The 57671-nt window shown below is 48.5% G+C and carries 56 protein-coding genes, 1 pseudogene and 2 riboswitches (2 of these 59 cut by a window edge); of the genes and pseudogenes, 22 read left to right on the plus strand and 35 right to left on the minus strand.

What is annotated here, in order from left to right; genetic code table 11:
- Positions 1-36, minus strand: the start of a protein-coding gene (nirB, locus tag GUA98_RS13100) for a nitrite reductase large subunit NirB (protein WP_193723286.1). 2148 nt of this gene lie to the left of the window's left edge; 36 of the gene's 2184 nt are visible here — the first part of the coding sequence; the start codon lies at positions 34-36; the stop codon falls past the left edge of the window.
- 430 nt (positions 37-466) lie between these two features.
- Between nirB and GUA98_RS13105 the strand changes: the two genes are divergently transcribed.
- Positions 467-1699, plus strand: coding sequence for a nitrate/nitrite transporter (locus GUA98_RS13105; RefSeq protein WP_193723436.1), 1233 nt, complete (start codon positions 467-469; stop codon positions 1697-1699).
- A gap of 73 nt (positions 1700-1772) precedes the next feature.
- On the opposite strand, the gene fabF is transcribed toward GUA98_RS13105, so the two are convergent.
- Positions 1773-3017, minus strand: a complete 1245-nt coding sequence (fabF, locus tag GUA98_RS13110) for a beta-ketoacyl-ACP synthase II (RefSeq protein ID WP_193723287.1) — start codon at positions 3015-3017, stop codon at positions 1773-1775.
- Between the two features lie 140 nt (positions 3018-3157).
- Here fabF and GUA98_RS13115 point away from each other — a divergent pair, with 140 nt between their 5' ends.
- A complete protein-coding gene (locus GUA98_RS13115; RefSeq protein ID WP_193723288.1) occupies positions 3158-4024 on the plus strand; it encodes a helix-turn-helix transcriptional regulator in 867 nt (288 codons plus the stop codon).
- Between the two features lie 120 nt (positions 4025-4144).
- On the opposite strand, the gene GUA98_RS13120 is transcribed toward GUA98_RS13115, so the two are convergent.
- The 7 genes from GUA98_RS13120 to GUA98_RS13150 form a co-directional block, all read right to left on the minus strand.
- Entirely contained in the window at positions 4145-4984 is an 840-nt protein-coding gene (locus tag GUA98_RS13120; protein ID WP_193723289.1) for a MetQ/NlpA family ABC transporter substrate-binding protein, read from the minus strand.
- A gap of 75 nt (positions 4985-5059) precedes the next feature.
- On the minus strand, positions 5060-5752 hold the full coding sequence (locus tag GUA98_RS13125; RefSeq protein ID WP_227779605.1) for a methionine ABC transporter permease: 693 nt from the start codon (positions 5750-5752) through the stop codon (positions 5060-5062).
- Positions 5725-6513 (minus strand): methionine ABC transporter ATP-binding protein, encoded by a 789-nt coding sequence (locus GUA98_RS13130; protein WP_193723290.1) that lies wholly within the window; start codon positions 6511-6513, stop codon positions 5725-5727. The genes GUA98_RS13125 and GUA98_RS13130 overlap by 28 nt, the downstream gene beginning before the upstream one ends.
- Positions 6514-6643: 130 nt before the next feature.
- Positions 6644-8929: a PQQ-binding-like beta-propeller repeat protein gene (locus tag GUA98_RS30155; protein WP_193723291.1), complete on the minus strand. Its 2286-nt coding sequence runs from the start codon at positions 8927-8929 to the stop codon at positions 6644-6646.
- Positions 8930-9027: 98 nt separating this feature from the next.
- On the minus strand, positions 9028-9822 hold the full coding sequence (locus GUA98_RS13140) for an energy-coupling factor transporter transmembrane component T family protein (protein WP_193723292.1): 795 nt from the start codon (positions 9820-9822) through the stop codon (positions 9028-9030).
- A complete protein-coding gene (locus tag GUA98_RS13145) occupies positions 9797-11320 on the minus strand; it encodes an ABC transporter ATP-binding protein (RefSeq protein WP_193723293.1) in 1524 nt (507 codons plus the stop codon). Before GUA98_RS13145 ends, GUA98_RS13140 begins: the two co-directional genes overlap by 26 nt.
- Positions 11321-11914 carry an ECF transporter S component gene (locus GUA98_RS13150; RefSeq protein ID WP_193723294.1) on the minus strand — a complete coding sequence of 198 codons (594 nt, stop codon included), beginning with the start codon at positions 11912-11914 and terminating at the stop codon, positions 11321-11323. It lies immediately after the preceding gene.
- 208 nt (positions 11915-12122) lie between these two features.
- A riboswitch (TPP riboswitch) is annotated at positions 12123-12233 on the minus strand.
- A 164-nt stretch (positions 12234-12397) separates the two neighbouring features.
- Between GUA98_RS13150 and GUA98_RS13155 the strand changes: the two genes are divergently transcribed.
- The gene (locus GUA98_RS13155; RefSeq protein ID WP_193723295.1) at positions 12398-13348 is read left to right on the plus strand and encodes a copper amine oxidase N-terminal domain-containing protein; all 951 of its coding nucleotides are present in this window, start codon (positions 12398-12400) and stop codon (positions 13346-13348) included.
- A 182-nt stretch (positions 13349-13530) separates the two neighbouring features.
- Here GUA98_RS13155 and GUA98_RS13160 read toward each other — a convergent pair whose 3' ends face one another.
- Both GUA98_RS13160 and GUA98_RS13165 read right to left on the minus strand, forming a co-directional pair.
- Entirely contained in the window at positions 13531-14199 is a 669-nt protein-coding gene (locus tag GUA98_RS13160; RefSeq protein ID WP_153977005.1) for a pectate lyase, read from the minus strand.
- 347 nt (positions 14200-14546) lie between these two features.
- Positions 14547-15422 (minus strand): radical SAM/SPASM domain-containing protein, encoded by an 876-nt coding sequence (locus tag GUA98_RS13165; RefSeq protein ID WP_153980557.1) that lies wholly within the window; start codon positions 15420-15422, stop codon positions 14547-14549.
- Positions 15423-15624: 202 nt separating this feature from the next.
- Positions 15625-15727: riboswitch (TPP riboswitch) on the plus strand.
- 169 nt (positions 15728-15896) lie between these two features.
- Between GUA98_RS13165 and GUA98_RS13170 the strand changes: the two genes are divergently transcribed.
- From GUA98_RS13170 to GUA98_RS13200, 7 genes are all read left to right on the plus strand, one after another.
- Positions 15897-16658 carry an ABC transporter ATP-binding protein gene (locus GUA98_RS13170; RefSeq protein ID WP_193723296.1) on the plus strand — a complete coding sequence of 254 codons (762 nt, stop codon included), beginning with the start codon at positions 15897-15899 and terminating at the stop codon, positions 16656-16658.
- Positions 16645-17457: an ABC transporter permease gene (locus GUA98_RS13175; RefSeq protein WP_193723297.1), complete on the plus strand. Its 813-nt coding sequence runs from the start codon at positions 16645-16647 to the stop codon at positions 17455-17457. Before GUA98_RS13170 ends, GUA98_RS13175 begins: the two co-directional genes overlap by 14 nt.
- A gap of 93 nt (positions 17458-17550) precedes the next feature.
- Positions 17551-18618, plus strand: coding sequence for an ABC transporter substrate-binding protein (locus GUA98_RS13180; RefSeq protein WP_193723298.1), 1068 nt, complete (start codon positions 17551-17553; stop codon positions 18616-18618).
- Between the two features lie 47 nt (positions 18619-18665).
- Positions 18666-19478 (plus strand): hydroxyethylthiazole kinase, encoded by an 813-nt coding sequence (gene thiM, locus GUA98_RS13185; protein ID WP_193723299.1) that lies wholly within the window; start codon positions 18666-18668, stop codon positions 19476-19478.
- On the plus strand, positions 19475-20287 hold the full coding sequence (gene thiD / locus GUA98_RS13190) for a bifunctional hydroxymethylpyrimidine kinase/phosphomethylpyrimidine kinase (RefSeq protein WP_193723300.1): 813 nt from the start codon (positions 19475-19477) through the stop codon (positions 20285-20287). The genes thiM and thiD overlap by 4 nt, the downstream gene beginning before the upstream one ends.
- Positions 20287-20952: a thiamine phosphate synthase gene (gene thiE, locus GUA98_RS13195; RefSeq protein ID WP_193723301.1), complete on the plus strand. Its 666-nt coding sequence runs from the start codon at positions 20287-20289 to the stop codon at positions 20950-20952. The genes thiD and thiE overlap by 1 nt, the downstream gene beginning before the upstream one ends.
- Before the next feature lie 196 nt (positions 20953-21148).
- Positions 21149-21892 carry a MerR family transcriptional regulator gene (locus GUA98_RS13200; protein ID WP_193723302.1) on the plus strand — a complete coding sequence of 248 codons (744 nt, stop codon included), beginning with the start codon at positions 21149-21151 and terminating at the stop codon, positions 21890-21892.
- 198 nt (positions 21893-22090) lie between these two features.
- On the opposite strand, the gene GUA98_RS13205 is transcribed toward GUA98_RS13200, so the two are convergent.
- A complete protein-coding gene (locus GUA98_RS13205; protein ID WP_251641164.1) occupies positions 22091-22573 on the minus strand; it encodes a hypothetical protein in 483 nt (160 codons plus the stop codon).
- 193 nt (positions 22574-22766) lie between these two features.
- On the opposite strand from GUA98_RS13205, the gene GUA98_RS13210 reads away from it, so the two are divergent.
- On the plus strand, positions 22767-23222 hold the full coding sequence (locus GUA98_RS13210) for a ferritin-like domain-containing protein (RefSeq protein WP_193723303.1): 456 nt from the start codon (positions 22767-22769) through the stop codon (positions 23220-23222).
- 64 nt (positions 23223-23286) lie between these two features.
- Here the strand turns inward: GUA98_RS13210 and GUA98_RS13215 are convergent, their stop codons facing one another.
- Both GUA98_RS13215 and GUA98_RS13220 read right to left on the minus strand, forming a co-directional pair.
- The gene (locus tag GUA98_RS13215) at positions 23287-23943 is read right to left on the minus strand and encodes a deoxynucleoside kinase (RefSeq protein ID WP_193723304.1); all 657 of its coding nucleotides are present in this window, start codon (positions 23941-23943) and stop codon (positions 23287-23289) included.
- A complete protein-coding gene (locus GUA98_RS13220; protein ID WP_193723305.1) occupies positions 23940-24563 on the minus strand; it encodes a deoxynucleoside kinase in 624 nt (207 codons plus the stop codon). The genes GUA98_RS13215 and GUA98_RS13220 overlap by 4 nt, the downstream gene beginning before the upstream one ends.
- A 427-nt stretch (positions 24564-24990) precedes the next feature.
- Between GUA98_RS13220 and GUA98_RS13225 the strand changes: the two genes are divergently transcribed.
- On the plus strand, positions 24991-26730 hold the full coding sequence (locus GUA98_RS13225) for a methyl-accepting chemotaxis protein (protein WP_193723437.1): 1740 nt from the start codon (positions 24991-24993) through the stop codon (positions 26728-26730).
- 81 nt (positions 26731-26811) lie between these two features.
- Here GUA98_RS13225 and GUA98_RS13230 read toward each other — a convergent pair whose 3' ends face one another.
- Positions 26812-26979, minus strand: coding sequence for a DUF3934 family protein (locus GUA98_RS13230; protein WP_095288604.1), 168 nt, complete (start codon positions 26977-26979; stop codon positions 26812-26814).
- A 308-nt stretch (positions 26980-27287) separates the two neighbouring features.
- Between GUA98_RS13230 and licT the strand changes: the two genes are divergently transcribed.
- The 3 genes from licT to GUA98_RS13245 all read left to right on the plus strand — a co-directional run bounded on the left by licT (position 27288) and on the right by GUA98_RS13245 (position 31691).
- Complete coding sequence (licT, locus tag GUA98_RS13235) at positions 27288-28148, plus strand: BglG family transcription antiterminator LicT (RefSeq protein ID WP_153976994.1); 861 nt, start codon at positions 27288-27290, stop codon at positions 28146-28148.
- A 185-nt stretch (positions 28149-28333) separates the two neighbouring features.
- Positions 28334-30241, plus strand: coding sequence for a beta-glucoside-specific PTS transporter subunit IIABC (locus GUA98_RS13240; protein WP_193723306.1), 1908 nt, complete (start codon positions 28334-28336; stop codon positions 30239-30241).
- 40 nt (positions 30242-30281) lie between these two features.
- Positions 30282-31691: a glycoside hydrolase family 1 protein gene (locus GUA98_RS13245; protein ID WP_153976992.1), complete on the plus strand. Its 1410-nt coding sequence runs from the start codon at positions 30282-30284 to the stop codon at positions 31689-31691.
- Between the two features lie 98 nt (positions 31692-31789).
- Here the strand turns inward: GUA98_RS13245 and GUA98_RS13250 are convergent, their stop codons facing one another.
- From GUA98_RS13250 to GUA98_RS13285, 8 genes are all read right to left on the minus strand, one after another.
- On the minus strand, positions 31790-33010 hold the full coding sequence (locus tag GUA98_RS13250; protein WP_154892943.1) for an MFS transporter: 1221 nt from the start codon (positions 33008-33010) through the stop codon (positions 31790-31792).
- Positions 33011-33104: 94 nt separating this feature from the next.
- Positions 33105-33704: a TetR/AcrR family transcriptional regulator gene (locus tag GUA98_RS13255; protein ID WP_153976990.1), complete on the minus strand. Its 600-nt coding sequence runs from the start codon at positions 33702-33704 to the stop codon at positions 33105-33107.
- A 113-nt stretch (positions 33705-33817) separates the two neighbouring features.
- Positions 33818-34966, minus strand: a complete 1149-nt coding sequence (locus GUA98_RS13260; RefSeq protein WP_193723307.1) for a trypsin-like peptidase domain-containing protein — start codon at positions 34964-34966, stop codon at positions 33818-33820.
- Between the two features lie 14 nt (positions 34967-34980).
- Positions 34981-36108: an FxLYD domain-containing protein gene (locus tag GUA98_RS13265; RefSeq protein ID WP_193723308.1), complete on the minus strand. Its 1128-nt coding sequence runs from the start codon at positions 36106-36108 to the stop codon at positions 34981-34983.
- Positions 36109-36394: 286 nt separating this feature from the next.
- On the minus strand, positions 36395-36577 hold the full coding sequence (locus GUA98_RS13270; RefSeq protein ID WP_095361005.1) for a hypothetical protein: 183 nt from the start codon (positions 36575-36577) through the stop codon (positions 36395-36397).
- An 81-nt stretch (positions 36578-36658) separates the two neighbouring features.
- Positions 36659-36835, minus strand: a complete 177-nt coding sequence (locus tag GUA98_RS13275; RefSeq protein ID WP_164764254.1) for a hypothetical protein — start codon at positions 36833-36835, stop codon at positions 36659-36661.
- A gap of 152 nt (positions 36836-36987) precedes the next feature.
- Positions 36988-37407, minus strand: coding sequence for a VOC family protein (locus GUA98_RS13280; protein ID WP_193723438.1), 420 nt, complete (start codon positions 37405-37407; stop codon positions 36988-36990).
- Positions 37408-37484: 77 nt separating this feature from the next.
- Entirely contained in the window at positions 37485-39602 is a 2118-nt protein-coding gene (locus GUA98_RS13285) for a penicillin-binding transpeptidase domain-containing protein (protein WP_193723309.1), read from the minus strand.
- Positions 39603-39750: 148 nt separating this feature from the next.
- On the opposite strand from GUA98_RS13285, the gene GUA98_RS13290 reads away from it, so the two are divergent.
- From GUA98_RS13290 to GUA98_RS13310, 5 genes are all read left to right on the plus strand, one after another.
- Positions 39751-40155: a CBS domain-containing protein gene (locus GUA98_RS13290; protein WP_153980552.1), complete on the plus strand. Its 405-nt coding sequence runs from the start codon at positions 39751-39753 to the stop codon at positions 40153-40155.
- 357 nt (positions 40156-40512) lie between these two features.
- Positions 40513-42789: a glycosyltransferase gene (locus GUA98_RS13295; RefSeq protein ID WP_193723310.1), complete on the plus strand. Its 2277-nt coding sequence runs from the start codon at positions 40513-40515 to the stop codon at positions 42787-42789.
- An 18-nt stretch (positions 42790-42807) separates the two neighbouring features.
- The gene (locus tag GUA98_RS13300; RefSeq protein WP_193723311.1) at positions 42808-43968 is read left to right on the plus strand and encodes a hypothetical protein; all 1161 of its coding nucleotides are present in this window, start codon (positions 42808-42810) and stop codon (positions 43966-43968) included.
- A gap of 105 nt (positions 43969-44073) precedes the next feature.
- Positions 44074-45495, plus strand: a complete 1422-nt coding sequence (locus GUA98_RS13305) for an MBOAT family O-acyltransferase (protein ID WP_193723312.1) — start codon at positions 44074-44076, stop codon at positions 45493-45495.
- Between the two features lie 16 nt (positions 45496-45511).
- Positions 45512-46723, plus strand: a complete 1212-nt coding sequence (locus GUA98_RS13310) for an alginate O-acetyltransferase AlgX-related protein (RefSeq protein WP_193723313.1) — start codon at positions 45512-45514, stop codon at positions 46721-46723.
- Between the two features lie 272 nt (positions 46724-46995).
- Here the strand turns inward: GUA98_RS13310 and GUA98_RS13315 are convergent, their stop codons facing one another.
- From GUA98_RS13315 to GUA98_RS13345, 7 genes are all read right to left on the minus strand, one after another.
- Complete coding sequence (locus tag GUA98_RS13315) at positions 46996-47442, minus strand: hypothetical protein (protein ID WP_193723314.1); 447 nt, start codon at positions 47440-47442, stop codon at positions 46996-46998.
- Positions 47439-47885 (minus strand): SMI1/KNR4 family protein, encoded by a 447-nt coding sequence (locus GUA98_RS13320; RefSeq protein ID WP_193723315.1) that lies wholly within the window; start codon positions 47883-47885, stop codon positions 47439-47441. The genes GUA98_RS13315 and GUA98_RS13320 overlap by 4 nt, the downstream gene beginning before the upstream one ends.
- Positions 47886-47915: 30 nt before the next feature.
- Entirely contained in the window at positions 47916-48575 is a 660-nt protein-coding gene (locus GUA98_RS13325) for an Imm41 family immunity protein (protein ID WP_193723316.1), read from the minus strand.
- Between the two features lie 144 nt (positions 48576-48719).
- The gene (locus GUA98_RS13330) at positions 48720-49790 is read right to left on the minus strand and encodes an ABC transporter permease (RefSeq protein ID WP_193723317.1); all 1071 of its coding nucleotides are present in this window, start codon (positions 49788-49790) and stop codon (positions 48720-48722) included.
- Positions 49787-50662, minus strand: coding sequence for an ABC transporter ATP-binding protein (locus GUA98_RS13335; RefSeq protein ID WP_193723318.1), 876 nt, complete (start codon positions 50660-50662; stop codon positions 49787-49789). Before GUA98_RS13335 ends, GUA98_RS13330 begins: the two co-directional genes overlap by 4 nt.
- Positions 50643-51497 (minus strand): hypothetical protein, encoded by an 855-nt coding sequence (locus GUA98_RS13340; protein WP_193723319.1) that lies wholly within the window; start codon positions 51495-51497, stop codon positions 50643-50645. Before GUA98_RS13340 ends, GUA98_RS13335 begins: the two co-directional genes overlap by 20 nt.
- Entirely contained in the window at positions 51472-52044 is a 573-nt protein-coding gene (locus GUA98_RS13345) for an RNA polymerase sigma factor (RefSeq protein ID WP_227779608.1), read from the minus strand. Before GUA98_RS13345 ends, GUA98_RS13340 begins: the two co-directional genes overlap by 26 nt.
- Before the next feature lie 297 nt (positions 52045-52341).
- Between GUA98_RS13345 and GUA98_RS13350 the strand changes: the two genes are divergently transcribed.
- Positions 52342-52872 carry a hypothetical protein gene (locus tag GUA98_RS13350; protein WP_227779609.1) on the plus strand — a complete coding sequence of 177 codons (531 nt, stop codon included), beginning with the start codon at positions 52342-52344 and terminating at the stop codon, positions 52870-52872.
- A gap of 125 nt (positions 52873-52997) precedes the next feature.
- On the opposite strand, the gene GUA98_RS13355 is transcribed toward GUA98_RS13350, so the two are convergent.
- From GUA98_RS13355 to GUA98_RS13370, 4 genes and pseudogenes are all read right to left on the minus strand, one after another.
- Positions 52998-53576 (minus strand): hypothetical protein, encoded by a 579-nt coding sequence (locus GUA98_RS13355; protein WP_193723321.1) that lies wholly within the window; start codon positions 53574-53576, stop codon positions 52998-53000.
- 4 nt (positions 53577-53580) lie between these two features.
- Positions 53581-55164 carry a glycosyltransferase family 39 protein gene (locus GUA98_RS13360; RefSeq protein WP_193723322.1) on the minus strand — a complete coding sequence of 528 codons (1584 nt, stop codon included), beginning with the start codon at positions 55162-55164 and terminating at the stop codon, positions 53581-53583.
- A gap of 170 nt (positions 55165-55334) precedes the next feature.
- A pseudogene (locus GUA98_RS13365) lies at positions 55335-55722 on the minus strand (iron chaperone).
- A gap of 49 nt (positions 55723-55771) precedes the next feature.
- Complete coding sequence (locus GUA98_RS13370; protein WP_193723323.1) at positions 55772-56434, minus strand: M48 family metallopeptidase; 663 nt, start codon at positions 56432-56434, stop codon at positions 55772-55774.
- Positions 56435-56608: 174 nt separating this feature from the next.
- On the opposite strand from GUA98_RS13370, the gene GUA98_RS13375 reads away from it, so the two are divergent.
- Positions 56609-57376 (plus strand): GNAT family N-acetyltransferase, encoded by a 768-nt coding sequence (locus GUA98_RS13375; protein WP_193723324.1) that lies wholly within the window; start codon positions 56609-56611, stop codon positions 57374-57376.
- Between the two features lie 110 nt (positions 57377-57486).
- Here the strand turns inward: GUA98_RS13375 and GUA98_RS13380 are convergent, their stop codons facing one another.
- Positions 57487-57671, minus strand: the 3' portion of a protein-coding gene (locus tag GUA98_RS13380; RefSeq protein ID WP_193723325.1) for a GH36-type glycosyl hydrolase domain-containing protein. Its footprint extends 2197 nt past the window's final position; only the last 185 of its 2382 coding nucleotides appear in the window; the start codon falls outside the window, past its right edge; the stop codon is at positions 57487-57489.

Genomic DNA, 57671 nt, shown 5'->3' on the forward strand with positions numbered 1-57671 from the left:
CCCGTTTCCGATAACAACCAGCTTCTTCTTGCTCATGGGCTGCCCCCTGTCTCTGTGACATGCTGAGTTAAAAATAAACAGAAAAATCCCTTCTCCATGGATCGGAAAAGGGCACCGTTGCCTCAGGAAATCACACGCCATTGTGTGATTTCATATTAGATTCAGATTACGGCAAACTATATTATATGTCAACAAAATTAACACATAATTCCGTATTAACATTCAAAATGATTTATTTTTAAATTTAATGTTATTTTTATTGACATATACAAATTCTCTTTTTATAATTTGAATCAAAATCACCGTGCTGTGATCAAATCAGGTGCAGGAACACAATGACGTGTCCTGCCTGCCGGCAATGAGGCCGCAAATCGTTCATCATCTGGACGAATTGCGGCCTTTTTCTGCCTGAACTGCACAAAGACAGGGTAAGATTATTCAATTGGATGAGGAGCGATGCTGAATGGTGGAGAGCAAAAGTTTTTGGAAGAGCGGGCATAAGCCCAGCCTTTTCGGGGCATTTCTGTATTTTGATATCAGTTTTATGATTTGGGGCATGCTTGGCCCCCTCGCGGTTGTTATTGCCATGGACTATCCGATGACCCCTCTGGAAAAAGCTAACCTTGTGGCACTGCCCATCCTTGGCGGCTCCATTCTTAGACTTGTGCTTGGCTTTATGTCCGATTACATTGGTCCAAAACTTACTGCCCAGATCGGAATGTCGATTACGCTAATTCCGTTATTATTAGGCTGGTTGTGGGTGGACTCCCTAAGCCAGTTGTATGTTGTTGCTCTCCTGCTCGGTGTTGCCGGGGCCTCTTTTGCCGCCGCCCTTCCACTTGCGGGACAATGGTATCCCAAGGAGCACCAGGGACTTGCCATGGGAATTGCCGGAGCAGGGAATAGCGGGACGGTACTCGCTACTCTGTTTGCCAACCGACTGGCTACTCATTTCGGCAGCTGGGAAGTCGTTTTTGGACTCGCCATCATTCCAATCGTGGTCGTTTTCATCCTATTCTCCATCTTTGCCCGTAACAGTCCTAACCGACCAGCACCGAAGAAGCTCTCTGAGTACGGCACCTTGCTGAAACAAAGGGATGCCTGGGTATTCTGTGCATTTTATTGTGTTACCTTTGGCGGTTTCGTGGGATTGTGTAACTATCTGACCATCTTCTTCAACACCCAATATGGCTTGTCTCCTGTCCGGGCCGCTGATATCACAACCTTTTGCGTTATTGCCGGAAGCTTCTTCCGACCTGTTGGCGGTTACTTGGCTGACAAGATTGGTGGTACGCGGATGCTGACATTCCTATACACTGGTGCCTGTGTCATGCTTGTTGGTGTCTCTTTCCTCCCTCCACTTCCTGTGGTCGTCGTCATGTTATTCCTGGGCATGATGTGCCTTGGGGCTGGCAATGGTTCCGTGTTCCAGTTGGTTCCACAACGATTCGGCAATGAAATTGGTCTGATGACAGGCATTGTCGGCGCGGCAGGTGGCTTGGGCGGATACGCACTCCCGCTGATTCTTGGTCAACTGTACAGCTCCTACCAGTCCTATACGCCAGGATTCGTCATCCTTAGTCTGATTGCAGCCGCATCCATGCTGCTCGTACTGGTTATGCAGTCCAAATGGCGCGGGCAATGGCTGAAGAAATCTTTTACTACGAGCAAAACGGAATCAACATCCCTCTCTTCATAAAGAATACAGGTGTCCAGCAGCATCTAAAAAAAGAGAACAGCACAGCCCTTCGGCTGCTGCTGTTCTCTTGTTGTCAGGATGTATATTTGCGAAAAACAACGACGGCATTATGCCCACCAAAACCAAAGGAATTGGACATTCCGATCTGCATCTCTGCCTCTCGTGCTTCATTAGGTACATAATCCAGATCACAGTCCGGGTCCTGCTGCTCCTGATTAATCGTTGGTGGAATGATGCCATGCTGCAAGGTTTGAATCAGTGAGATGGCTTCCGCTCCACCGGCGGCTCCCAACATGTGCCCAGTCATCGATTTATTGGCCGTCACGGGAATACGATACGCAGCTTCACCGAAGAGTTGTTTAATCGCTCGTGTCTCTGAGAGATCTCCCGCTTCGGTACTGGTTGCGTGGGCGTTAATTACATGCACGTCATCAGGCTGAAGCTTCGCGTCAGCAAGCGCAGCTCTCATGGCCAGGAATGCTCCGCGGCCTTCCGGATGGGTCGCTACCATATGATATGCGTCTGAACTGGCACCATATCCAACAATTTCAGCGAGAATATTTGCGTTTCTAGCCAGAGCGTGTGATAGAGACTCTACTACCACAATCCCCGCACCTTCTGCCATCACAAACCCATCTCTTCCAGCGTCAAAGGGGCGACTCGCCGTTTCGTAGGCTTCGTTTCTTGTGGATAACGCAGTTGCATTACCGAAGCTGGCTAGCGAAACTTCCGTGATAGCTGCTTCGGTTCCCCCGGCAATAATGACATCTGCACCTCCGTCACGAATCAGCCGGAAGGCCTCACCTATGGCTGTATTTCCAATGGAACAGGCCGTCACAGGTGAAAGCGTCGGTCCCCAACATCCGAATTTCATGCTCACCATGGCAGCTGCCATATTCGATATCATCATTGGCACAAGAGTCGGACTAACTCGGCCGGGACCACGTTCGGACAACAACTTCCCTTGCTCCATCAGTGTTTGAATGCCGCCGATGCCGGAACCAATGTATACCCCAACCCGTTCCCTATCCATTTTCTCCATATCCAGTCCCGAATGCACAAGAGCATCGTCAGCTGCCGCTACAGCAAATTGGCAAAATCGATCCATACGTCGGGCTTCCTTGCGTCCGAAACGACCCTCTCCGTCAAAATCTCGGACTACACCAGCCATTTTGGTTTTATATGAAGTGGTATCGAAGCTTTCAATTAATGATATTCCTGACTGCCCTTTCACAAGTCCGTTCCAAAATGTATCTACATCATTGCCCAGCGGCGAGACAATTCCCATACCGGTAATCACAACACGTTCACGTTCCATATCTAACTCATCCTCCCTAGCCATTCAGGCTAACCGACTGAACTTCTGCATTTATATTGGCACGTGCAGTATCCTATTACAAGTTGTGAATTATAATAGTATAATGACTACCATGATAAATGAGGTTGGAGTGGAATAAGATGAACCAGGATGTCAGGCTTCAGGCATTATCCGTATTTTTGAAAACTCAACGTGCCAAAATAGCTCCGTCAGCGGTCGGTTTGCCGGAAGGCACCCGGCGCAGAACACCGGGTTTAAGAAGAGAAGAGGTAGCCCAATTGGCGGGCGTAAGCACGACTTGGTACACCTGGCTGGAACAAGGAAGGGATATTCAGGTTTCCCATTCGGTATTGGATAACATAGCTTCCGCACTCAAGCTGACCCCGGATGAACGCAAGTACTTGTTTTCCCTTGCCATGGAGCATTACTCCGAACTTCATATCCGTGAGGAAGAGCCTTACCAGCTCCACCCTTCCCTGCAAAAAATACTGCAGGAGCTCCAGAATTGTCCCACCATTATTTCCGATCGCCGCTGCTACATTGTTGGCTGGAATGAAGCTGCCAGTCATGTCTTCATTGATTTTGAGCAGATTCCTGCCGAACAGCGAAACTTGATTAGTCTATTATTTGAGCGAAAGGAATTTCGAAGACTGGCAGTCAACTGGGAGGATTTTGTCCTCGGATACCTTGCAATCTTCCGTGCCTATTACGGCCAATATGTCGATGATGAATGGTACAATCTGTTTCTGAATGAAATGATGGATCGATATCCGGAGTTCCAGTCCTTGTGGAAACAAAGCAGCGTGAGCAGTGCACCAGATGTACTGATTGAATTCAGACATTCCAGAGCCGGCAAAATGCTGTTCAATCTGACCTCGTTACAGGTTCAGGGAAATACCGATCTGCGCTGCAGCATCTACACTCCTGCACAGGATACAGCCACCGAGCGGAAACTGGTGCGCCTTATGGAACGTGAGAAGGAACGTCAAGCCAGACCTAACGTATGAACAGCATTCCAATGCAACCAAACGAAAAAAAGATCCGAGCGGTTTCCGCTCGGATCTTTTTGATGATCATCCAGCCCTTTGTATCGGATATGGATCAGATCAATCTATGCGCAGCAAATGTTATTCAAACGCCGGAATGGCAATGTCTGCATACTTCTCTTCGAAGAAAGCCTTCACTTCAGGGCCTGCCATGCGTTTGGCCAGCTTCTGAATGGCTTCGGAATCCTTGTTGTCCTCACGTGCAACCAACGTGATGGCAAAATGGGAGTCATCCTTTTCCGTGAACAGTGCATCCTTCTTCGGTGTAAGTCCCAGCGGGCTTGCATACGCCGGTGTCATGGCAACCAGATCTGCATCATCCAGCATACGAGCCAGCATGAGCAGGTCCACTTCCTGGAACTTGAAGTTCTTCGGATTCTCGATAATATCCGCCTGTGTTGCGTTGAATCCTACGCCTTCTTTCAGCTTGATCAGACCGTTTTGTTCCATCATCACCAGTGAACGTCCAATGTTGGAAGGGTCATTGGCAATAGCAACCGTTGCTCCTTCAGGCAGTTCTTCCGTGGTTTTGTACTTTTTGGAATACGCACCGTAGATCGCGTTGTAGATCGGCTGTACAGCTACCAGATTCGCATCATTGGCTTCGTTAAACTGGTTCATGTATGGCACGTGCTGGAAGAAGTTAGCATCAACTTCCTTGTCTTTCAAAGCCGTATTCGGTTGAACGTTATCAGACAGGACAACGACTTCCAAATTCACGCCATCTTCCTTGAGCAGCGGCTTCACAATATCCAGTACATCGGTCATTGGCGGAATCAATGTAGCCACTTTCAACGTCACTTCCTGAGTCGCTTGGCTGCCTTCATTATTCCCCTCCGCAGCAGGTGTCTCTTCTTTTTTGCCGCATGCGGATACAACCAGCATAACTGCGAGCAGCATAAGGATCATTTTTGATTTCATTTTCATTCTAGCCCCTTCATCGTGTAGTCTGTAATGTCATCCTAAATTCTTCTCGCCCTTTAACCTTGTTGGGCCTCAGGATCTGCGATCAAGCCAGCGGGATAATCTGCTTCCGGTAAACTGGATCATCTGCACCAGAATGATCATAATGATGATCGTAAATACCATGATCTCCGTCTCGAACCGCTGATATCCGTAACGAATAGCAAAATCACCAACACCTCCACCGCCGACAATGCCCATCACCGTGGAATAGGAGATAAAACTGATCGTTGCCGTGGTCAGTCCGAGTACGAGACCTGAACGTGCTTCCACATACAAAAATTTCAGCACAAGCTGCATGGTTGATGCACCCATCGACGATGCCGCCTCAACCACACCTTTGGGCACATCAAGCAGTGCCTGTTCAACCAGGCGGGCATAGTAGGCAATCGCAATAACGGAAAGCGGCACCGCCGCTGCCAATGTCCCCATCGCCGTTCCCACAATCATACGCGTGAACGGAATCATGAATACGACCAGCAGCAAAAACGGGAACGAACGAATGATATTGACCAGGCTGCCCAGAATCGTGAACAGCGGCCTGTTCTCATATCGTTGTCCTCTTCGGAACAGATACAGTAGCGTGCCGAGTGGAAGCCCAATCAGGACAGCTGCTCCAATCGAGATGCCAACCATGACAAAGGTCTCTCCGATCGCCTTCCATATCTCATCCTGGTACTTCAATATGGATTCAGGTATCATCGTTCCTCGTCCTCCGTTTCCCATGGCTCCGCCTCTTCACCAGTAAGCAAGGACGTTAGCAAATCCGGCTGTGGTGCAGGAATACTGCGTACTTCCGCTTCCGTTAGCGTTCGGACAATGCGCCCTTCCCTCATCACGGAAATTTGGTGGCAGAGTCTGCGCGCAACCTCCATCTCATGCGTAACCAGCACAATGGTCACACCCAGAGTTTCATTCACATGGCGCAGTACATCCAGAATACCGTTTGTTGTCTGAGGATCGAGCGAAGATGTTGGTTCATCGCAGAGCAATACATCAGGCCGGCTCGTAAGAGCCCTCGCAATAGCCACGCGCTGCTTCTGTCCTCCGCTTAACTGGGCGGGATATTGTTTCGCCTTATCCTCGAGACCCACGAATCTCAACACCTCAAGTCCACGTTCTTCCCGTTCACTCCGGGAAACACCCGCCAGTTCAAGAGGCATGCATACATTGCCAATCACCGTTCGGTTGCTCACCAGATTAAAGTGCTGAAAAATCATGCCGATGGAACGACGCGCCTGACGAAGGGCTCTTTCGCTCATCCGGGTCAGCTGCTGTCCGCCTACGGTTACTTCACCGGAGTCCGGTTTTTCAAGCCCGTTCAGCATGCGAAGAAGCGTTGATTTGCCCGCACCGCTGGAACCAATGATACCGTGAATCTCTCCCTGTCCCACTTCAAGCGAGACAGAGCTTAACGCCTCGAATCCCTGGTCAGCCCGGGACCCGCGTTCGTTATAACGCTTGCTTACGCCGTATAATGAAATCATGGAGATTCCTCCTGCGATTAATCATGCATGGTCCTTCGAGAACACATGAAGAAAGCCCGCACAGCCGATAACCGGAGCGCGAGCAATCCTGTTCATTTATAATAAAGCAACATTCTGTGTGAGACAAGCCTTAACGAGAGATATCTGTTTTTAAATCGTTTACATGATACAAGCTGAATCTGCCGTTCGAAGAACCGATGTACATTTCATCACCTATCCGATTTATTGTGCCATTTTTGGCATCCCGATCCCGGTGTTCCGGCGATCCCATGACCACGTCATGCACTCGGCCGACCAGTGTACCATTCTCTTTGTTCATGATCAGAAGATCCTCACCCATGGGTAACAGGAGTTGGTCATCGATAACCAGGTAACTTCCCTGGTTGGTAGGGTATCTCAAGGAAGAGATGGTATATTGTGCGTCCCAGCGTGTTTTTCCCGTTTGATAATCCAGTGCGGCCGGATATCCGTTCTTGATTACATATAGTTGATCGTCTGCCACAAGCCCTCGCTCAACCTTGTCGTTTAACGTCCATCGTTTTTTATCGTTCTTGGCATCATACAGCGTCGTTGTAAAATCAGAATAATCGCCGTAATGCTCACCTTGCTTATTCTCGCGGATCAACAGCATGCCATCATTCAGCACTTCGAAGCGCTGTCCGTTCCGGGCTTGAAAGTGAGCAAGTTTCTTGCCTGAATTCAGATCGACCAACACCCACTGATCCCCGAGCAGCATCCAGCGTTCAGGCTTTGCCTCTGCAAATGGATCAAGACGGGTGATTCCGTCGAAGTACGGATCATTCTCGATATGATCCACAGTAGGCTTACCGGTTTTGATACTCCATACCGTACGACCTGATAGCGGGTCAGCTGCAACCAGTTGATTTTTCTCCCAATACATCACATACGGTTCAGCTGCTGTCTGGTTGAACAATTGATATCCCGCACTTAACTTCTTAGTCCAGAGGGTTTTGCCATTAGAACTGTTCAGCACAGTGATCCGTCCCTGACTGGAGCCTTCCGCAACCGGGCTATCCACCACCACAACATTCTCCGCAGCTGTAATCCCACGAAGTGAAAGTTTGGAGCCGGTTTTGTACTCCCACTGCACTTTCCCATCCGATAGTTTAATGTGACGTATGCGATCCTTGTACTCCTTATCTCCCGGAGCATAGGACGTAAAAATCGTCACGCCCTCGCGCTTCGCATCCAATTGCGCTTGGAGTGCACCGAAGCCTGCATGGATTTCCCACACATTTTCCCCGGTATGTCGATCAAGGGCGTACACGGATTTATCATAATGCATGCCGCTAAATCCACCGTCGTCTCCTTTCATCAGAAGCACATCCGCTGTTGCTGCTTGCAGAAAGGGATAATTCAGCTTGCCCTGATTGGTCCATGTGGATTTCCACGGTAACGTTGTTGGGAGTGTTTGACCAAGAATTTTGGTTGTGAACTGATAGTCGTCCGAACGACTAAAATGCCAATCCGAAGGGACCACATTATTACGATCATCCACCGGGATGTTCCAGCGTGTCTGCACCAGCTTTCCCGTCTTGCTAAACGTGATCAGAAACTGTGCGTCTTCCCGCTCATATCGCCAGGTCTGTCCAATGCTCATGGAAACATGGGTTTCATTCAGATTCTGGGAATGCTCTTTCCAATCCGGCTCGCCGAGCCACTGGGCAGCTTGTTTTGAGGTCGTGCTTTTATCTAATAAAATATCCGTCAGATGACGCACATCCGCTGTAGACATGGAGGCCTGTTTCCCGAACCAGCCGTCCGTTACGTTCACGCGCTGCTGTACGTCCTTCGCCTTAACCCACATTATGGCTGGACGGTATACGTTCGACTCTTTGTTCCAGGTCCGCGGAGGTACGGAGACACCATACCAATCCTTCGTCGCTGCAACAATTAGCGCATGATCTGTTAGAGAACGGGCAGAAGGCCAGCTTGTCTGGCTTCCAGGATAGAGATACAGTTTACTTCCCTCCCGGAGTGTAAAGTTCTGCGGAGTGGACCTTTTCATCGTCTGGCTTTCCTTGGATGCGTACCATCCCGGTACCCAGAAACTTCCGAACTCGCTATGATTCAACCTAATCCATTCTCCGCGAACAACCTGTACTTTCATCTTCTCCCCGCCGGAGGTATATGTAGATATTCTCATCAGATCAATGGGAACCTTGTGATCAACCGTTTGGTTATACATAGGAAGGCCTTTTCCCAATGTGACAGTTTCTCCAGCTTTATAGGTTATGGCTGCCGATAGGGCTTGTGTAACTGATTCTGGGGCTTGGCCTTCACGGGCAGCCACATTCAGATCCAGCAGCATGTATCCTGTAACGATCACAGCAGCTGCTCCGGTAATGGTGATCCACCTGTAACCCTTTTTTCGCCGGTTCCCGCCTGTCTTCACGTTGGTTCACTCCATCCATTTGAAGTTATTTCCATTAAAGACGTTTTGAACAAGAAAAAGTTACTGTACTGCCAAAATAAAATGTCTGTCCCTTCTCTTCATCTGACATCCAGCATCGCCGGGTAATAAGGGAATTGCCAACCTAGCGTGTAAGCCATAGTAAGGGTTGCTATAAAATACAACACAAAATACAGATCCGCCCGGGAATACCCGGTCTGGATGTAATACGTCCGGCTCGCGCCGTCCGCGAATCCTTTGGCCTCCATGGCGATGGCCATGCGCTCTGCACGCCGGATGCTCTGCGCCAGCAGGGGAATCGCATACCGCTTCAAGGTTCCATAGACGTTCCAGTATGAGACACGCTGCTGCGTACCGCGGATGCGAATGGCATAACGCAGCGTCTGGAATTCGTCCAGCAGAATGGGAATCATGCGCATGGCGGCCAAAAAGCTATAGGCATACTTGGGCGGCAGACGCCACTGCTGCATCAGCGAGTAGAATAGACGAACCGGACGTGTGGTCAGGCCAAACAACAATCCCGCAGCCGCCATGCTCAGGGAACGGAACCCCAGGTGCAGCCCGCGATAGAAGCTCTCTTCCGTGATATGTATCAGTCCATATTTGTACCACATCGTCTCGCCTTTACCAAACATCATCATGCCTGTGGATGTGGAGATAAAGATCAATATAAAAGGCGAAGCATAGAGCAGCAGCCGATGCCAAGGATGACCCGTCCAGCATAACAACAGAAGCATGACAACCGCTACATTGATCATGACGTTCAGATTGTGAACAAGAATAACCAGGATAAACATCAGGGTCAGGAAAATAACTTTTAGGCCCGGATTCACGGCGTGCAGCCAGGTTTCAAGATGAGGAAACGACAGCTGCATGCGTAACCCTCCCCTCTTCTACAGTCCACACTTTGGTACAATATCGGTTCACGATCTCCTGATCATGTGTCACCATGACAACAGCCGTCCCCGCGCGACGCAGGCGCTCCAGTTGTCCCAGCATGGCAAACGTATTACGTGCATCCTGTCCGAATGTGGGCTCATCCAGCAGTAATATCCGCTGTCTGCGAACCATAGCAGAAGCTACACTGAGACGGCGTTTCTGTCCCATCGACAATTGATACGGGTGCCTCCCAGACAGCTCCCTGAGTCCAAATTGCTCCAGCATTTCAATGCTTCTGGCCCGTCGCTCTTCCGCAGTAAGTTCTCCGCCGAGCAAGGAAAATTCCACCTCATCCAGAACCGAATTCGTAACGAATTGAAATTCCGGATTCTGAAACACGAATGCAATGCGGTCAGCCAGCTCTCTGGTCCTGCCGGGCCGTTGTCCTTCAACACGATAATGCCCCGTCGTCTTCAGGATATTCATCAGGGAAAGCAATAATGAACTTTTTCCAGCGCCATTAGCTCCAACGATTCCTACCCAATCCCCGTGAAATACGTCAGCATGATCGATCTGTACAACCGGATTCTTCCCCCGCAGCCCTGTGAATTGCCTCAATTCGAGTGCCGGATGGTGTGCACATGATTCCCTGGAATCATCTTCTTCGACTTTTGCGCAATTGCCGGATCCGGACTCCACATGCTTAAAGGCATCTTGAGAAACCTGTCGCTTCGCTTCAACCTTCCGAGCTCCACGTTCCTCCCATACTCCCGGATACCAGATGCCATACTCTTTGAGCATATCCCTCTCGTTCGCAAAGACCTGATCTGCCTGGCCGTCAGCCACAATCTTTCCTTCGGGTGATAGCACGATGATTCGGTCAACCACATCCACCACCTCATTGATTTTGTGTTCCACGATAATGAGTGTCTTATCTTGTGCGACCTGCTTCACCGTATCCCATACCTGCGTGGTTCCCTCATCATCGAGCAGTGCAGTTGGTTCATCCAGAAACAGGACATCCGGCTCCATGGCAAGAATAGAGGCAATCGCAAGGCGCTGCTTCATCCCCTGGGACATCGATTGAATCCATGCACGATTATGTTCAAAAGAAAGGCCAACGAGCTCCATATAATGTTGAATCATCTCAGGCATCCGGTCCCTTGGGATATTCCGATTTTCAAGCACAAACGCAATCTCTTCATCTGTATAGGACATGCAAAATTGGGTATCCGGGTCCTGGAATACAATGCCTGGCTGAATCGGCACCTGAATCTCATCACATTTCATCGGGATCTCCACGGAACGCGGAATAAGACCGCTCAATATTTGCAGCAGCGTGGACTTGCCTGAACCACTTGGACCGAGCAGCAGCACTTTTTCCCCTTTACGCACGGAGAGAGACAAGCCCTGAAATACCAGGTCCTGCTCTCCCGGGAACTTGCACCTTAGATTGGTAACGCCTACCGCCTGCATATTCCCTTCTCCGTTCATTTAGTCCAGTGCCTCATAATCCTGCTTGGAGACCGGTCTCAATGACCGGGTCACGCCCGTGAGTTCAAGTGCTTTCGCAAGATAATACGCAAACACACCTGCAATCAGAATGCTTCCAATGAAGCGGAAACCGATAAACAATGTGTAATTCCACGTCGATAACGAGTCAATATAACCATACTGGTAATCGAGCAAAAGCGAAGCTGCTGCTGCCCCAATGGCTGCGAGACAGGTGACGAACAGATTCGTTTTGCGGTACAGAAATGCGGCGAAGAAGATCTCTGCGCCCAGCCCCTGTAACAGACCGTATACCAAGGTGGACATCCCCCATTCACTCCCGAGAAAAGCACTGACGGTTGAGGCTGCTACTTCAGCCAGAATGGCCACCCCCGGCTTGCGAATGATGACATAGGCGAACGTGCCCGCCATAAACCACATGCCATAGATCATCTGTTCCGCATGCACGCCGAAAGGCTTCATCAGATCATACGTCGGTCCCCATATTTTGTAGATGACCCCGAATACAACCGCGATCACGATTGTCACCAAAATATCGGTTAACCTCAATTTGTTGCTGCGCACTGTTGTTGACATGTTCTCTTCTTCCTTTCTCTGCTCCCCATAAGGTTATGAAATGAAAATAAAAAAAGCCTCCCCGGTTCCGGGAAAGCTTGCGCGTATAGTGGTAAATATCATGATTGGAGTAACTCAGAATAAAATGAAATCCGGTTCATTTCACGAGGGAAGCCTGCTTCCGCTCGCATTCCGAGATCAACCGTTCCATTTTCATTCCCCAAGTTACCTATCATGAATTCATGTTCTCTACGCTGGCATTACCCAGATCAGATATACGGTCAGCGGCATAAGGCCCCAATCTCAGCCCAACTTCATTGAGCTCCCGGTTCACTTTATTTCATTGCTACTAATGTACACTACATGGGTATTTGTGGCAATAACATATAGGTCGAACAAGGTTTCACTCTGGTGAATTCCGTTTAAAGAAAGGGTGCCAATTCCATTAATATGAAACATTTAGGAGATATTAGCCGTCTATAGACGTGAAAGGGGATTGATGATATGAATACAACCAATACAACCTGGCAGCAAAAAAAGTGGAAATGGATCCTTGCCGCTTCGATCGTTACCGCAGGAACGGCACCTGCACTGATGTCATCCCATGTAGTGGAAGCGGCAGCGATACACCAGCCTACAGCCTATATTAACAATGTTCCTGCCGAATATGATGTGGTTATTCGCCAGGGAGTTACGTATGTGGCGCTTACGGAACTGAAATTTCTGGGTGACTATACTTTCGGGTACAACAACAAAACGAAACAAATCAGCATTAGTACAGGAAGCGACAAGTATATACTTACCCCTAACAGTAAAATCATTAAGAAAAACGGAAAGGATGCGGCGATGTCCTCTGCTCCGATTCTGGTAAATGGCAAAGCCATGCTGCCGCTTCGTGCAATCGGTGAAACCTTCGGTGCAGAAGTTCGATGGAGTCAGGCTGCCAAGGAAGCTTATATCTATACGCCAGATGCATCGATTATTGAGGAATACAAAAGTGCTGACCTGACCATTGCACGTGAGGCTGCGCTTCGTCTTCCGCGTTTTTCGGATTTAAAACAGGCACGCCTGGACATCCGTAATCCACTGGGTCCTGTCGACTCATCGATGACTTACATTTTTGAAAAAGGACAGAAGGACCGCTTTTTCATCAACGAAAATAATGATCTCATCAGTTACTACGAAATCAAAAATGGAACTGCCCTGCTGAAATGGCAGGCCAACGTGGGCAGTGCAGCCGGAACAATCGGAGATCTGTTCTTCATCAAAACCAAAGCTGTAGCAGAAGCTGGGAAGCGCCCATCGGTAGCAGGCCAAACTCTTGTATCGTTTAAATACTCTCAGATGCTGGAAGAGACTTCCTATGAGGTCATGAACAAGTCTGGTTCCATTGATTCAGGTTCCTCTGCCCCGCAGAAAGACAAAATCATCGTTGCCGTTCCAGAAGAAAACTAAGTACTACTGAGAGATAGCAAAGAGATAGCAGAGAATGCAGCATTTTTCAAAATCTCTTTTATCTCGTTTTATAGTAAACGCAAAAAGGCATCCTTGAGGGTGCCTTTTTGCGTTTATTATAAAGAGGAATTCTGAACATGAGCCAACTGTATCCTCTTTATCTTCCGGTTGACATACGATCCTCAATATTGCGTATTCCCCGATTGACTTGTTTTACCCGATGCGAATCCCTTGAACAGGGTAGGCACTTTGGAATAACGGGTATTCGTTATTTTGCCGACCGTAGAGCTGCTGTCTGTGCGCAGAATGGAATCCTTCACATTGGAAATGTTGGAGCTGTCCACGTTCATGGTAACCGCGTAAGAGGTTCCCCCATTTTGTCTTACCAGTTTGCCGATATCATCAGCTCTGAAGTTTTTGATGTTAATTGTCCCCGAAGCGTTCATCTGGAACACCTTATCATATGCCTTGTATGCTGCACCACCCGTAATGTTAACCGTACCCGAGGATTTAAGCGTGAGTGCATCTTCACCGACATCATTCCAGGTTACATTCTGAATATTGCAGTTGCCGTAACAATGGACGCCATCGGCTGCCGGTGCCTCGATCACTACATTTTTCAGTGTAGCTCCTGCCTCAAGACGAAAGATTGGTTTTTGGTTCTCGGCCTGACTGCCGTCACCCAATGTGTTTGGGTCTGCGGCAACACTCTTTCCTTTGCCATCATAAGTCTCACCTGCTTTGACAATGATCGTTGTCTTCACAATTTCGGGAGCAGCGGACACGGGTAATGCACCAAATACAGAAGCGACCAGACCAGCAGAGAGCAGCAGCGATAACATTTTTCTCATACGTAAATCCTCCCTTATACGAATATATTGGTGTACAAGCCAGCTTGTCTTCCCGGATCCCTTAAGAGGTGCACCTCTGTTCTGGACCCTACCCTGATCCTACCAAAACAGGAGTGTAATGATAATAATCATTAGATTAGATTTCCAATTGTCGGCATGATTCCTGCATTCTTCGCATTCTTTGTCGATCCATTCCGCATGGAATGTGCTGATCTTAACTTTCGGTATGCTTCATTTAAAGTCTGTAAAAACTGCAGAATTCTAGCCGAAAAATAAAAAAGACCACGTCATCTGTTTCCAGACAACATGATCTTAAGCAAGAACAATTCATTTTCCAACTTGCTTGACTAGGCTCCGAACCGCTGACGATATCCGCACTTCCGGCATAGTTCCTCCACAGCTTCCCGCTTGGAAAAACCATAAACCAGATTGTTCGCCCGCTCGCCTTCGACAATCTCCGAGAAAGACTTCTCATGGACGTTACCGAGATTGATGACACCTTCACCATCAAGGCAGCACGGAACAACCGTGCCATCCACAAGGACGGCCGCCTGACTGCGCAGCGCATGACAGAAGCCTTTGCCATCATCCTCTGGTGCATCCAGACTTGGCCACTGGAACTCGTGGTCCTGATTGAGATAGACATTCGGTGCAATTTTGACGCCGCTGCCTGGAACCACCTTTTCCTCAATGCGGAAATCCAGGTTGAACTCGCGCTCCAGGACCTCCAGTGTTTCCCGGTTCCGATTCATCTGGGCATTCGTGAAGTTATCCTGCGTTAGATTCCAGAGCCGGAACGAGATGATAACATTGTGCTTCACAGCTTCCCTTGCAAAAGATAGAATGTTGCTGAGGTATCCCTCACGGTCCGTCGATCCCTCATGCCCGTCAAAGCTGTGCAGCGAGAAGTTCATTTGCCGCAATGCCGGTTTGCCAAGCAGCTTATGCTGGGTCTTGGGCAGCAGCGTTCCGTTCGTTGTTATGTTTACCTTGAATCCCTTCTCGTGTGCGGAATCCAGTAACACATCAATTTTGGGGTGAAGTAACGGCTCCCCTTTGACATGCAAATAAATGTGTTTGGTATGTGGCTTAATCTGATCCAATATATTGTTGAAGACTTCAGGGTCAATGAATCCTTTGGCACGCTTGGTCTGCGGACAGAAGCTGCATGCCAGGTTACATATGCTAGTAATTTCAATATATACTTTCTTGAACGTTTTCAACTCGGGGTCCCCATTCTGCTTAGGAGGGAGAACAGTCCCACCCTCATTTGTAATCCGGCCCATATGTGCCATCCCCATTATATCGGGTTAGGAAGCCAAGGTAAATCCGCGAATGGGTTTAACGTTTAACTTTTGCCTCTAAGCCCTCTTTACATCTCGCGTGAATGTGATATATGCTGTGTACACAACTGCATATCTTGAACGATTGCACTAGGGGAGCCTTGCGGCTGAGACGAATGAATGTATTCGGACCCTTTGAACCTGATCTGGATCATACCAGCGGAGGGAAGTGGAGCGGACTTTCAGTTAACGGATTTTTTTCATATTCATATGAACATGAATGTCGGTTGAACTTAACAGGCCCACTCATTTCTCCGGAAATGAGCGGGCTTTTTCGCGTTTACTTACAACAGATCGCAAACAACGTGCATTTCCGTTCAGGCAGTTTTTATTCCAAGGGGGTCAAGGAACCAGATGAGCAACGATGTACAGATTGACAACATGACCTTTACTTTTCCGGATCAGAGACATTCCCCCGTGCTCTCCAATGTATCGATGTGTGTAAAAAAGGGAGAATTCGTCTCGCTAATCGGCTCCAGCGGGTCGGGCAAGAGCACACTCTTCAAGCTGCTCGCAGGCTTGCTTGAACCGACAGACGGCACGATTGAAATTGCTGGGGTGCCGCCAGGACAGCGACTCGGGCGAGTCGCCTACATGCCGCAGAAGGATCTGCTGTTATCCTGGCGGACGGTTATGGAGAACTGCCTGCTTCCCTCGGAGCTTGCCCCGAGGAAGCAGGACAAGGTGAAGCTGCGCGCTGACATTATGGCTGGACTCAACAGATTTGGCTTATCCGGCTATGAGCATGCCTACCCGGATGAACTGTCCGGCGGCATGAAGCAGCGGGTTGCCCTGCTGCGCACATTGTTGACAGGAGGACAGCTGATGCTGCTGGACGAGCCCTTCGGCGCGCTTGATGCCATGACTAAGCGGGAGATGCATCGCTGGTTGCTTGAATTGTGGGAAAGTCTCGGCAAAACGGTGCTGTTCATCACCCATGATATCGAAGAAGCCCTGTTATTAAGTGACCGGATCGTCCTTCTCACGCCTGGCGGTCGGCAGTTGCTGGACATGAAGGTGCCTCTGCCCCGTCCGAGACATTCGGACATGGTCTACGATCCGGATCTGATACAGATGCGACAACGGTTGGAGGATCAACTACATGCGAAGCCTTAGCATCAGCAGATGGTTTGCCCGCTATGGCCTATTCGCTGCGCTTCTCCTCCTGATGCTGGCCTGCTGGGAATGCATCGTGCGATTAGGATGGGTCCCTTCTTTCATCATCCCTGCACCTACATCGATAGCGAGTTCTCTAGTTGAGCATCGGCATCTGCTCCTGGGAACCCATCTGCCTGCCACATTGATGGAGGTAGCAGTTGGCTTCGGCTTGTCCATCGTGGCCGGAAGCGCTCTGGCAGCGGGCATGCACCTCAGCCGTTCGATTGAAAAGGCGCTGTATCCCTTCATCGTAATCAGCCAGACGATTCCACTGATTGCCCTGTCTCCTGTATTCATTCTGTGGTTTGGCTACACGCTCTGGAGCAAAGTCGCTGTGGTGTTTCTGATCGCATTCTTCCCGATTGTGGTCAGCACCTATGATGGTCTCCGTCAAGGTGACCCGGAACAGCGCGAACTGCTGATGACCATGGGAGCAAGCAAGTGGGATCTGTTCCGCAAGCTTCAGGTACCTCTTGCGCTGCCCTCTTTCTTTTCGGGATTGAAGATGTCGGTGGTGTACTGTGTGGTCGGCGCAACTATTGGCGAATGGCTCGGAGGCAGCAAAGGTCTTGGTTATTTCAGCCGCAGAATGTCCAGCAGCATGAATACGGATGCGATGTTTGCCTCCATTCTGCTGTTATCCCTGCTGGGCATCGGTCTGTTCGTGCTTATTGCCTGGCTGGAGCGAGTCCTCGGATTGAAGCGGAATGCAGACCATGCACGCAGAGGAAAGTCGATGAAAAGGCAATCGCAATGAGATAACAAGTGCTGCTCCTTCCTGCTTATCTCTTTGAAACATATCAGCGATTGGAACCAAACAAAAAATGAACGAAACGAGGCCCATTTATCCATGAGAAAAAAGAAACTCATTCACATCCTGCTTCCTGCCCTCATCTGTTTATTACTGATCGTCAGCGGTTGTGGCAATACGGGTGCGAACCCATCATCATCCGATTCCGATCCCCAGGTACGGGGCACAGATTCAACAACAACCGAATCGTCGTCTGGTGACCATGATTCATTGTCCATCATGCTCGACTGGTATCCGAACGCAGTCCATTCCTTTATATACGCAGCACAGGAGAATGGATATTTCGCAGACCAAGGTCTCGATGTGGACATTCAGATGCCTGCCGATACGAATGATGCGCTCAAACTTGTAGCCGCTGGCAAAGTGGATCTGGCGCTGAGCTATCAGCCGCAAATTTTGCTAGCCCGTGGAGAAGGCATTCCCGTACGATCCATTGCCGCTGTCGTTCGGCATCCACTCGTTCATCTGCTGACGGAAACGGACGGGAAGGTGAACTCACCCAAAGATCTTGAAGGACTGACGGTAGGGTATTCCTCCGTTCCCCTATATGAAGCCATGGTGCGTACGATGATGAGTCAGGATGGCGGCGATCCGGACCGCATGAATTTGGTGGATGTCGGATTTGATCTGATCCCTTCGCTGGCCTCCGGTCAGGCCGATGCAATCATGGGTGGTTTTATCAATCATGAACAGTTGATTCTCGAGAAAGAAGGTCATCCAGTCAAGTCCATTAACCCCGTCGATTACGGCGTGCCGGATTATTACGAACTCGTTCTTACAGCAAGCGACGAGGGAATTGAGGCGAAGAAGGATCAGCTCACCCGCTTCGTCAAAGCGATCCAGGAAGGTCAGAACTATGTGACCGAGCATCCGGATGAAGCATTGAACATCCTGCTCACACACGAAAATGAGACGTCCCCACTGGATCAGGAAATTGAAACAAAGAGCCTGGACATTCTGCTTCCGCTCATGACTGAAGAAGGTATCCCGTTCGGCTGGCAGGAACCTTCCTCCTGGGATAACGTGCGGAAGTGGCTGGTACAACGTGAATTGATTCCGGATTCGGTACAGGCCGAGGATGCGTTTATCAACTTGCAGGAGAAGTAAAAAGTACAGTTGCTACAAAATAATCGCTTATCAGGAGGGAATTTCAAATGTCATATCTGGCACGCGTTCGTACTCAAAATCCACTGGTTCACAATATCACCAACCTCGTGGTTGCTCCCTTTACGGCCAACGGTCTGCTCGCACTGGGCGCCTCTCCCTTCATGGCCTACGCACATGAAGAGGTAGCCGATGTTGCTAAAATGGCCGGAGCGGTCGTGCTCAACATTGGCACACTCGATGACCAGGTTGTCCAGGCCATACGCCTCGCCGGACAATCAGCCAATGCCCATCATGTGCCAGTTGTACTTGACCCGGTGGGAGCTGGCGCTACGGCTTATCGCACGGATACGGTTCAGATGCTCGTGCGCGAGCTTCGACTTACCGTACTGCGGGGTAATGTGGCGGAAGTAGCCAATGTCATAGGCGAGAACTGGAGCATCAAGGGTGTCGATGCAGGCCAAGGCGAAGGTGACCGCACCGGGATCGCCGAGCGGGCAGCACAGAAGCTTGGCTGTGTTGTCGTTATCACTGGTCGCGAGGATGTCATTACGGATGGGCAGACCACGTTCCTGACGCAAAATGGGCATGCCCTGCTCACCCAGGTCACTGGCGCAGGATGTTTGCTTAGCTCCATCATCGGTGCCTTTGCTGCGATTGCACCGTCTGGGGAAGAATTGCTAAGCAGTGTTGTTGAAGCCCTTGCCTTCTACGGCGTTGCAGCCGAGATCGCAGCAGAGCGCACAGCCAACCTCGGGCCAGGCAGTTTCCAGATCGAGCTGTTAAACCAGCTTGCGCTGGTAACTCCGGACGTGCTTGCACAGCGGGCACAGGTGCGACAGCTTGGCGGTGATCCCCAATGAGTATGGCGCAGGCACTCACGATTGCCGGGTCGGATAATGGCGGTGGGGCCGGCATTCAGGCTGATTTGAAAACCTTTCAGGAGCTGGGCGCGTACGGCTTGTCTGTTATTACTGCGGTTACCGCACAGAATACACTAGGCGTTCAGGGAGTCTATCCGGTTCCTTTGGAAGGTATTGCCCAGCAGCTCGATTCCACAGGTGAAGATTTCCAGCCCGGAGCGGTAAAAACAGGTATGCTTTTCAGTGCACAAACCATTCGCTTGGTTTCTGAGAAATGGCGGCAATTCGGCTGGACCAATCTGGTCATTGATCCGGTCATGGTAGCGAAAGGTGGTGCCCCGTTACTCCAGCAGGAGGCGGTGCACGCCCTGATCACGGATCTGCTTCCACATGCATTAATCACAACACCGAATATTCCGGAAGCCGAACTGATCACCGGAATGACCATCCGCAATCTGGCCGATCGTGAAGAAGCCGCCAGACGAATCGTGCACATGGGCTCTGCGTATGCTCTGGTCAAAGGCGGACATGCTGAAGGTAACGGGATGATTGTTGATGTGCTCTATGACGGCACGTCCTTCCATTATTTGGAGAACGTACGCATTGTGACACGCCACACCCATGGGACCGGATGTACGTACTCTGCCGCCATCACGGCCGAACTGGCCAAGGGCTCGTCTGTGCTGGCTGCGGTAACAACCGCGCGAGCTTTCATTCAGGCAGCCATTGAGGATGAATTGGGGATTGGGGCCGGACACGGGCCAACGAATCATTTTGCGTATCAGCGCAGACAGCGGGGTGAGCAGTGATGCGCAGATGGGATGTCGAGGCGGTACGCCAAGCCATGCAGGTGTACCTGGTGATGGGCAGCGTGAATACAACGCTGGACCCTGTGGATGTGCTGCGCCAAGCGATCGCTGGCGGCATCACGCTGTTCCAGTTCCGCGAGAAGGGAACTGGCGCCCTTGTTGGCGAAGCCCGCATCACGCTGGCGATGCTGCTTCGCGAGGTGTGCAGCCAGCACGGAATTCCGTTCATCGTGAACGATGATGTGGAGCTGGCTGTGGCAGTGGAGGCCGACGGCATGCATGTCGGCCAGGACGATGCGGACGCGGCGCTGGTACGCGCCCGCATCGGAGCCGGGCGGATGCTTGGCGTATCCGCCCACTCCGTGGCTGAGGCGCGCCGGGCCGTGCAGGCGGGCGCCGACTATCTTGGCGTCGGGCCCATGTACCCGACGCGGTCCAAGGCGGATGCCCACGCTGTGCTGGGTCCCGCCGGGGTGGCGGAACTGCGCGCCGCAGGCATCGCAGTTCCGGTGGTGGGTATCGGCGGCATTACGCCCGATACCACGGCCGCCGTGATGGCGGCAGGAGCCGACGGCGTAGCCGTCATCTCCGCCATCGCGGGCGCGGCCGATGTGCGCGCAGCGGCTGCGCAGTTCGCTGCGGCGGTGCGCGGGATGCAGGCATAGCCATGCCTCCCTGCACCGCCTCCCCTCCCCACACGCTGGGGCAAGCTGCCCCTACCAGCATGACTGCCTCACCGTTTACCCAACATCATTGTTCTATGTTGTTCTGGATGCGACCTCCTGGCTCGCATCTTTTTTTGCCTGTTGACTCTCACGTTACGTGACGCTATACAATCGGTGGTGTAAGGAGGTGTTGATCATGGCCATGAAAGTCAAAGAGGTTGCCGAGCTTGCCTCGATCAGTGTGCGCACACTGCATCATTATGATGAGATCGGATTATTGACCCCGGACGAAGTCACTTCAGCTGGATATCGGCTGTACTCGGAAGCCAATCTGGAAACACTGCAGCAGATTTTATTTTTCAGAGAGCTTGATTTCTCCCTGAAAGAGATCAGAAGCATTATCACGAACCCTTCCTTTGACCGGGAAGAAGCACTGAAGATGCACCGCCGTATTTTGCTGGAAAAGCGTCAGCGACTTGATCAAATGATCGCCACCATTGATCGAAGCGTTTTGCATATGAAAGGAGAGATACACATGACAACGAAAGAACAGTTCGAAGGATTCGACTTCAGCAAAAATCCGTATGAACAGGAAGCCAGAGAACGTTGGGGAGACGAAGCTGTAGAAAAAGCAAACCAAAAACTTCAGGGCAAATCTGCCCAAGAACAGAAAGCCCTGTCCGATGAAATGAATGAAATTTATACACGGCTGGCAGCACTTCGTCACACAGACCCTGCCTCAAACGAGGCTCAAGCAGGAATCGCCGAATGGTATGCCTATCTGAACAACATGGGGAACTATTCCCCGGAGGCTTTCAAAGGACTTGGACAGATGTATGTGGATGACGAACGCTTCACGCGTAATATCGATCAATTTGGCGAAGGCTTGGCCCTGTTCATGAGGGAAGCGATGGCGGTCTTTGCTGATCGTAAGAGCTAATGCTATATGCCTTTCTCATGAAATCCGATCCTACTACAAGTATAAAAAAGGGACGTACGCGATAAGCGTTACGTCCCTTTCCCTGTATCTCAGCCGCAATGTGATGGACCCCTTCCGGCCCTTCACTCTGAGTACTTTTTAAATGATGTAACCAGTGACTACATTGCACCGTTCTGATTACTGAGGCATTGTTCCCTATTAAGCTCTTGGCGCTTGATCGGATGACGAAGCCGTCGATGCCAGGCTTGTCTTCGCCATGCGTCCAGGAATCTGCCATGCAGATACAATAGCCAGTACGATGAACAACAGATCGATCGGCTCACTGAAGTAATCGGTAATGGTTGCGAAGAACTCGCGGATGATCTCAACATCAAACGCCAGTTCCATCATTCCGATATCTCCGAACAACTGGGATGTAAAATAAACGACGGTAAGATACTTACCCAGCAAAATGCCGAGAAGTGCGAAAATAACCGCAATGATTTTATGTACCGTTGCAATCCGTTTGTTGGAGAACAACACAACCGCATACCCCGTAAGTGCCCCAATCAAGATAGCGATAAGCCCAACCTCATATTCGGTTGATGCTGCAATTGCTGCCCACACGGCTCCCCCTACAATCGCTGCAATCAACCCACCGATGATCGGCAAGCCAATTCGGATTCCTTGTTTCTCTTCCACGTGCTTTTCCCTCCTGAGTCATGCTTATGCTTATTTTCCAGAATTCACCTTTCTTATGAAACCACAAAATGTACTCTCTTTCAACCATTTTTCTACAATCTTAGTGCATGGGGTTCATTAACTTTGAAACAGGCACACCCGCCCAACATCGGCATAATCTATTTCAAAAGCCATAGAAAAGGAGCTCTCGCCCATGTATTATGTTCCATATTATCGAAATGACAGCATGCTCACTGCTCAGATTGCAAAGGCCATTAATGGAGAATCGTCAGCTATTGCCTGTTATGCCAAACTGGCTGAACTCGCACCTACAGAGGAACAAAAAGCACGTATTTTAGAGATACGTCAGGATGAGATGAAACATCTTCAAGTTTTTATGGCTATCTATGTATCCTTAACAGGCATGCAGCCCACCGTTCAAATTGCTCAGGACTGCCCATCGGAATATATTGCGGGTCTAAACTACGCTTTCAAAGACGAACAGGAAACCGTAGAATTTTACGCTGATGTATCTGATCAGGCAACAGACCCCTATATCCAAGCAGCGTTTAAGCGGGCAGCCACGGATGAACAGAGACATGCCGTCTGGTTCCTGTACTATCTGACGCAGCATAAGTCATCCCTGCCAATAAAGAACGACTCTATCTAAAAATAAATAACCCCCTCTTTGCCGTACACAGCTAAGGGGGGGCATAACGAAGCCATTCTTATTATTATCGTTTTGCTTCTTTGGACGGCTGAATGACTGCAGCAATCTGTGCCAGAATGGCATCTACTGAAGCCGGATCATGTACATCATACTGATCAATATTCAGTCGGAGTACCGGACAAGCCGTAAACTGATCAATCCATACCGAATAACGTTCATGCATATGTTCCCAATACGAGCGGTCGGTCTGAATTTCCATTTCACGTCCACGTTCCGTGATCCGGTTCAGAATGGACGGCAGGCTGCCTTCCAGATAGATCAACACATCGGGATGAGGGAAATACGGAGTCATCACCATCGCTTCAAACAAACTGCTGTACGTTTCGAAATCCGTGGCTGACATCGTGCCCTGATCCGCATGCATTTGCGCAAAAATCCCCGTATCTTCATAGATGGAGCGATCCTGCACGAACCCCCCGCCAAGCTCGAAGATCTTCTTCTGTTCCTTGAAACGCTCCGCCAGGAAATAGATTTGCAAGTGGAAGCTCCAACGCTCGAAATCGTGATAAAACTTCTCCAGATACGGATTATGATCGACCTGCTCCAGAGAGGTCTTGAAGTTCAACCGCTGCGCAAGTGCTGCCGTTAACGTGGACTTGCCCACGCCAACCGTACCTGCTACCGTAATTAATGCATTCGCCGGAATGCCATAGTTATTCATTGGATATACTCCTTTACCTGATTAACAATCTGCCTGAAATGTTCAGGATGCTCCACAAAATCCAGCTGCTCCGCATTGACTTTAATAATGGTTGGCGGGTTCGTGCTTTCCGCCAGGTAGGCCATGCCTGTTTTGTAATCCGCGATCAATTGTTCCATGTATGCCGGGTCCATATCCTGTTCAAAGGAACGTCCACGTTTGTTAATGCGATACATCAATGTATCCAGCTCGGCTTCGATGTATAACACCAGATTGGGTTTAGGCAGATCGTCGGTTAACAAGTGATAGATTTGACGGTACTTGTCCCGTTTGGTCCCTTTCAGGGTACGTTCGGCAAAGATCATATTTTTGTAGATATGATAATCCGATATGACGGGAGTATTTTGTTCAATGTAGTGCAGACCTGTGTCTTCCAATTGCTTGAACCGGTTGCATAGAAAAAACATTTCAAGCTGGAAGCTCCACTCATCAATATTTTGATAGAAGGAAGCCAGAAAGGGATTCTCTTCTACTATTTCCTTTACCAGCGGAAGGTTTAATTCCTTGGAAAGCATCGTTGCCAGCGTGGTTTTCCCTGCTCCAATCGCACCCTCCACCGCAATAAACGGGGCTGAATTCATCGTGTTCCTGCTCCTCCTCGACCTCATGCGTGTTTCCGTTTCTGTACAGACCTCACCTATTGTATCACAGCCCGTAGAGTCGAAGGCCAGTATTTTATGTAAAGTCAGTCTCTATTGAATATCCCTCCTGGGAAAGGCCAGATTACACCATACGATGAAGAGGTCTGTTTGCATAATGAACCATTTTGTTGCTCCTATTCCTCTCCAGACTTTCTGAAAAACGCGAAAAAAAGCTGTAAGTTTTAGTACTAAAGCATCATTTTATTTTCATTCCTAACATTCATATGACTTTATTACGATATATTCCATGAATACGATATGTCTGGAGGTCCTAGAAGAGTCTGGAACGATTCACATATACGAATAGATCAATTTAACCAGAAAAAAGGAGAGAAACAAGTTGTTAGCTAAGATTCGATGGAGTACCATGCCTTTCTTTGCCAAAAACCTCGTTATATCTTTCGGTAGTATTATGTTGATTGGAATCATCCTGATTACAGCTGGGTATCAGCTGCAGAAAAACGTACTCAGCCAGCAGCTCTATGATCAGGCCAAAGTGACCACCCAGAAGTGGTCGGATGATCTGGACACAGCCAAGGTGCTTGAAGCCATGAATGAAAAAAGCTATGACGGTCCGGTGCAAAAAGAACTGCGGGACTATCTGGATTCCATCCATGAACTGTATCCCAACATTGCCCAGACCTATATTTTTGGAACTGAGCTGGCAGAAGGAAACCAAACGTCCATCATCGCCGTTCCGACCAACCTAGTTCAGCCTTTCGAAGAATTGAATCTGGCTGTAGGCTCCATGTACCCACTCCCACAAGAAAACGTGAAAGCACTGGAAGGTATGAAGAAAGATGGGCAGCCTGCACTAAGCAGCTTTTATACAGACGAATATGGAACCTGGACTACCATTATGTATCCGATCAAGAATGCTGCAGGGGAAATGTACGCCGCCATTTACTTCGATGTCGATGCCAACGCAATCCCGAGTGGTCTTCATAAACTGATTACATACAGCAGCATGTTCCTTATAGGTTTCCTGCTTCTGTTCATGATTCTGCAATATGTCCTGTTGAAGAGAACGTTAACTCCGATACGTAACCTGATGAAGGGCATCGATGTTGCAAGCTCGGGGAATCTGGATGTTTCCATCCAGACAGGACGAGATGATCTGGGGATCATTAATCAGAAATTCAATACGATGATTGAACGCTTCAACGATACGATGTCCAAAGTCCAACTGACTTCACATCACCTGTCCAACTCCTCCAAGAAATTGCTGGAGATCTCGGAAAATAACAATGGCAATATTCAAATGATCAGTACAAATATTCGGGATATTTCCCTTGGCCTTCGCTCTCAGGACCAGGCCTCTGTAGAAAATGCACGTGCCATGACGGAAATGTCCACCGTTATCCAAACCATCGCGAGCAGCTCTTCGGAGGTTGCCGATGAAGCGCAGAGCATGGAACAGCGGTCCCAATCGGGCCATAAGATTATGCAGCAAGTCATTGAGCAGATGGATCTCATCTCGGGAGCCGTACAACACACATCCGAGTCCATCCGATCTTTGGAAAACCGTTCCAATGAGATTAGCGGTATAGTGAATCTCATCACTGACATTGCAGGACAAACCAATTTGCTTGCCCTGAATGCTTCCATCGAAGCAGCACGTGTGGGTGAAGAAGGAAAAGGATTTGCCGTCGTGGCAGGAGAAGTTCGCAAATTGGCAGAACAATCGCAGCAATCCGCCGATCAGATCCGCTCGTTAATCGACGATATTCAGCGGGATATCGCGCAGTCCGCCGAAGCTATGCAGCTTGGTTCACGTGAGGTAGATAAAGGTTCTCAGGTTACCCGGGAGACAGGTGAATTCTTCGGCGATATCCTGACAGCCACGAACAAAGTTGCGAATCAGATCCAGGATATCTCCAGTTCGACGGAGGAAATCTCCGCCAGTACACAAGAGATGTCTGCAACAGCAGATGAGCTGTCCGCAAGTGTCAGCAAGGCAGCTAACAGCAGCAAGCAGATTGAACAGTCAATCGCTGAGCAGGAAGCTTCCATGGCGTCCATTGTCAGTGCTTCGGATGAACTCTCTGCCGTGTCCAAGCAGCTGCAGGAGCTGATTTCATTCTTCAAAGTTAAACCAATGAATTAATCGAATATACGATCCATTCACAAAAAAAGAGATCTTCCGTATTCACGGGAGATCTCTTTTTTTATCTTATCTTGTGCCCATTTACTGGGACTTGTCACTTGAAGTTTCGGCATCGTCTTTCTTCTTCGTGCCTTTGCTTTTATAAGGCTTTGGGGCACTTTTCGCCCGATTGGCACTGGCTTGCCAGCGATTCCAGCCTTTTTTGCCAGTACCACGGCCCGTGCCGCCTTTACCCTTTGCTTTGCTCATGTTATCACTCCAATAATCCTGTATATGCTTAAAAATGACCGTCCTCGGTACCTTTTATCGTAACCCAGCCCATCGTATTCACTTCCAGCATTTCTTATTATAACAAAAATAAACATCTTTACGTCCATTTCCAAAAATGATTCTATTGTTATTCTGTTATGAAAGCGGTATAGTGTACATAATTGAAAGAAGAAGCCGCGTCTTCTTCGGGATTGTTACTGGTAAGCAGGCGATACCCAAATAAAGGCTGTGTGATAAGCCTTTGTTTGGGTTTTTTGTTATTATAAAGGCAATAGAGGTGAACAACGATGATCATTCGACAGATTTTCAACAATAATGTCATCCGGGCAGAGAACCAGGTGGGTCATGAATTTGTTGTCATTGGAAATGGTCTGGGCTTCAAGAAGAAAAATGGGCAGCCTGTTGATGAGGATAAGATCGAGAAAACCTTTGTTCTCAAATCAGATAAGATCCCCCAGAAACTGATCGACCTGATGGGTGAAACCTCCGTGGAGTATCTAACATTGGCTGACAAGATTGTAGGCTATGCCAAACGGGAAATGGGCGATATTTTTAGTGACAATATCTATATTTCCCTCATTGACCATATCCAATTTGCCATCTCACGGTACAGGAAGGCCGTCGGGCTGAAGAACTCGCTGTTATGGCAGATCAAAAAGTTTTATAAAAAGGAATTCATGATCGGGATGAATGCGCTGGAGTTGATCGATTCACAATTCGGCATACAGATGGACGAACATGAAGCCAGTTTTATCGCCATGCATTTTGTCAACGCCAGACAGGATGGTCAGGGCATGCAGCAAACGGTTGAAATTACCGAAGTGATCGATGACATATTCAACATCGTGACCAATCAATATGGCATAACCCTGGATGAAAATTCGTTTAATTACTCCAGGTTTATTACCCATTTGCAATATTTCGTCCAGCGCATGGTGAGCAATGAACAGGAACAGACGGCGTCTGGTGATAACTTTCTGTATGATCAGGTCAAAGACAAATACGGCAAGGCTTTTCAGTGTACCCAATTGATTAACCATTACCTTGAGGACAAGTTCGAAAGTGCGATGTCCATTGATGAAAAGGTGTATTTGACAATCCATATCCACCGCGTTACTTCCCGAAATGAAATGCAGGACACGAAATAAAAAAAGCTTGCAAACGATTTCGCTGTCATTTATAGTAGGTCTCACAACTTAACGACAAGGATTGTTACTGGTCAAGCAGGCGATACCTAAACGATTGGCACCCCATCCATTTTTGGATGGCCACTGCCCTCCGTTTAGGTATTTTTTTGTTTTCAGGGGCAGTTCGACCACAAAGGAGAATGAACATGGATCATAAAAAAATGGGAGATGACATCGTACGCCTCGTCGGCGGTGAAGCCAATATCAACGGACTTGTCCACTGTGCGACCCGGCTGAGGTTTAACCTCAAGGATTCCAAAAAAGCCGAGCGCGAGACGCTGGAAAAACATGATGGCGTAATTACCGTTGTGGAAAGCGGTGGACAATTTCAAGTTGTGATCGGAAGTCATGTTGCTCATGTATATGCAGAGATTATGAAGAATCGGGATTTTGGAGGTGAATCCTCCTCCACCGCAGAGACAACAGGTGGAAAAACCTCGGTCTTATCCAAAGTTTTTGAGATTATCTCGGGAAGCTTCTCTCCGTTAATTCCAGCCATGGCGGGATCAGGCATGTTGAAAGCTCTGCTGACCGTTCTAACCATGCTTGGCTGGATGTCAGACACCAGTGACACCTATCTTATTTTATCCGCTGCCGGCAATGCCGTATTTTACTTTCTGCCTATCTTCCTCGGCATTACGCTGGGCATGAAGCTGAAAGCCAATCCTTATGTCGCCGGGGTTATCGGTGCTGCCCTGCTGGAACCGAACTTTACCGGATTGATGGACAAGGGTTCCGATGTATCGTTCCTGGGCATACCTGTCGTCATGATGAACTACTCAGCCAGTGTATTTCCGATATTCATATCCATCAGCATCTATGCCCTTCTTGATAGGCTGCTGAAGAAAATCATTCTGAAGGATCTGCAATTGTTCCTGGTTCCAATGATTGCCCTCATGATTATGGTTCCTCTATCTGCGATGGCCTTTGGTCCATTTGGCACCAACGTAGGAGACTGGATTTCCTCTGGTGTAACGTGGCTCATTGACGTCAGCGGGATATTATCAGGGATTGTCCTGGGCGGATTCATGACCTTCATGGTCATCTTTGGTCTCCATTGGGGATTCACTCCAATCACGATCCAAAATATCGGGGTTGGCGGAGATCCAATCGAAGCGATGGCTGCTGCAGCCGTATTTGCCCAAATCGGTGTTGCATTCGGTATTTTCCTGAAAGCCAAAAAAGATAAAACGCTCCGCACACTTGCAGGCTCAACGAGCCTTACGGGATTGCTCGCAGGTGTGACGGAACCTATCGTTTACGGATTGGTCCTACGTTATAAACGCGTCATTCCGATCGTTGTCATCGCAGGTGCAATCGGTGGTGCCATTAATGGTCATTTTGGCGTTAAAATGACGGCATATGTGTTCCATAATATTTTTGCTATACCGGTATACACACCAACCGTAGTTTATGTCATTGCAATTGTGTGTTCCTTCGCCATTGCTGCGGTATTAACCGTCATGTTCGGATACGAGAGCAAAGCCAAGGTCAGCGTTTCAGAGGTCAAGGATGCGAATGATACAAACACAGGTGCAAATTCCGAAAGAAAAGCGGTAGAAGTTCCTGCTGCTCCAGAGGTGAAAACTGCCGAGGTCAAAAAAGAGCAAATTCATAGCCCACTTACGGGCAAAGCTGTTGCTTTGAGTACGATCAACGATCCTGCCTTTTCCACTGGTGCTATGGGCAAGGGACTAGCGATCGTTCCCGAGATTGGCGAAGTTGTTTCTCCCGTGGATGGCGTGGTCACTTCACTCTTCCCAACGGGGCATGCCATCGGGTTAACGACTGGCACCGGCACCGAGATTCTGATTCACATCGGGATCAATACCGTTGCGCTAAAAGGCAAACATTTCACGCCTGTCGTGCAGGAAGGTGACATCGTCAGACAGGGCGATCTGCTCATTCAATTTGACATCGAACAAATTAAGCAAGCCGGGTACGAAACTGTCACTCCCGTCATTGTTACCCTCACACAGCACGAGGTGGATGTATTCGAAACATCCCAGGAACATGTACAGAAAAATGATGTCCTGCTCACTCTTGTTGTCTGATCAGCTTGCTTATTCCAAACTCAACTAGGAGGAACGAACAATGAAACATACTCAACTTAAACCATTTCCCAAAGACTTCTTCTGGGGAGGTTCAACGTCAGCCTATCAAATCGAAGGAGCCTGGAATGAAGATGGCAAAGGTCCTTCCGTTATTGACATGGGAAACCATGTGGAAGGTGTAACCGACTTCAAGGTGACCAGCAATCACTATCATATGTATAAGGAGGATGTGGCCCTGCTTGCGGAGATGGGCTTCAAAGCCTATCGCTTCTCCATCGCCTGGACGCGGATCTATCCGCAAGGCGCAGGTGAAGTTAATCCCAAAGGACTTGCCTTCTATGACTCATTAATTAATGAACTGATCAAATACGGTATTGAACCAATTGTGACCATGTATCACTTTGATCTTCCTTATGCACTGGAAGAGCAAGGCGGCTGGTCCAATCGGGCCACAATCGATGCCTTTGAGCAATACGCCAGAACCCTGTACGAGAACTACGGGGACCGGGTCAAATATTGGCTGACCATTAATGAACAAAATATGCTCATCCTCCATCCTGGCTCTTTGGGCACACTGGATACCACGATGACTGATCCGCAAAAAACACTGTATCAGCAAAATCATCACATGCTCGTCGCGCAAGCCAAAGCAATGGTCCTATGCCATGAGATGCTTCCAGGTGCGAAGATCGGTCCGGCTCCCAATATTGGCGTGATCTATCCGGCGAGCTCCAGACCGGAAGATACCCTCGCGGCCGATAACTATGCAGCAATCCGCAACTGGCTCTATCTCGATATGGCCGTTTACGGTCGCTACAATCACATTGCCTGGAGTTATCTTGAAGAGAAAGGGTATACTCCGGTCATTGAGGACGGGGACATGGATATTCTGGCTCAGGGGAACCCTGATTTTATTGCTTTTAATTACTATACTTCGCAGACCGTCGGCGAAAGTCTGAATGATGGTAATGATTTCTCCCACACAGGAGATCAGCATGAAATTGTGGGTGAACCTGGTGCATACCGAGGATCTGTGAATCCAAATCTGGAGAAGACCGAGTTTGGATGGGAGATTGATCCGGTGGGCTTCCGCTCCACTCTTCGCCAGATTTATTCCCGTTATAACCTGCCATTGATCGTTACAGAGAATGGTCTGGGTGCTTTTGACAAGCTGGAAGAAGACGACGTGGTCAACGACCCTTACCGCATTGAATTTTTCAATAAACATATTGAACAGATTCAACTGGCCATCACGGATGGTGTGGATGTATTTGGTTTCTGTCCTTGGTCTGCGATCGATCTGGTGAGTACACATCAGGGGTCCAGCAAACGATATGGGTTTATCTATGTGGACCGCGAGGAATTTGATATTAAGGAGTTAAAACGTATCCGTAAACAGAGCTTCTATTGGTATCAAAAGCTAATTGAGACCAACGGTGAAGTCCGTTAATCATACAAATCCAAAAAATAAAACCAGTCGATTACACAATGTATCATGTGTAACCGACTGGTTTTTTAAGCTTTACATCGTATTGTTATGAATTGTGACTACATTTCCGTCTTCGCTTGCCCTGCCGGTCTAACCCCTCTGAGAACCCGGAGGGATAACAGGAAGCAGATGGCCAGAACAGCAGCAGCTGAAACATACGGATAGTTGATATTTACATCGAACAAGGCGCCAGCCACAATCGGACCTGCGATATTGCCCAAGCTTGTGTAGGCGGAGTTCAATCCAGCCACGAAACCTTGCTGTTCCTCTGCCAGTTTGGACATCTGCGTGCTGATGGCAGGACGCAAAATATCCATACCCAGGAATACAATAAAGGTGACCACCAGGATGAGCCAGTACGTGTGCACAAACAGGGTTAGCAGTACAAACACCGCCACGAAGAACAGACATACCGAAATCACTTTCTTCTCCCCAAACTTGTTCAGCAGCCATCCGATCAAGGATACCTGCACGACTGCACCCGCGATCGAGCCAAATGTAATGATGAATGCAATATCCTTAGTTGTGAAACCAAATTTGTGATCCACAAACAGAGAGAATACGGTCTCATAGTTAGCCAGGCCAAACGCCATGACAAATACGATAATCAGACTGAAGAAGTAAGGTTCCCGGTAGGAATTCAGCAGCTGGGATACCATTCCCGGCGTTTTGGCTTTTGCTGCACCAGTAGCGGGTTTACTTGCTTCTCCAGTGCTTCTTGTTGACTCCGGCAGGATAATCAGGGTAATAATGGCTGCCAGCAATCCGGCAACCCCTGCCGCATAAAATGGAATCCGAATACCGAAATCCGCGATATATCCACCGATTCCCGGCCCAATGATGAATCCGGTCGTAATGGCTGCATTAATCAATCCCATACCCTTACCGCGCTCTTCTTCCGTTGTAATATCTGCGGTGTAGGCCATAATGGAAGGGAAAATCATTGCTGCACCGACCCCGCCGAGCATCCGGGCTGCGAAGAGCAGCACGGGGGCATTGACCGCACCAAACATGAATTCCGATACGGCAAAAATCAGCATACCGCCGACAATGATCTTTTTGCGACCGAATGAATCGGACCACCTGCCCGCTACTGGAGAAAATAGAAACTGGGTAAAGGAAAATGCCGCGACCAGCAAACCAACTGTGAACCCAGTGATATGCAGCAGATCCATGTACGCAGGCATGATTGGTACGACCAAGCCAATACCTGTAAATACGAGAAAAATATTAAACATCAACAGCAGGAGCGCGCCCCTGTTTCTTGTTAGTAATGCCATGATTGTATCCTCCGTAAATTGTCAAAATGTTGCTGTTTATATAGATGAGCAAACGTATTGCTTCATGGGTGCCCGTGGGTGTGTTCAATCCATCTTAAGCCTTGGTTATGGAGATTCCATATAAGAATACATTTGCTGCTTGGCGATATAAAGCCACGGCCTCTTCTGACTTCATCCCGCGAGACAATTGGCTAAGTCCAATAATGGCACTTTCCAGAATCAACGCCAGATGATCGACATTGTCTTCCTTAAACTCACCGTTCTCAATGCCCTGCTGAACCAGTTGTCTGTTGAACTGGATATGCCGCTCGAACATCAAGGCAATGCGCTCCTCAATATCATTCTCTTTCTTTTCCCCCGTGAAAAACTCATCGGCTGCCTTCGTCAGCGGGTGATTCATGTCATCCAGAACAAGCTGCTCCATCAGTCCATGGATTTTCTCCGTAGATGTCTTGTAGAGATGTTCCTTGGAAGCCCAGTTCTCTTCCCACTCCCGATCCCACTCATCAATCAGATAGAGAAAGAGGCCTTCCTTGCTTTTAAAATGGTAATAAATATTTCCTTTGCTGCTGCCAGTCGCAGCCACAATATCTTCAATGGACGTCGCTTTATAGCCTTTTTGTACAAAAAGAGCTCTTGAGGCATCCGCAAGTTTTTTCTTGGTCTGCTCGGTTTGAAGTTGCTTTTTGTTCATCCCATCACTCTCTCTCTTACATACTGAACATTCGTTCTGTATTTTAACAGATCACTGGAAGTTTAGCAATACAAAAGGAGAATGGCCCGGGTGCCGATTCTCCTTGAATTAAATTATTTAATCTTTTTTCCTTGACCGTGCAATATTTTCAACTGACCATTCTCGTAACCGAGCTGATACGTAACCTTGTACTTCGAGGTCACATATTCGCTGTCTCTGCGTTCATCCGCCGTAATGGTAGCCGTAACCTCCATCTCATCATTCCCATTATTGGAGGAAGAAATTCCGCTAATCGTTACATAGCTTGTATTCAGGTATCCTTCGCGAAACTTGGCATAACTCGTACCGCTCTGCCATTCACTGCCCAGCAATGCATAAGCGGTAACGTAATCACTCTCGTTCAGACTCAGATAGAAGCTGGTCACCAATCCCTCTGCTTCGGCAGAGGTTCCTGATGCTGCCTTGTTACCTCCACCATTCGTCTGTACCACCGTTGTCGTGTTGGGCTTCTCGGACCAGGCCTGCACCTGTTTCAGTACACTGGTGATCGGAATGCTGAAACCAATGCCGCCCTCCTGCTCCACAACAGCCGAATTAATGCCGAGTACTTCACCTGTCTCTGCGTGGATTAACGGTCCCCCGCTGTTGCCATGGGTTATGGGAGCCGAGATCTGATACAGGTTACTATAAATGTAAGGCGGAATTTCGAAGCTCCGGCCCACACCGCTAATAATGCCTGTGGTCACCGTATTTTCGAGCCCCAGCGGACTCCCCAGTGCCAGTACCTCGTCTCCGGTCTCGGCTTTGGATTTGGCAATGGTTAGCGGTGTCAGCTTCTGTAAACCAGGCACTCGGACAACAGCCACATCCGTCTCTTCCCCAATTCCAATCACTGTTCCTTGAAATTCCTCATGGTTAAGTGTGCGGACCGTTACCTCTTTGGAGCCTTCCACCACATGCGCGTTGGTTATCACATCGCCTTTGTCGTTGTAGAGAAAGCCCGAACCCAGCCCGATGCCGCTCTCAATCGTGACTACCTTCTTCTGGCTATCTTCAATGATCTGTTTGCGTGTCTTCTTCACATTGGAATCGGAAGCTGTCTTCGCTGTTGTCGTTTCTGCTTCCTGCGCTGCGACGACAGCCAGTCTGGGGCCACCCTGCAGCTGCTTCTCCGAATGCTGATGTATCCAGAACACGCCTCCTGCTCCGGCACCAATAATGATGGCACAGGATATGATCGTACTCCATGTTCGTTTGGCCATTCCAACCTGTCCTCCTATTCCAGATACCACGTTGCATTCACAACAGAGACCTGCGCTTCCTCGTACACACCATAATAGTAGGTTTCGAAGAAACCTTCTTCGCCCACTTCCAGCCAGCTTGGATACACATCAACATAGGTCTGACCCAGATAGGTGCCATCTGTTCCATAGATATCAACCATAATCGTAACGGACGAGATCGGTCTCGTCGCATTGTTTATGATTGAACCGCTAATGTACAGGTCTCCATAGTTATCTAGTGCCGCATCCACGTTTACGACGCTAACGGCCGCCGTCCGATTTTTCAAATCCTCTTCGGCCGCCTGCTGCTCAGCCAACTGGATCCGTTCCGCTTCCGCTTTCTCAAACGCCTTTTTCTCACTCAGCACCCGCTCCCGGTATGCGGTAAGTTTGTCATCCTCCGGTGCGTACGACAGTCCTTGATCCACGGTCTGCAGGGCAGCCGTGAAATCCTTTTTCTTCACTTGCTGTTCAGCCTGCTTATAACTAATCCCTGCCAGCTTGTCGATAATTTGTTTCTGCACGGCCTGGGCTTCATTGCCTTTCAGCTTCGACACCGTATCCAGCTTCTCCGCAAGAGCCTCTACAGTGGTCAATCCATCGATTTCCTTCTTCACTTTCAATACGGAAAGTGTGACCTTTCTGTTGTTCAATGCGGCTCGTACCTTGCCAAAAACGGGTTCCTCCCGCTCTTTCAGTTCTTTGGTTACCGCCTGTATGGTTTTATCCCCTGCAGACAGCTTACCTGTCTTCAAACTTACCGCTGCTTTATCTAACTGATTCATCAGATTGTATGCTTTCGCCGTAATCTGGCGATCCTGCATCAGCGCTTCGTAGTTCGGACGTTTGGCGATAGCCGTGTCCAGCAGCTGCAGAGCTTCTGCATATTTCCCATCCAGCGCAGCTTTTTCCGCTTGTTGGTGCAGCGATTGTACCTCTGCATTCACACGACTTTCCTGGTTGTAATAATACGTCAGCAGGGCTCCCATTAACGCTGCCAACAGCAATGGGATGATCCAGCTGAATGCTCGCCCCGGACCTTTGTGGCTCTGCTGGGGTGCAGGCTGCTGTTGTCTCGATAACGAATGATCGGTGTTTCCCGTTCCGGTCTCCAGACCCACTGCGGTTTCCGCCCAAATCTGTTCCTCTGTAGAGCTTGGATCTAATAACTTTGTTCTACACTTTCTGCATGTGCTATCCCCCGGACTGCTTTTGGTCCCACATACGTGACAATACACCCTGATCCCTCCATCAAAAAGAACGTATGTATGTTTGCTGTTTTTACATGAATCGACACTTATCATATAGCAAAAAGGTAAAATACACCATATGTTATTCTGATGTAAATGGTGCCTTGCAGGTGGACATAAAAAAAGGGATACCTCCTCCACGGTACCCCTTTGCAATTCACCCCTGTTGTCCTGCACGTACCCGAATGTTGCCCAGTTCATTCGCATTGATGGCAAATGCATTTCCGCCCTGTCCAACAGAAGCTTTGGCCGACTGACGAGCCTGGAATTTCAAACGGCTTTTGTCCACCTCTACCCGGTTAACCTGTTTCGCATGCTTCTGTCTCTTTCGTGTGCTCATCGTACCATCCCCCTATGATGATATATCCCCTAATGTTACGCTGCTCCGGATCTACTCATTAATACTCCCCGAGTGACCCGTTTATCTTTTGCTTGATGAACGCCGGCCCTTCTGCTTCTTGATCTGTATATTTACAGCGTTACTTGCGAGCACATTGCCTGTCTCGGCATACCCTTTGGCGGTTTGGTGGATCTGAATGACAATATACTGCCTTTTCCCCACACGGTAACGATAACTTTTCACGTTTGAACGAGTCATGGCCATCTCCCTGTCAATCGTTTTTCAAACCTGCGTTATCCTATTCATGTCCATATCGATCTGGATGTGTGAATGTGTAGTTTTATAGAAATAGACAAAAAACCTCCCTACTATATCGTAGGAAGGCGTGATCTATCCAGGTATGTTCTACTCTACTCTTGTGTTGGAAATGCGCTAAGGTCCATATAGGTAACTTCCCAGAGGTGATCATCCGGATCCTGAAAGCTCCATCCGTACATGAATCCATGATCCTGAGGATCATTATAGGGCTTGCCGCCAGCATCCAGAGCAGCTTGCACGATGGTATCCACCTCTTCGCGGCTATCCACCGATAAGGCTACAATGACTTCTGCCGTACTCGCCGCATTCGAGATGTCTTTTGAAATAAAGGATTGGAACCGTTCCTCCACCAGCAGCATGGCATAAATGTTGTCCCCAATGATCATGCAGGTAGCAGATTCATCTGTAAAATTCGCATCAAACTCAAATCCTACGTTGGTAAAAAAATCAACCGATTTCTTCAAATCCTTGACAGGTAAATTGACAAAAATCTGCTTGGCGCGAACAGCCACCATCGACCACCTCAATCCAATAGAGTAGATTCTACCACAAAATAACATTTCGGATAGTGCCTGTCAACGACAAGGTTTTACAGAGTCGAATCCAGCTTTTCCAGGAAAGGCTTGAGCTTATCCACCACATAGTGGCTGCCGCCCCGGCCATTCACGCCTTCAATAACCGCCGAGATCAGGAAGCTGGGCGATTGCGTGTCAAACACAACAACGAATCCGTTCTCCAGGCCATTTTCGCCCTTTTTCGCCTTCAGCTCGGCTGTTCCGGTCTTGGCTGCCAGCTCCCCTGGAAGCGAGTTCAGTGCGTGAGCCGTTCCTCCCGAACGAGACACCACCTGAACCAAAGCATCCTTGACCGTGTTCGCAGCCTCAGGAGTAATAATCACCTCGGGTTCAGAGGTTTCTTTCCCTTCGATCAGAACAGGCTTCACCATTTTTCCTTCATTAATAAAAGGAGTGAAGGACGATGCCAGATGGATTGGCGACATCAGCATTTCGCCCTGTCCATAGGACGTGTCGGCAAGCAATACCTCGGAGGCCAAATCCAGATTCGCTTCATTCGCGTATTGACTCGGCTTCAAATACAGTTCATCCAGGCCGAAGTTATCTCCAAAACCAAACTTCTGGATTCCTTCTATAAACCGTTTGCTGCCCATCTCCAGCGCTTCTTGAGCAAAGTAAATATTATCCGAATAGACCAGTGCATCAACCATATTTACCGGAGTTAAACTCTTCACCCGCTTGACATAATATCCGCCCCAGCTCTCATCCTTGCGCCATTGCAGACCGGAGATCTCATGGGTTTTATCCGCCGTTGTGACCTTTTCCATTAGTCCCGCTGCTGCCGTAATCGCTTTGAAGGTTGAACCTGGTGCATACCGATTGGTGAATCGATTGATAAAAGGAAGCCGTTCATCTGCTGAATACGCGTCCCACTCCGCCTGAGTGAGTCCTGTGACCATTTTGTTCGGGTTGTAGGCAGGTGCACTGGCCAGGGCAAGCAGATGCCCATCGGCCGGATTCATAAGCACGGCCGCTCCTGCATCTCCGTCACTCGATAACGCCTTATACAGCTCCGACTGCGTCTCCGCGCTGATGGTCAACTGCACTTTTTGCCCGTTTACCGCGTCCTTGCGAATAAGCTCCGAGAGGACCTTGCCGGCTTCGTCCGTGATTTCGATTACGCCCCCACGCTCGCCGCGGAGCTGCTTCTCCATTGACTGCTCCAGTCCGGCTCTTCCGATCCAATCCTCGGCACGGTAGTATCCTTCCGTATCCTTCTCCAGATCTTCCTGAGTCACCTTGCGCACATAACCAATCAGATGCGCAGCCGATGCACCAAGCGGATAATAGCGGATTTCCTTGGACTGCAGCTTCACCCCACTTAATTGTTCAGGAATATTGTAATCCTCAGTTGAACCGATGGGGACAAAATACTCCGGCTTCACCCACTTTTGGGACAGGGCGTTGTTGATCACATCTTCTGACACCTTATAATGCTTCGCAATTCGGGCAATCATGGCATCCGGGTTGTCACCCAGCTTCTCCGGCACGATGCCCCACTCGTTCACCGTTCCCTTGGTAGCGAGAGGCAAACCGTCCCGGTCCACGATATCACCGCGTTCCGGCAGGAGTGTCCTCACCCTGACTTTGCTTCCTTGAATCATGTCGCTCAGGATCATGGAAGGCTGCCAGTTAATCCGCCACACTTTCGTGCCGTCCTCGGTTTCCTGCCGAACAAGCTTGAGTGTCTGTGTTTCGTTTACTTCCCCAAGGAAGGTTGTTAGCTGCAATTGATAATCCACTTCATAGGCATCCGGGTTCTGCTCCGGTTTGCCCGTGTTCGGTTCCCCTTTGTCCTGATTCTCTGATGTACTGCCACTTTCCGCCGTGTCCGTTACCTTGGGCTTCACTTCCGCCTTCACGGCTGAGACCTCCATTCCCGAATAGATGGCACTGTACTTCTCTACAAACTGTTCCCGGTTCATCCCGGACTCATCCAGCGACGCTGGCGTCATTAATGAATATAGCTGATCAAATTCCTGCTTCTGCAGATGCTGTATGTATTGGTCTACGGTTGCCTCCGGTTTCGCTTCCTCTGCCTTGCTGCTTTGCATGTATAAATACGCTCCAATTCCGCCAGCAAACAGAAGGGGGAGTAAGCCATATATGATTTTTCGTTTTGATTTTTTCATAGTCAGATCACCTCTACTATATACTATAGATTTCCAGAGCCCCTGAAACAATGGAACAAATCTGACGAATTTATCATTAAAAATAGCCGAATGCTCACATAATATGTTTAAATAAGGAGAGTGAAACTACAGGCAAAGGAGCCCGATGATGGAAATCAGCTATTTTTTACTCCCCAAAGACGAAGTGGCTTATATCAAGTCCTCCGCTTCCATGAAGGAAGCACTCGAACAGCTTGAAGCACAGCATTATACCGCCATTCCCGTGATTGATCAGGACGGAAAATATGTTGCGACCCTGTCCGAAGGCGATTTGTTATGGAAAATGCGGAGCACCCCCGGACTGACGTTTGATAACATGGATCAGGTTCAGGTGAATGAGATCAGCAACCGGGTATATAATGAATGCGTCTTCATCAAAGCTGAAATGGAGGATATGCTGACGCTGGCAGCGGACCAGAATTTCGTGCCTGTCGTGGACGTGGACCGCGTCTTTCTTGGCATTATCCGGCGCAAGGATATTATTGAGTATTACACCCGCAATATTTCTGATTAATGTAATGTGATGCCACCTGCAGTTTTCCCTGCAGACAGATGTAAAAAAGGCGAGCGCCCCTGCTCGCTTTTTTTTGTTGCTCCAAACCTTCCTATTTCTTCCTCATCATCTCTTCTGTCACTTCGTTCTCAAGCTATTTTAGGATCAGAATACAACAAACATATTGCGCATTATTCGACAAATAACTACAATAATTATCACCATACGACATATTCAAGGGGATAAATCGCGTTTTTTTAACATTACACAGCGAGGGTCCTAGTGTTTTTTTCAGAATTTGTTCAGAATGCTTTAGTACAATAAGCTCGTCCTTTTCAGTGCAGCTCCATTTCAGAATCATCAGAGAGAGGTATTCCATTGAATTATTTAAGTACACGCAACAAGATTCTGGTCACAGCTACGGTGATCATGTCTTGTATTTACGTCATTTGGCGTACGTTCTTCACCATTCCTTTCGGCCATGGCCCTCTCGCCGTGACCGCTGGTCTTGCCCTCCTTATTGTTGAACTCATCGGCATGTTCGAACTGGCCGTCCACTTTTACAATATGACCCGGCTTGAATATCCTGAGCTTCCCGTAGTAGACGAGGCGTTATATCCGGATGTGGATGTCTTTATTGCGACCTACAATGAACCCACTTCCCTGCTCTTCAAAACGATTAACGGCTGTCTCAATATGGATTATCCGGACCGTTCCAAAGTACATATCCATCTGTGTGACGATTCCAATCGTCCCGAGATGCGGAAGCTTGCCGCCCATCTGGGCATTAACTACCTGACCCGGACTGAGCACAAACATGCCAAGGCCGGTAATCTCAACAACGCCATGAAACATACTTCTTCCCCCCTGATCGTCACCTTTGATGCCGACATGATTCCGAAGCATGATTTTCTGACGTCCTGTGTGCCGTATTTTCTGACAGGAGAAAAGATCGGTTTCGTGCAGACACCGCAAAGCTTCTACAATCCCGATCAATTCCAGTACAATCTGTACTCCGAGAACCGGATTCCGAATGAGCAGGATTATTTCTACCGTGACGTTCAGGTCGGACGCAACAAATCCAATTCCGTGATCTACGGTGGAACCAATACGGTGCTCTCCAGACAGGCATTGGAAGACGTTGGTGGATTCTATACCGGTTCCATTACGGAGGATTTTGCAACAGGCATCGAAATGCAGAGCAAAGGGTATCGCTGCTTCGCAACCAATAAGGTACTGGCATCCGGGCTTGCCCCAGGGGACTTGAAGAGCTTAATCAAGCAGCGTCAGCGCTGGGCACGCGGTTGTATCCAGACAGGTAAGAAGATGAATCTGCTGTTCAAGAAAGGTTTGAGTTTTGCCCAAAAATTAAATTATATCTCTTCCATAACCTATTGGTATTCCGGGCTGAAGAGATTGCTGTATATCATGTCGCCGATCCTGTTTGCCGTCTTCGGCATTCTTGTTGTGAAATGCACCATACTTGAAATTTTAATATTTTGGCTGCCGATGTATCTCCTGACCAATACCTGTCTGCGCATGCTGTCGGGCAATATTCGAACAACCAAATGGACCAATGTCTATGAAACCATCCTGTTCCCGTCCCTGCTGCCTGCTGTCATTCTGGAGACGCTTGGCATTACGATGAACAGATTCGTCGTTACCCGCAAGGACGGTGCGCAAAATGATGATCGTAACTATCAGATCAAACAAATGATTCCCCATCTGATTCTGGCTGTCCTATCCATCATCGGTATCGTGAACTGCATTCACTGGACGTTTAGTCAGGGCACCATCGGTTTTCTGGTCGTGCTGTACTGGCTGCTGATCAACTTCTATAACATCATGATGTCCATCTTCTTCCTGGCCGGACGTAAAGTGTTCCGAAACCATGAGCGCTCACTCGCTTCTGTGGACTGCACGATTACGACCGAAGGCGAGACGATCTCCTGTATGACTCATGATCTCTCGGAAGGCGGAATATCCGTGATGCTCGAAATGCCCAAATATATTCCGAGTGATATGGAGGTTGGCATCAAGCTGGTTAACGATCGATATGCAAGTGAATTTACAGGCAAGGTCGCTCACGTTGCATCCATCGGCGATCGCTGGAAATATGCTTTTATCGTCAAGGAAATTACAGAAGAGCAGCAGCGGCAGCTGCTGCACATTATCTATGACCGCGAGCCCACGCTTCCTCAGAAGCTGGACAAGGATATCAGTACGTTCGAGGACATTCGCCTGAACTTTGTGCGCCGGGGGCAGAGTGAGTTTATGTCCAACCGGAAGCTGGCACGTATTGCAGTCAACCGTACAGTGGACACGCCAATGCATGGAGCTGTTACCCTGCTTGATTTCAACTATGAATATGTTCTGCTGGAGACATCTCGCCAAGAATTGAGCTATGAGATCAATCTGCCCATTAGCGACGACCTGACACTGAAGTGTGTATGGGTACAATCCCTGCGGAACAAACGAGGTAACCTGTACCGGGTGAGCAACATCCAGGACATTGCCCGTAATCATCAGATGCAAACTCTCGAGGCTTTGTTTACGCAGTGGAACAGGGAGCAGCGGCAAACAGGTCGGCCAATTGTCATATCCAAAAACAAAAATGTCTCGAAGGATGAACTCAACGAGATGGCTTATTTATAGAGCGGAGGCAAGGTACACATGATCAAGAAGTGGAAACAGCTTATACTTGCCGCCAGTTTCGCTGCATTATGGAGCCTGCTTCCAGTCCAGGCTGTTCAAGCAGAACAGCTTAAGCTGAGCGGAAGTACGCTTCGTGAATGGAATAACGGAACCCAAGTAGATACCCATATGGATAAGAACGGCAGTATACAGATTCAAACCTCTACCGAGGGACTCAAAAAAGGCTATTATTCTGCTTACATCTATGAACTGCGGAACAGAGACTGGTCAAGCTACGGTGCGCTGACCTTCTCCATTCGCAACGAATCCGAGATGACATTACCATTCAATGTCGTTATCACCCGGGCTGATCAGAGCTCGCTTACCATAGCAGATAACCGAAATGTCATCGTCGTTCCGAAGGCAACCAAGGAAGCCACGTTGGTTCACCCTACCGCAGGTCTGATTGAACTGGAGCCAGGCTTTGTCGGACAGATCCGCATCCCTTTCTCCAGTCTGATGGTTCAGGACAAGGCTAAGACGGCAGGTCAGGTCAAGCTGGGCAAAATCACCGGCTGGGGCATTACGACGACCACCACCGAGAATGCCAAGCTAAACGTACGGGTCGGAAACATCAAGCCGGTATCCCGGAAGCAAGCCGCTGCAGAGAATGAGCTAACCACGCTGCAGATCACGGGAGAAGAACGAATGATGAAGCCAGAGGCTGGTGAATCGATTGCACAATATGAAGTTCACTCTTCTTCCAGCAAAGGAATTTCAAAAGCATCCTTTCAACTGGATAGTCCTGTGCAAGGGGCATCCATTACACCGGATGGCTTGCTCACACTCCAGACTGCCGTTCAACCTGAAAGTCTCACCATACGTGCACTGGTGAACGGAAAATGGAACCTGACCTATACCGTTATGATGGACCAATCGACAGCCATGAATGTACAGGAGAAGGATGGGACGAAGCGCGCCATTCCGTCTCCTGATCAGGTAACCAAGGTGGTAAACCCCACCGATCCACTGATGGAACCGTGGATGGAATGGCTCATCCGCATCATCCTGTCGGCAGCCGGTATCCTCACGCTTGCAGCCTACGGAATTTGGCGGCGTAAAGGCAGAAACACAGCTCGCGCCCAAAAAAGGCGTTCCCGCCGCGAGCAGCGCCGGGCAAGACGTCCATTCAGCATGTAGCTGAACAAAGGCAGACTATGCCATATCCCTGGATGCGGCATAGTCTGTCTCTACTTTGCGTGAATGCACGCTGTATTCTTATATGATCCTCAAGGAGGAAAGGCAGTGCTCTTTTCCAGTGTCGTTTTTTTATTTTATTTTCTACCGCTTGTACTGGGGCTCTATTACGTACTGAGATTTTCGGTCACGCTCAAAAATATGCTGCTGCTTGTCGCAAGTTTATTCTTCTATGCTTGGGGTGAACCCTGGTTCGTACTGATCATGCTCGCCTCCATCTGTTTCAACTATGTCTTCGCTCTGCTCGTGGACAAGTTCAGGGAAAGGCGCAATGCAGCCTACACCATCATTACGATGATGCTGATCGTCAACCTCGGCATGCTGTTTGTGTTCAAATATCTGGCTTTTGCGCTGCGCATTGTGAATGAAAATACGAGCTTCGGACTCAGCATTCCGAACATTGCACTGCCGCTGGGTATCTCCTTCTTCACCTTCCACGGCATCTCTTACGTCATCGATGTCTATCGGGGACACGGCGCTGTACAGAAAAATCTCTTTTACGTCGCATTGTACATCTCCTTTTTCCCTCAGCTCGTTGCCGGACCGATTCTGCGGTACAACACGATTGCGGATCAGATGGTGAACCGGAAGGAGAGCTGGGACAAGTTCGCGCTAGGCTGCTGCAGGTTCATTGTGGGCCTGGGCAAAAAGGTGCTGCTATCGAACAGTATGGCTATTGTCGCCGATCACATCTTCAGCATGGCGGGCACATCTGAAGTGTCCTCCAGTTTGGCGTGGCTTGGGGCGATTGCCTATACGCTGCAGATTTATTTCGACTTCTCCGGGTATTCCGACATGGCCATTGGTCTGGCATTGATGTTCGGCTTCAAGTTCGAGGAGAACTTCCGATATCCGTACATCTCCAGATCCATCACCGAATTCTGGCGCCGCTGGCATATCTCGCTCGGTACCTGGTTCAAGGAATATGTATACTTCCCGCTGGGGGGTTCCCGCGTTACCAATAAGGACAAAATGATTCGCAACCTGCTGATCGTCTGGGGACTTACCGGCGTATGGCATGGAGCGGAGTGGACTTTCGTCGTGTGGGGGTTAATTAACTTCGCGTTCATCGCGCTGGAGAAAATCTTCAGCTTTGACAAAGGAACACGCTTCATCCCGCTGCGGCATCTCTACGCCATGTTAATCGTTGTGATTGGCTGGGTGATCTTCCGGTCGCCCGATCTTCTGCAGGCAGGTCACTATCTGGGCAATATGTTTGGACTGTACGGCAATGGATTCTGGAGCGATACAACAGGGATGTTCCTCAAGGAATATGCATTCTTCTTCATTCTGGGTATTCTCTTCTGCATGCCGATTGCCACCCGGATGAACAAACTCATGGTCGATGGCGCACGCTTCCGCAAACCGCTGGAGCTGGTCTATCCGCTGACGATCATTGTATTATTCCTGGTCTGCGTATCGTATCTGGTCAAGGGTACATATAATCCATTTATCTATTTTAATTTCTGAGAGAAGGCACACAAGCATGCATAACTTTCTTGCCAAAAAGAGAATCACCGCTTTCCTCTTCATTCTCGTGCTGGTGACGCTCTCTGTTCTGAATATCCTTCAGTCCTTCGGCCCGATCAAACAAACACTGGCCTCCGGAGACTACGATATCTCCGAAACCAAAGGACTGATCCACCAGCTGGATGCGGACATTAATGATCATGTGTTCGAGAAGTTTGGTTTCGTGGAAGCCTACGGATACTTGCAATCCCTGATGTGGAAAAACGAGGAGAACAATTTCGAGGTTGTCAGAGACATGGAGGGCAAACTGCACTATACCTATTTTGCCACCGGGCCAACGTACACGAAGGATCTGTCCGACCGGGTTGCTGCGCTTGGAGCGCATTTGGATCCACAAACGAAGCTGACCTATGTCATGACGCCGGACAAATACGTGCGTGGCTATACCACATTCCCGGAAGGCATTCCGTACAACTATAACAATGAGACTGCAGACGGCTTCCTAGCCAATCTGAGACAGGACGGAATTGATACCCTTGATCTGCGGGAGGGTTTGCTGGAGAGCGGCATTCCGCCGGAGGATCTGTTCTTTACAACCGACCATCACTGGAAAATCAGGACAGCGTTCTGGGCCTTCGGCCAGCTCGTGAATCATATGGACGGCATGTACACGAAGTCGCTGGACCCGGATCATTATTTCACAGACATTCATAACTACAATGTGATTCCATATGAAGACATCTTTATCGGATCACAGGGCCGCAAGGCTGGTAAATACTTCGCGGGAGCAGATGACTTCGACCTGATCTATCCGAAGTTCAAGACGAACTATTCCTTCTACTTCAAGACAGGTGAAACCGAAGCTGCACTTAACGGACGCTTCGAGGATGCGCTGCTCACCACCTACCCGCTCAATGTGGAGGGAGCTACATATGATCTGACTGCGGACAAGTATTTCACGTACCTGTACGGGAATCAGGGGATGGTTCATGTAGTGAACAAAGACAACCCGAATGGTCTGAAGGTCATGTTCATCAAGGACTCCCTCGCCGTGCCGATGATCACTTTCCTGTCCACGGTTGTGTCCGAAATCTACGTCATCGATCCGAGGTATTACACCGAGGACATTATGGATTTTGCCAGCAAGACGGAGCTGGATCATGTCTTTGTATCGATCTCGCCACAGGACCTGGTGGAAGAATTCTTCCCTTACGGGGCGAACAATTAAGTCAGTGAAGGATCATACGATGCCACTACAGTTGTAGAACAATCTTCCGATCACTGTTATCCCCAAATTTCCTTGAACATTTTATTGAAGGAAGAAATCCGGTGATAAAGGTGAAGCGTATGCTTCCGAAGTAGCTTTCTTTCAGAAAGCTTTTAGCTTCGCTTCTTCAGATTCGTTCTACCCCCTCCGTTCCAGTATGATCAAAAGGGTAACCCAAGGCCAAACATGATTTGGCAGACAGGGTACCCTTTTCTTTTTGTTATTCGGTAGAATCAGTTTCGTTCACGCTTCATCTTCTCTTCCTTGTAATAGTGCAGCACGTCAGGCGGGCAGCCTTGAAATGCACGTTCCTTGCCATACTCATAGGCCTGATGCAGATAAGAATACGCCTCGTCATGCTGTTCCAGCCTCATGCAGACGGTCCCGAGCTCAATGAGCGGGCCCGTATTTATATCCGATCCTCTTGTTTGCAGCGATAATTCCGCCCAGGGCTTCGCCAGCGCATACTGTCCCAAGTCCATATGTGCATTCGCATAACAGGATGCAATCCAGCTCGCTATTTCCCAATCGGTCTTCGGCTCAGGCAGCATCCCCCAGGCCTGATCATAATAGATCAGTGCCTGTTCATGCTGCTGCGTGTCGTCCAGCACATTGCCTGCTTCAACGGTTTCCATAATCTGTTTCTCCAGTTCGGGATGTTCCGCTGTCAATTCCTTCATAGCGCCCTCTCCTCCAGTTCGAAATACCATTCCAGAAATGTATTAAAATCAGGCCATTCCGGGCGGCTCTCCCCGCTCAAGAAAAGTTCAATCGACTCACCAAGCTCTACCAGCACCACTTCACCGGTTTGCCGGTTATAGAAAAATCCTCCCTCCCCTTCAAAGCTATCCAGCGGTATGTAAGCTTCAGGCAATCCGAGGGTGAGCTGGGCCACCGTCATGTCTTCCAAATACACGGTATTCTCCATGACCCAGCAGATCTGATAGATCTCCTGATGCCTGCTATAGAACGTCGGGCCATCATCTGCATGCAGATAAAACTGGGCAAAATCTGACTGAAAATCAATATTCAGCTTCTGCAGTGCTTCCTCATACTCCTTCGGTACATCTTCATGCCACCAGCCCTTACCTTGGCAAAACTCAATAACTTTACTAGATAACATATTCATCCTCCTAATCAACTGACGGCGTAATTATAATCGATTCAATGCAGAACGGTAGGGGGCATAAGTACTCATTACCCATTCATGAAATAATTGGTGAGCGCTGCTGGCATCCGGGGCATGGAAAAGATAGGTTCCTTCCACCTCCCGGCGGCTCAGTTTGGAATCAACTAAGTCTCTGTCGTCTTCTTCATTCAACATAATCTGGTACGTCCCATCCTCCTCGCGGAAGCCGAGGGCATGCACATTGGTTTCTTGTTTATAATAGCCGAGCTGCAGTATTGCTGGTTGTTCGTTAGCCACCATACCGGCGAAGGCCGGGTTCGGAAAATCCTCATCGAAACAGGATTCATCCGGGACAATTCCCTGATAAAAGCCGTTAACCACCTCGCCGAGAAGGCTCACGATGTGATGAGCATAAACGTAAGGGAAATGTTCAATTTCGTAGACATCGGAGTCCGAGTGATGCCACTGCAGGTACTCCATGATTTTGGAATAGGTGAAGCTGACGGCCCCCGCTGCTTCCCGATTCAGCGGTTGGTCCGCAGTGAGACGGGTCAGTTCCATAATACTATTCACATATCTCCAGAATAACGACTGATCAAAACGCGCTTCCTCATGAAGCATGTATATAAAGGTATTCTCTTCCGCCCGCGCGTTGCGCATGAGCTCCTGGAGCGAATGTTCCATATGATTTATACCTCCGAAACGTTTATAACCAATGTATCAAAATTGAAGAACGTTTGGAAATATCACATCCTGCTCCTTCATATAGAAGAAGCCCGCATGTCTGCGGACCCCAATTGAATATTCATCTCCCCTAGAAGGTTTCGATCAGGAAAACACCTCGCGGGTACGGAATGTACGATACATTCCAAATACAACGCCAATCGTAACTACAGCCATGACGATCATATACAAATTTAAATAGGACAGCTCCAGTCCAAATACAGAGTAACTAGCCGATGTTTGAAATAACCTCGTTACCCGCATCATGGTGCTGAATGAAAACTCCTCAATCCATTTGGCCCATCCGGGGTTGAACTTGAGCACATCGAATGCCAGATAAGGCACACCAACAATCGCAGCATTAATGACCATGGCAGCAAACGATGTTGAACTAAGCGCAGAGACAAATAAGACGATACATCCAAAGATCAGGCTGCCTGCCAAGTGGGTGACTAACTGTACTCCATAATATTGAATCGCCGATAGGTGATAGGGAGAGAACTCATAATAAAATCCCTGAAAATACATTCCAACACTCTGGAGAGGTGTATCTGCACCAGCCAAATTTCCAAACCTTAACCAGTAGATCAACAGGTTGATACCTGTAAACAATATGACGCACAGCACGACATAAAGCATGGACGCCATCAATTTAGCCAATAAAACTTGGCTTCTCCCCCGCTTGCTGCTGCGTAGTAATGCTGCGGTTCCCCGCGCATATTCTTCTGCAAATACAGGCGCCAGTCCGAGAAGAATGATGATCATCATGAAGAGCACTCCAAATTGATCAATGTACTCCAGCAGATAGCCCCATGGCTTATTGTAGTGAATCTCGGAGACGGTAACGGTTCGTTCCATGACATTCCCGCTGTCATCATATCTGGCGTAGTTTTTGATGGATTCCGGGGAGAACATCGATATTTCATAAAATACGCCATATCGAGTCTGGTTCTTTTCGTCACTGTAACCCTCGGTTTGCATCTGATCCCGTGCGGTCTGAACCTTCTCCTCCGTAATCGCTCCTTCGTAAGGCTTATAATATGCTGTACCGTTTAAGGGCCCGGAATGTCCAAAACAGGTATATAAAACAAGTAATATCAGTAGTCCGATGAGCGCGAGATAAACACTTTTACGCGTAATGATTTTGGCAAATTCATATTGGGTTAAACGAATCACGATGTCGCCTCCTCATCAAAATAGTGCATGTATACGTCTTCGAGACGAGGAGTTTCCGGTACAGCTTGCGGTACGGGCTGCTCTTTGGCCAAGATTCTGGCTACGATGCCATCCGACTGATAGGACAAGCCACTTACCTTGAAATGCGAGGTCAGCTCAGCAAGCTGCTGCTGCGTTAACGTTGCCTTCCACACACTGCCCTGCATCCTGTTCATGATCTCCTCAGGTGTGTTCCGGGTGATCAGTTGACCATCATTCATCAGAATCATTTCCTTACACGAGAACTCCAGGTCAGAAATAATATGTGTCGATAACAGAACAATCCGGTCTCTTCCCAGCTCGCCGATAATGTTACGGAACCGAATACGCTCCTTGGGATCCAGACCAGCCGTCGGTTCGTCGAGAACCAGAATGTGCGGATCATTGAGCAAGGCTTGAGCAATGCCCAGTCTCTGCCGCATGCCCCCCGAGAACGTGCGGATTTTATGCTGGGCCTGCTGTTCCAGATCCACCATTCGTAATGTCTCCTGCACGCGAACAGCAGCCTGAGGCGCACTCAGCCCTTTGAGCGAACACATGTACATGAGAAATCGGTGAGCAGTGAAACGGTTATAAAATCCGAATCGTTGCGGCATATAGCCCAGCAGACTTCGATAACGATCTCCCACCTGTTCAATCGGTTGTCCATCCAGCAAAATCTGGCCGGATGTCGGCTTGGCGATATCGACAAGCATGCGAAGCAGCGTTGTTTTGCCCGCTCCATTCGGTCCGAGCAGACCGTAAATACCACCGCTGGATAGCTCCAGCGAGAATGATTTCACGGCCCATTTGTTCCTGTATTTCTTGGATACGTTATCCATGGTCAATATCAAAGGAATAACCTCTTTCTGTTTGTGATGTATATTTACGCGTCATCTGGCGTATTTGGCTGATCAACAGCAGGATTCCGCCTATGGCAAGCACAATAAGCACTGGCGTGTGAATCGACTGTACCAGACGAATGAATCGCGGATTGCTCAATATTATCCAGATGAGTCCGAACCATCCGACCAAAAAGATGCTTACTGCTGTACCACCCCGGACACGCATGGCCAGCCACAAACTAGCTCCTGCAGCAGCCATCAGTTGGGCGTACCAGAGAGCCATGGCACTCCATGAAATGGAACCACCAGTCCCCCCGGAGATGGCCAGCATAAGCAGCAGTACAAACACCATATTTGCTGAGAGTACAACGATCAAGCGGGTGAGCATTAGCTGCTGCGATGTTATTTTGCAGGTGAGTTCCATTTCCATCAGTCCCTGATCCCGGCCTTTAAACACTTCGAGCAGCCCCAGAATAAAAGGAACAGGAACCAGAACAACCCCGCTCATATAGGGATCGATCGTGCTGTGCCCCCCTAACCAGATGCCAATGATCAGGAGCAGCGCACATGTTACCCAGTAGGATCTGTGAAAAATCGCGACCTCTCCTCGAACAACCTGGAGCAATTCTATAAACGACCTCCCAGATGATGGTTGTAGTTGTTCGTTCATTTGGTCCACCTGTCCAGGCATATATGCCTCCAGTGTCCGGATCGTCTGATCAATCTCCATCTCGGAAGGAAATTCAACCGCATATTGATCCAGATAAGGGGCAATCTCTTTGAATTCTTCCATTTCGAATTCAGTGGTGTGCTTCTTTTTATTTTGGTTTTCTGTACGTTTCATCCCGCTCACCTCCCACAATGATCTCCTTCAACTTCGCTATCCCCAAGCGTATGCGTGATTTCACCGTCGATTCGTTGGTCCCCGTCAGCTCGGCAACTTCCCTGATCTTCAGCCCGTTGTAATAATTCAGAATGACCGCGTCCCGCTGCTGATCTGGCAAACGTAACACTGCCTGCCTAACTTGGTCATTCTGAAGCCGTTTGTAGAAGATGTTCCACACGTTCTGATGCTCACTGGCAGGGAGCGCCTCTTCCGTTAACTCGCTTTCCCTCTTTTGCTGTTTGAATACGCGTCCGCGAAAATAATCCATGCAATGATTCACTGCAATTTTCAGCAGCCAGTGACTGAATTTTCCGTTATCACGGTAACTGCCGAGTGACTTCATCATTTTTACGAATACCTCTTGGGTCAGATCATAAGCGGTATGATAGTCTCCCGTTTTCCGGTACACATAAGTAAATATCGAGTGATAATGCCGCTTCACCAATACTTCCATTGCAGCCCGGCTGCCTTTGCGAATCTCATGAATCAACTCTTCATCATCCAACGCTCCCTCACCCCCTCAATTCAATTAACGATAACTTGACCATAAAAGATCAAAAATGTTTAATTCATTTATCTGGAGCTCGGCAAGTTGCCTGAACGCAACTAAATGCAGCTCTGTGTAACTACTGTTTTATCAGAATTGTCCGCATTTTATATTTCCTTAATCTCGTGAAACTTTCTCTATTGCCTTTCGTCTAATTACTGATGAACATCAAAGGAGATGACTATGCGAATAACCTGCAGCCCGGCATATGCTGGGAAAATGATTGGGTCCATTAACCTTCAGCCATCGAAGTTTATGAAAGGAATCTCAAGCAACAGCCAAATTACTGATCATGTTGATCCTGAGCGCATTGCAATCCCCTACATAGAAGACACTGATTTTGGATCGCATCTGGATGCCATGAAAATCATGAAGGGAACATATAAGGAAGAATTTCACGTAAGCTACGATGTAGAATTCACAATTGATGTCGATAACAAAGGGTACATCACACAATTTGAACACACGTTTCCTTTGGAACGATATATTGATCTTGTGGCAACACAATCCTATAAAGTCATCAAAACCAATTGGCGCGGACAAGACTATCACGTGATGACTTACAGCTACATGGAGGAAGTATGTAACCCGACTAACGTCATTTTCAGATGTAACGCTGCGGAAGACGTATTCGTCGTTGCTGAACTTGCCCCCTACTGTATTGATGGTGTGGTCATACAACCCAACCATGTTTATCTTCACCTTCGTGCATTAATTTCAGCCAGAGATGATCTCTATCCGATCGATTACATGTGTGAGCCTGATTTTGATCTGAGTCTGGATTAGAGCTGAGATACATAAAGAAAAAGAGCACAAGGCTCTCCCTTTTAATTAGGAATAGCCTGTGCTCATTTTAAGTTGGACGAGATTCAAATCTTCTCACCAAGTCTCTTCGCTACGGTCTTCATCACTTATTCAGACTGGACAACGGCCATTCGTTCCACTGTCTCCGTGTTTTCCTTATACCATGCCATGACGACATCTCCTTCTTTCAGATCAGATACCTGAATTGCCCCGTTCGCATCTGACTTGTTGTTACCTCTTCCTCCCATCTCCATACCTTGAGTGATGCTAACATCCGAGTTCAGCTTTAACTTCATTTCAACTCCAGTTTCATTCATCCCCCTGCTTCCGCTGCCAGGAGCACCGTCCTGCTGACCCTGGTTAGTGGAGTTCTGTGAAGAGAAGCCTTGAAACTCAAGTAACGCTACAGTAACGGTATCTCCGTCTATGGAGACAATCCGGCCTGTAAGATCAGCATTCATGGCACCGGGCATATCATCCGGTCCACCTGTTCGGTCATTCATGCCTCCGCCTCGCTGCATTCCTCCGTTCATGCCTGGGCCACCATTCATCATTCCCCCATTCATGCCTTGTGCAGTACCGGTATTCGTAATGTTTTGGGCTGTTATGACATCACAGGCAGCAAGCAGAACAGCACAGCCTGCCAGTAGGATTAGAATAGATGTGAAATAATAATTTTTTCGCATAAGATCACCTTTTTCCCAGGGATGGCTGTCCCCAGCCGAGTTTTCTTTGGAACACCAATTCATACGTATCCTTGAACCCCATGTAGGACAACACAATAAGCAACGGATATACCGGATAGATATAGCGCGATTTGATCTCCCACAGGATGTAGAATCCGATAAATCCGAGAACCACCAGAATCAGGGAAACCTCATCATATCGCTTAAGACGAATGCCTCGGACCAACCGAACGAAAATAAAACAGTACATCAGGAAGTTCATCACATATACGACCCAAAGCACACCCGTTCGATAGACTGAATCCCCCTGGAACAGGTCCGTTACCCCATTGGTGTAACTATAGGAGCCCGCAATTCCGCCTGCTCTTCCTCTTCCCATGCCTGAGGCACTTTCATTGCCGATCCCGTATCGATCCATCTGGTACGTGCCTTCAGTCCAGGTCCATATGATCTTTTTGTAATACATCTGAATCAGTTCACTGGCACTCGCTTCCGACAGCTTCGATTCAATCTCCTGCTTAAATAGTGCTGTGCTGTCGGCCTTATTGTAATTGGCCTGTCTCTGATAGATTTGGTAGCTCTCCATATTGTCCCAGAATCCGAATCGTTCGAGGTTAATCCCCATGTTCAGCCACATATAGACGGGGGCCGAATTTTCCCCGACCGGTTCGCTTACTGTACCTGTGGACTGCAGCACGGCATTCTGGGTCCAACCTGGGACATTAAATAGAACAGCCAGTACGGCGATGGAGCCCAGCACCTTCTTGAACCCGATACTCCGCATGTTTAGCAAGATGTACAAGATAGCGGCAATCAGCACAATTGCGCCGATACTGCGGAAGTAGTTTCCGATGGCGAGAAGAATCGCAGCACAGAGAATAGCCTTCCATGATTTTTCACGTACAAACCGAAGTAAAAAATATAAACAGGATGTCAGAAATGCCGTCGCAATAACATCGTTATAAATGAGGTTGTTCAAGAATAAGGACGGCAAGTACGTCGCTGCAAAAATCAAAACGCCGTAATCCCGTTCCCTAGAGTTGGGGTTCAGCTGCTTATAAATGAGATAAATCATTAAGGTGGTCAACGTTGAGAACAGAATATTAAACAGCTTGATCACCAGATAGTTATCCGGGAACAGGGACAGTAATGTTTTCAAATAGAGCACGATGGAAAAGTTAAACGGGAACATGTGAAGATATCCACCCGTTTCAAACGAGGAATAATCCTGATCGTAAAGCATGCTCATCGCCAGAGAAACGACCGTCTGGGAGTCATCCGTCGGCACTCTTGGAAACACAAAGATAATCGCGATCTGAATCGCCATGGAACATAGCAAAACCACCGGAATAACGACTTTTGGACTGTACTTGTTCAATCCTAGGCAGAGACGGTATAGCCCGATACCCGTTAACAGAAGCAGGATAATGACCGGAAGGAAAATGCTCCATTGCTGGGTTCCCAGGATCGGATTGTCTCCATAAAGGCCATAATTATACTGCGCCCGAACGAATAGAGACGAAACAATAAACAAACCAACAAAGAAAATAAGAATGAGATAAAGCGTCTTATGGATCACTTTAGACATGCCAAAACTCCTTTTCGAGTACAGGATTCGAAAACAGTATAATGGCTCTAACTGAAAAATCGCTGAATTCGAACAGTCGGCTATCTCTGACCCCACGAACATGTATTTAAACACAAAAAAGACCGCCCTCTTCGCCCAAGATAGCGGTCTATCTATTCCTCTAATATAAGCTACTTCTTTCGTTTCTTCTCCGCGGCCTTCTCTACATTTTCCTTGACCCGAAATTCCACAATCCGGCGGATCAGCTCTTCCGGCAAGGGTTGATTCAGGGGGAACTGCACCGACCCTTTAGCGCCTTTGTAGACGGAGAGTTCATCCCGGAATGCCTCGATTCCGCCTGGGAGCAGGATAGAATCCAATATGATTCTTATATGCCGCAAAATGGACCAGATTCCCGTGCAGTGCATACGTTGGCATCTGGTAACTGATCTTCTCCTCCGCATTCGGAGCCGCTTCACGAATAATCTGTCTTAATGCCTGCAGTCTGACCTGTACATCCGGAGCAAACCCCGAAATATATTCATCGACCAGTGCAGAATAATGGTTACCCTCAGCCATTCTGACTCCTTCCACCACGATTCATGGACTCGTGATATGGATTTATTTTTCACAACGTCATAGACCGGCCATTGCGCATCAGATAATCTTCCTTCGTCTTGTAGTCCGGCATGATACTGCCAACGCGGCGCCAGAAGGAGCGATCGTGATTCATATGATGAATATGGCACAGCTCATGGATAATGACATAATCAATTACTTCCGGTGGTGCCATGGCCAGTCGATAGTTAAATGTGAGTTTTTTGTCCCAGCTGCAGCTGCCCCACTTGGTCGGAGATTCCACAATGTCTATGGACTTTGGTTTGACCTTCAGCTGCTGTTGGTATGGACCAATGCGTTCACCAATGACTCTCTTACACTCGGCAAAATAAAATTTCTTCAGATTCGCCCGCAGTTCATCCTCGGACAACCCATCAACCTTAATTAACTCATGCAGTGCATATTCCTTGCCCAGAAACAAAAACTTTCCGCTGCCTTCTTCCTCGTAGTCTTTGGCCTGCGGTCCTTCCAGGGCCTGCTGCATTAGGGCCGATTTCTTCAATATGATCGCACCATGCTGCTCTACAAGCTGCTGAATGATCTCATTGCTCGTACCATTAGGTGCTTTAATCGTTACCATGTAGGGCAGGTCCATCGTGATGGAAACCTTCTTGCCTTTGCCATATACCACATGGCATTGAATAATGTGTTCGTTTAGTTTAATCGTTAGCATACTGTGCTCCGCTTCTTTTTTTGTTATCCATTTATTACGATTGTATATCATCCTAAGGTAATCTGCACAAACAATACATACATATTTGTTAAATAAAACTGTATTATTATTCATTATTATGTATTATTATTTAAAACATACTGAATTCAGTCTCATATAAATGGAGGATACCGTATGAAGCAAATCACTGAGAATGGCCACAAAATCATTGAGGAATTATCCCTCAATCACTGGCAGTCCTTATCTACCTTGTTCTATGATGGATGGATTTTACGTTTTGCCAACGGATTCACGAAGCGTGCCAACTCCATACAACCCATCTATGATTCTACCCACGATGTGTTTGCCAAGATCGATGAGTGCGAGCGAATCTATGCTTCCAACCAGCTGAGTACCATTTTCAAAATCACACCGTTTATCCAGCCAGATCACTTGGATCAGCTTCTGCAGGACAGAGGCTATTCCATTGTGGATCACACCAACATGCAGGTGCGCAGTCTGGAAGAGCTGAAGGAACCGGAGTACCCTTTTGTACAAATTGATGAGCAGTTGACCCAGGAGTGGCTGGATCACTTTTGCCGATTGAATCAGGTACAGGAAGGGAAGCGGGAAACAATGACACAGATGCTGTCCAACATCCGTACAAGCACGGGTTTCATTTCCCTCTCGGTCGATGGACAAGTTGTTGCCTGTGGGCTGGGCGTTGTCGAGCGTGGCTATATCGGCTTGTATGATATCATTACGGATGCCGCATACCGGAATCGCGGGTTCGCTGAACAGATGATATTACATCTCTTGCATTGGGGGAAAAAGCAAGGCGCCACTTCGAGTTATCTGCAGGTTGTAGCCGGTAACGCTCCCGCTATAAAGCTCTACGCCAAGCTTGGCTATTCGAAAATCTACTCGTATTGGTATAGAGTTAAAGCATTCCATGAATCTTGATCGTAAATTCTGTCTCGGACTTTGGTCATCATTCATCCTCAGACGCACTTTATCGTATAAAAAATGCCTTTCTTAAAAAACAAGAAAGGCATTTTCATATTTTCTATTCCTTATGATATAGGAAGCTTAACCAGTACCTCATAGGACTTGCCAGCCTGGATATCCTTAATCATGTCTCCGTCGATCAATTGACCATTAACATACACTTCGGTCTTTTGGACAGCCGCATCCCGTTTCATCTCCACCTGCAGCTCGGCACCACGGAACAACCTGGTCACCGAAGCCTTATCCCAAT

It is taken from the genome of Paenibacillus sp. P13VS (assembly GCF_015143645.1).
Lineage (GTDB): Bacteria > Bacillota > Bacilli > Paenibacillales > Paenibacillaceae > Paenibacillus > Paenibacillus xylanilyticus_A.

Excerpts from the sequence above, each read along its gene's own strand:
- fabF (WP_193723287.1), bottom strand. The coding sequence starts at position 3,017 with ATGGAACGTGAACGTGTTGTGATTACCGGTATGGGAATTGTCTCGCCG.
- GUA98_RS13115 (WP_193723288.1), top strand. The coding sequence starts at position 3,158 with ATGAACCAGGATGTCAGGCTTCAGGCATTATCCGTATTTTTGAAAACT.
- GUA98_RS13120 (WP_193723289.1), bottom strand. The coding sequence starts at position 4,984 with ATGAAATCAAAAATGATCCTTATGCTGCTCGCAGTTATGCTGGTTGTA.
- GUA98_RS13125 (WP_227779605.1), bottom strand. The coding sequence starts at position 5,752 with ATGGGAAACGGAGGACGAGGAACGATGATACCTGAATCCATATTGAAG.
- GUA98_RS13130 (WP_193723290.1), bottom strand. The coding sequence starts at position 6,513 with ATGATTTCATTATACGGCGTAAGCAAGCGTTATAACGAACGCGGGTCC.
- GUA98_RS13140 (WP_193723292.1), bottom strand. The coding sequence starts at position 9,822 with ATGCAGCTGTCGTTTCCTCATCTTGAAACCTGGCTGCACGCCGTGAAT.
- GUA98_RS13145 (WP_193723293.1), bottom strand. The coding sequence starts at position 11,320 with ATGAACGGAGAAGGGAATATGCAGGCGGTAGGCGTTACCAATCTAAGG.
- GUA98_RS13150 (WP_193723294.1), bottom strand. The coding sequence starts at position 11,914 with ATGTCAACAACAGTGCGCAGCAACAAATTGAGGTTAACCGATATTTTG.
- GUA98_RS13155 (WP_193723295.1), top strand. The coding sequence starts at position 12,398 with ATGAATACAACCAATACAACCTGGCAGCAAAAAAAGTGGAAATGGATC.
- GUA98_RS13160 (WP_153977005.1), bottom strand. The coding sequence starts at position 14,199 with ATGAGAAAAATGTTATCGCTGCTGCTCTCTGCTGGTCTGGTCGCTTCT.
- GUA98_RS13170 (WP_193723296.1), top strand. The coding sequence starts at position 15,897 with ATGAGCAACGATGTACAGATTGACAACATGACCTTTACTTTTCCGGAT.
- GUA98_RS13175 (WP_193723297.1), top strand. The coding sequence starts at position 16,645 with ATGCGAAGCCTTAGCATCAGCAGATGGTTTGCCCGCTATGGCCTATTC.
- GUA98_RS13180 (WP_193723298.1), top strand. The coding sequence starts at position 17,551 with ATGAGAAAAAAGAAACTCATTCACATCCTGCTTCCTGCCCTCATCTGT.
- thiM (WP_193723299.1), top strand. The coding sequence starts at position 18,666 with ATGTCATATCTGGCACGCGTTCGTACTCAAAATCCACTGGTTCACAAT.
- thiD (WP_193723300.1), top strand. The coding sequence starts at position 19,475 with ATGAGTATGGCGCAGGCACTCACGATTGCCGGGTCGGATAATGGCGGT.
- thiE (WP_193723301.1), top strand. The coding sequence starts at position 20,287 with ATGCGCAGATGGGATGTCGAGGCGGTACGCCAAGCCATGCAGGTGTAC.
- GUA98_RS13200 (WP_193723302.1), top strand. The coding sequence starts at position 21,149 with ATGGCCATGAAAGTCAAAGAGGTTGCCGAGCTTGCCTCGATCAGTGTG.
- GUA98_RS13210 (WP_193723303.1), top strand. The coding sequence starts at position 22,767 with ATGTATTATGTTCCATATTATCGAAATGACAGCATGCTCACTGCTCAG.
- GUA98_RS13215 (WP_193723304.1), bottom strand. The coding sequence starts at position 23,943 with ATGAATAACTATGGCATTCCGGCGAATGCATTAATTACGGTAGCAGGT.
- GUA98_RS13220 (WP_193723305.1), bottom strand. The coding sequence starts at position 24,563 with ATGAATTCAGCCCCGTTTATTGCGGTGGAGGGTGCGATTGGAGCAGGG.
- GUA98_RS13225 (WP_193723437.1), top strand. The coding sequence starts at position 24,991 with ATGCCTTTCTTTGCCAAAAACCTCGTTATATCTTTCGGTAGTATTATG.
- GUA98_RS13230 (WP_095288604.1), bottom strand. The coding sequence starts at position 26,979 with ATGAGCAAAGCAAAGGGTAAAGGCGGCACGGGCCGTGGTACTGGCAAA.
- licT (WP_153976994.1), top strand. The coding sequence starts at position 27,288 with ATGATCATTCGACAGATTTTCAACAATAATGTCATCCGGGCAGAGAAC.
- GUA98_RS13240 (WP_193723306.1), top strand. The coding sequence starts at position 28,334 with ATGGATCATAAAAAAATGGGAGATGACATCGTACGCCTCGTCGGCGGT.
- GUA98_RS13245 (WP_153976992.1), top strand. The coding sequence starts at position 30,282 with ATGAAACATACTCAACTTAAACCATTTCCCAAAGACTTCTTCTGGGGA.
- GUA98_RS13250 (WP_154892943.1), bottom strand. The coding sequence starts at position 33,010 with ATGGCATTACTAACAAGAAACAGGGGCGCGCTCCTGCTGTTGATGTTT.
- GUA98_RS13255 (WP_153976990.1), bottom strand. The coding sequence starts at position 33,704 with ATGAACAAAAAGCAACTTCAAACCGAGCAGACCAAGAAAAAACTTGCG.
- GUA98_RS13260 (WP_193723307.1), bottom strand. The coding sequence starts at position 34,966 with ATGGCCAAACGAACATGGAGTACGATCATATCCTGTGCCATCATTATT.
- GUA98_RS13270 (WP_095361005.1), bottom strand. The coding sequence starts at position 36,577 with ATGAGCACACGAAAGAGACAGAAGCATGCGAAACAGGTTAACCGGGTA.
- GUA98_RS13275 (WP_164764254.1), bottom strand. The coding sequence starts at position 36,835 with ATGACTCGTTCAAACGTGAAAAGTTATCGTTACCGTGTGGGGAAAAGG.
- GUA98_RS13285 (WP_193723309.1), bottom strand. The coding sequence starts at position 39,602 with ATGAAAAAATCAAAACGAAAAATCATATATGGCTTACTCCCCCTTCTG.
- GUA98_RS13290 (WP_153980552.1), top strand. The coding sequence starts at position 39,751 with ATGGAAATCAGCTATTTTTTACTCCCCAAAGACGAAGTGGCTTATATC.
- GUA98_RS13300 (WP_193723311.1), top strand. The coding sequence starts at position 42,808 with ATGATCAAGAAGTGGAAACAGCTTATACTTGCCGCCAGTTTCGCTGCA.
- GUA98_RS13310 (WP_193723313.1), top strand. The coding sequence starts at position 45,512 with ATGCATAACTTTCTTGCCAAAAAGAGAATCACCGCTTTCCTCTTCATT.
- GUA98_RS13315 (WP_193723314.1), bottom strand. The coding sequence starts at position 47,442 with ATGAAGGAATTGACAGCGGAACATCCCGAACTGGAGAAACAGATTATG.
- GUA98_RS13320 (WP_193723315.1), bottom strand. The coding sequence starts at position 47,885 with ATGTTATCTAGTAAAGTTATTGAGTTTTGCCAAGGTAAGGGCTGGTGG.
- GUA98_RS13325 (WP_193723316.1), bottom strand. The coding sequence starts at position 48,575 with ATGGAACATTCGCTCCAGGAGCTCATGCGCAACGCGCGGGCGGAAGAG.
- GUA98_RS13340 (WP_193723319.1), bottom strand. The coding sequence starts at position 51,497 with ATGAAACGTACAGAAAACCAAAATAAAAAGAAGCACACCACTGAATTC.
- GUA98_RS13350 (WP_227779609.1), top strand. The coding sequence starts at position 52,342 with ATGAAAGGAATCTCAAGCAACAGCCAAATTACTGATCATGTTGATCCT.
- GUA98_RS13355 (WP_193723321.1), bottom strand. The coding sequence starts at position 53,576 with ATGCGAAAAAATTATTATTTCACATCTATTCTAATCCTACTGGCAGGC.
- GUA98_RS13360 (WP_193723322.1), bottom strand. The coding sequence starts at position 55,164 with ATGTCTAAAGTGATCCATAAGACGCTTTATCTCATTCTTATTTTCTTT.
- GUA98_RS13370 (WP_193723323.1), bottom strand. The coding sequence starts at position 56,434 with ATGCTAACGATTAAACTAAACGAACACATTATTCAATGCCATGTGGTA.
- GUA98_RS13375 (WP_193723324.1), top strand. The coding sequence starts at position 56,609 with ATGAAGCAAATCACTGAGAATGGCCACAAAATCATTGAGGAATTATCC.